The sequence below is a fragment of the Streptomyces sp. NPDC001450 genome (assembly GCF_053597295.1).
Genome location: NZ_JBSFHY010000034.1, coordinates 1 through 53,423, shown reverse-complemented (window position 1 = coordinate 53,423; position 53,423 = coordinate 1). Strand labels below are relative to the sequence as shown.

Annotated in this window: 60 protein-coding genes and 4 pseudogenes (1 of these 64 running past the window's edge); 40 read left to right on the top strand and 24 right to left on the bottom strand. The window is 71.2% G+C overall.

Annotation, left to right across the window (positions count from 1 at the left end; all coding sequences use genetic code 11):
• From ACWC5O_RS31600 to ACWC5O_RS31570, 7 genes are all read left to right on the top strand, one after another.
• A protein-coding gene (locus tag ACWC5O_RS31600; RefSeq protein WP_450590360.1) for a hypothetical protein crosses the window boundary here: on the top strand, window positions 1–293 show its 3' portion. The gene continues 955 nt to the left of window position 1, outside the view; 293 of the gene's 1,248 nt are visible here — the last part of the coding sequence; its start codon lies beyond the left edge, outside the window; it ends in the stop codon at window positions 291–293.
• A gap of 335 nt (window positions 294–628) precedes the next feature.
• Window positions 629–1,006, top strand: coding sequence for a hypothetical protein (locus tag ACWC5O_RS31595; RefSeq protein WP_450590361.1), 378 nt, complete (start codon window positions 629–631; stop codon window positions 1,004–1,006).
• 195 nt (window positions 1,007–1,201) lie between these two features.
• The gene (locus ACWC5O_RS31590) at window positions 1,202–1,897 is read left to right on the top strand and encodes an LmeA family phospholipid-binding protein (RefSeq protein WP_450590362.1); all 696 of its coding nucleotides are present in this window, start codon (window positions 1,202–1,204) and stop codon (window positions 1,895–1,897) included.
• Between the two features lie 200 nt (window positions 1,898–2,097).
• Window positions 2,098–2,178, top strand: a complete 81-nt coding sequence (locus ACWC5O_RS31585) for an Ms5788A family Cys-rich leader peptide (protein ID WP_350751515.1) — start codon at window positions 2,098–2,100, stop codon at window positions 2,176–2,178.
• Between the two features lie 131 nt (window positions 2,179–2,309).
• A complete protein-coding gene (locus ACWC5O_RS31580) occupies window positions 2,310–3,155 on the top strand; it encodes a sulfurtransferase (RefSeq protein WP_450590363.1) in 846 nt (281 codons plus the stop codon).
• A 45-nt stretch (window positions 3,156–3,200) separates the two neighbouring features.
• A complete protein-coding gene (locus ACWC5O_RS31575; RefSeq protein ID WP_010351646.1) occupies window positions 3,201–3,488 on the top strand; it encodes a DUF1416 domain-containing protein in 288 nt (95 codons plus the stop codon).
• 89 nt (window positions 3,489–3,577) lie between these two features.
• Window positions 3,578–3,841, top strand: coding sequence for a DUF3099 domain-containing protein (locus tag ACWC5O_RS31570; protein WP_450590364.1), 264 nt, complete (start codon window positions 3,578–3,580; stop codon window positions 3,839–3,841).
• Between the two features lie 10 nt (window positions 3,842–3,851).
• On the opposite strand, the gene ACWC5O_RS31565 is transcribed toward ACWC5O_RS31570, so the two are convergent.
• A complete protein-coding gene (locus tag ACWC5O_RS31565; RefSeq protein WP_094217032.1) occupies window positions 3,852–4,214 on the bottom strand; it encodes a DsrE family protein in 363 nt (120 codons plus the stop codon).
• Window positions 4,215–4,316: 102 nt separating this feature from the next.
• Between ACWC5O_RS31565 and ACWC5O_RS31560 the strand changes: the two genes are divergently transcribed.
• The 7 genes and pseudogenes from ACWC5O_RS31560 to ygfZ all read left to right on the top strand — a co-directional run bounded on the left by ACWC5O_RS31560 (window position 4,317) and on the right by ygfZ (window position 8,919).
• Entirely contained in the window at window positions 4,317–4,787 is a 471-nt protein-coding gene (locus tag ACWC5O_RS31560; protein ID WP_450590365.1) for a hypothetical protein, read from the top strand.
• Window positions 4,784–5,068 (top strand): hypothetical protein, encoded by a 285-nt coding sequence (locus tag ACWC5O_RS31555; protein WP_450590366.1) that lies wholly within the window; start codon window positions 4,784–4,786, stop codon window positions 5,066–5,068. Before ACWC5O_RS31560 ends, ACWC5O_RS31555 begins: the two co-directional genes overlap by 4 nt.
• Window positions 5,065–5,832, top strand: coding sequence for a hypothetical protein (locus tag ACWC5O_RS31550; RefSeq protein ID WP_450590367.1), 768 nt, complete (start codon window positions 5,065–5,067; stop codon window positions 5,830–5,832). Before ACWC5O_RS31555 ends, ACWC5O_RS31550 begins: the two co-directional genes overlap by 4 nt.
• Window positions 5,829–6,688, top strand: a pseudogene (locus ACWC5O_RS31545) (hypothetical protein). The gene ACWC5O_RS31550 and the pseudogene ACWC5O_RS31545 overlap by 4 nt, the downstream one beginning before the upstream one ends.
• Before the next feature lie 209 nt (window positions 6,689–6,897).
• Window positions 6,898–7,473 (top strand): FABP family protein, encoded by a 576-nt coding sequence (locus ACWC5O_RS31540; protein WP_450590368.1) that lies wholly within the window; start codon window positions 6,898–6,900, stop codon window positions 7,471–7,473.
• A 32-nt stretch (window positions 7,474–7,505) separates the two neighbouring features.
• A complete protein-coding gene (locus tag ACWC5O_RS31535; protein ID WP_386573755.1) occupies window positions 7,506–7,943 on the top strand; it encodes a Fur family transcriptional regulator in 438 nt (145 codons plus the stop codon).
• A 10-nt stretch (window positions 7,944–7,953) separates the two neighbouring features.
• Window positions 7,954–8,919, top strand: coding sequence for a CAF17-like 4Fe-4S cluster assembly/insertion protein YgfZ (ygfZ, locus tag ACWC5O_RS31530; protein WP_450590369.1), 966 nt, complete (start codon window positions 7,954–7,956; stop codon window positions 8,917–8,919).
• Window positions 8,920–8,983: 64 nt separating this feature from the next.
• Here the strand turns inward: ygfZ and dtd are convergent, their stop codons facing one another.
• Window positions 8,984–9,409 carry a D-aminoacyl-tRNA deacylase gene (gene dtd / locus ACWC5O_RS31525; protein ID WP_225833917.1) on the bottom strand — a complete coding sequence of 142 codons (426 nt, stop codon included), beginning with the start codon at window positions 9,407–9,409 and terminating at the stop codon, window positions 8,984–8,986.
• Window positions 9,410–9,568: 159 nt separating this feature from the next.
• Here dtd and ACWC5O_RS31520 point away from each other — a divergent pair, with 159 nt between their 5' ends.
• The 3 genes from ACWC5O_RS31520 (at window position 9,569) to ACWC5O_RS31510 (ending at window position 12,704) form a co-directional block, all read left to right on the top strand.
• Window positions 9,569–10,159: an RsiG family protein gene (locus tag ACWC5O_RS31520; protein ID WP_450590370.1), complete on the top strand. Its 591-nt coding sequence runs from the start codon at window positions 9,569–9,571 to the stop codon at window positions 10,157–10,159.
• A 91-nt stretch (window positions 10,160–10,250) separates the two neighbouring features.
• Entirely contained in the window at window positions 10,251–11,492 is a 1,242-nt protein-coding gene (locus ACWC5O_RS31515; RefSeq protein WP_450590371.1) for a GNAT family N-acetyltransferase, read from the top strand.
• 303 nt (window positions 11,493–11,795) lie between these two features.
• The gene (locus ACWC5O_RS31510; protein ID WP_450590372.1) at window positions 11,796–12,704 is read left to right on the top strand and encodes a FadR/GntR family transcriptional regulator; all 909 of its coding nucleotides are present in this window, start codon (window positions 11,796–11,798) and stop codon (window positions 12,702–12,704) included.
• 12 nt (window positions 12,705–12,716) lie between these two features.
• On the opposite strand, the gene ACWC5O_RS31505 is transcribed toward ACWC5O_RS31510, so the two are convergent.
• A complete protein-coding gene (locus ACWC5O_RS31505; protein WP_450590373.1) occupies window positions 12,717–12,905 on the bottom strand; it encodes a hypothetical protein in 189 nt (62 codons plus the stop codon).
• A 130-nt stretch (window positions 12,906–13,035) separates the two neighbouring features.
• Here ACWC5O_RS31505 and ACWC5O_RS31500 point away from each other — a divergent pair, with 130 nt between their 5' ends.
• The 6 genes from ACWC5O_RS31500 (at window position 13,036) to ACWC5O_RS31475 (ending at window position 20,244) form a co-directional block, all read left to right on the top strand.
• A complete protein-coding gene (locus ACWC5O_RS31500) occupies window positions 13,036–13,914 on the top strand; it encodes a GntR family transcriptional regulator (protein WP_450590374.1) in 879 nt (292 codons plus the stop codon).
• The gene (locus ACWC5O_RS31495) at window positions 13,914–14,651 is read left to right on the top strand and encodes an HAD family hydrolase (RefSeq protein ID WP_450590375.1); all 738 of its coding nucleotides are present in this window, start codon (window positions 13,914–13,916) and stop codon (window positions 14,649–14,651) included. Before ACWC5O_RS31500 ends, ACWC5O_RS31495 begins: the two co-directional genes overlap by 1 nt.
• A 257-nt stretch (window positions 14,652–14,908) precedes the next feature.
• Window positions 14,909–15,064 carry a hypothetical protein gene (locus ACWC5O_RS31490; protein WP_450590376.1) on the top strand — a complete coding sequence of 52 codons (156 nt, stop codon included), beginning with the start codon at window positions 14,909–14,911 and terminating at the stop codon, window positions 15,062–15,064.
• A 247-nt stretch (window positions 15,065–15,311) separates the two neighbouring features.
• A complete protein-coding gene (locus tag ACWC5O_RS31485) occupies window positions 15,312–17,528 on the top strand; it encodes a phosphotransferase family protein (RefSeq protein WP_450590377.1) in 2,217 nt (738 codons plus the stop codon).
• 9 nt (window positions 17,529–17,537) lie between these two features.
• Window positions 17,538–18,173: a TetR/AcrR family transcriptional regulator gene (locus tag ACWC5O_RS31480; RefSeq protein ID WP_450590378.1), complete on the top strand. Its 636-nt coding sequence runs from the start codon at window positions 17,538–17,540 to the stop codon at window positions 18,171–18,173.
• Between the two features lie 31 nt (window positions 18,174–18,204).
• A complete protein-coding gene (locus ACWC5O_RS31475) occupies window positions 18,205–20,244 on the top strand; it encodes a HelD family protein (RefSeq protein ID WP_450590379.1) in 2,040 nt (679 codons plus the stop codon).
• On the opposite strand, the gene ACWC5O_RS31470 is transcribed toward ACWC5O_RS31475, so the two are convergent.
• Window positions 20,241–21,083, bottom strand: a complete 843-nt coding sequence (locus ACWC5O_RS31470) for a nitroreductase family deazaflavin-dependent oxidoreductase (RefSeq protein ID WP_450590380.1) — start codon at window positions 21,081–21,083, stop codon at window positions 20,241–20,243. The two genes, ACWC5O_RS31475 and ACWC5O_RS31470, sit on opposite strands and share 4 nt — an antisense overlap.
• Window positions 21,084–21,242: 159 nt before the next feature.
• Between ACWC5O_RS31470 and ACWC5O_RS31465 the strand changes: the two genes are divergently transcribed.
• Together ACWC5O_RS31465 and ACWC5O_RS31460 are read left to right on the top strand one after the other, a co-directional pair.
• Window positions 21,243–21,866 carry an RraA family protein gene (locus tag ACWC5O_RS31465; protein ID WP_450590381.1) on the top strand — a complete coding sequence of 208 codons (624 nt, stop codon included), beginning with the start codon at window positions 21,243–21,245 and terminating at the stop codon, window positions 21,864–21,866.
• Between the two features lie 12 nt (window positions 21,867–21,878).
• Complete coding sequence (locus ACWC5O_RS31460) at window positions 21,879–22,364, top strand: HAD domain-containing protein (protein WP_450590382.1); 486 nt, start codon at window positions 21,879–21,881, stop codon at window positions 22,362–22,364.
• Between the two features lie 7 nt (window positions 22,365–22,371).
• Here ACWC5O_RS31460 and ACWC5O_RS31455 read toward each other — a convergent pair whose 3' ends face one another.
• Window positions 22,372–23,124 (bottom strand): helix-turn-helix domain-containing protein, encoded by a 753-nt coding sequence (locus ACWC5O_RS31455; protein WP_450590383.1) that lies wholly within the window; start codon window positions 23,122–23,124, stop codon window positions 22,372–22,374.
• Window positions 23,125–23,356: 232 nt separating this feature from the next.
• Between ACWC5O_RS31455 and ACWC5O_RS31450 the strand changes: the two genes are divergently transcribed.
• Both ACWC5O_RS31450 and ACWC5O_RS31445 read left to right on the top strand, forming a co-directional pair.
• The gene (locus tag ACWC5O_RS31450) at window positions 23,357–24,028 is read left to right on the top strand and encodes a hypothetical protein (protein WP_450590384.1); all 672 of its coding nucleotides are present in this window, start codon (window positions 23,357–23,359) and stop codon (window positions 24,026–24,028) included.
• 196 nt (window positions 24,029–24,224) lie between these two features.
• Window positions 24,225–25,637 carry an MFS transporter gene (locus tag ACWC5O_RS31445; RefSeq protein WP_450590385.1) on the top strand — a complete coding sequence of 471 codons (1,413 nt, stop codon included), beginning with the start codon at window positions 24,225–24,227 and terminating at the stop codon, window positions 25,635–25,637.
• On the opposite strand, the gene ACWC5O_RS31440 is transcribed toward ACWC5O_RS31445, so the two are convergent.
• From ACWC5O_RS31440 to ACWC5O_RS31430, 3 genes and pseudogenes are all read right to left on the bottom strand, one after another.
• Window positions 25,561–26,457: an RNA polymerase sigma-70 factor gene (locus ACWC5O_RS31440; protein ID WP_450590386.1), complete on the bottom strand. Its 897-nt coding sequence runs from the start codon at window positions 26,455–26,457 to the stop codon at window positions 25,561–25,563. The genes ACWC5O_RS31445 and ACWC5O_RS31440 overlap by 77 nt on opposite strands.
• 113 nt (window positions 26,458–26,570) lie before the next feature.
• Window positions 26,571–27,770, bottom strand: a complete 1,200-nt coding sequence (locus ACWC5O_RS31435) for an NAD(P)/FAD-dependent oxidoreductase (RefSeq protein WP_450590387.1) — start codon at window positions 27,768–27,770, stop codon at window positions 26,571–26,573.
• Window positions 27,771–28,140: 370 nt separating this feature from the next.
• A pseudogene (locus ACWC5O_RS31430) lies at window positions 28,141–28,455 on the bottom strand (TetR/AcrR family transcriptional regulator C-terminal domain-containing protein); the annotation flags it as partial.
• On the opposite strand from ACWC5O_RS31430, the pseudogene ACWC5O_RS31425 reads away from it, so the two are divergent.
• From ACWC5O_RS31425 to ACWC5O_RS31410, 4 genes and pseudogenes are all read left to right on the top strand, one after another.
• Window positions 28,439–28,930 (top strand): annotated as a pseudogene (locus ACWC5O_RS31425) (FAD-dependent oxidoreductase); the annotation flags it as partial. The pseudogenes ACWC5O_RS31430 and ACWC5O_RS31425 overlap by 17 nt on opposite strands.
• A 282-nt stretch (window positions 28,931–29,212) precedes the next feature.
• Window positions 29,213–29,704 (top strand): helix-turn-helix domain-containing protein, encoded by a 492-nt coding sequence (locus ACWC5O_RS31420; RefSeq protein ID WP_450590388.1) that lies wholly within the window; start codon window positions 29,213–29,215, stop codon window positions 29,702–29,704.
• Between the two features lie 80 nt (window positions 29,705–29,784).
• Window positions 29,785–30,381: a hypothetical protein gene (locus ACWC5O_RS31415; RefSeq protein WP_450590389.1), complete on the top strand. Its 597-nt coding sequence runs from the start codon at window positions 29,785–29,787 to the stop codon at window positions 30,379–30,381.
• 106 nt (window positions 30,382–30,487) lie between these two features.
• Window positions 30,488–30,835 carry a DUF2516 family protein gene (locus tag ACWC5O_RS31410; RefSeq protein ID WP_450590390.1) on the top strand — a complete coding sequence of 116 codons (348 nt, stop codon included), beginning with the start codon at window positions 30,488–30,490 and terminating at the stop codon, window positions 30,833–30,835.
• A 16-nt stretch (window positions 30,836–30,851) separates the two neighbouring features.
• Here the strand turns inward: ACWC5O_RS31410 and ACWC5O_RS31405 are convergent, their stop codons facing one another.
• The 3 genes from ACWC5O_RS31405 to ACWC5O_RS31395 all read right to left on the bottom strand — a co-directional run bounded on the left by ACWC5O_RS31405 (window position 30,852) and on the right by ACWC5O_RS31395 (window position 34,539).
• On the bottom strand, window positions 30,852–32,156 hold the full coding sequence (locus tag ACWC5O_RS31405) for a PP2C family protein-serine/threonine phosphatase (RefSeq protein ID WP_450590391.1): 1,305 nt from the start codon (window positions 32,154–32,156) through the stop codon (window positions 30,852–30,854).
• A 308-nt stretch (window positions 32,157–32,464) separates the two neighbouring features.
• Entirely contained in the window at window positions 32,465–33,550 is a 1,086-nt protein-coding gene (locus tag ACWC5O_RS31400; protein WP_450590392.1) for an NlpC/P60 family protein, read from the bottom strand.
• 200 nt (window positions 33,551–33,750) lie between these two features.
• Window positions 33,751–34,539 carry a class I SAM-dependent methyltransferase gene (locus ACWC5O_RS31395; RefSeq protein ID WP_450590393.1) on the bottom strand — a complete coding sequence of 263 codons (789 nt, stop codon included), beginning with the start codon at window positions 34,537–34,539 and terminating at the stop codon, window positions 33,751–33,753.
• A gap of 305 nt (window positions 34,540–34,844) precedes the next feature.
• Between ACWC5O_RS31395 and mshA the strand changes: the two genes are divergently transcribed.
• The 3 genes from mshA (at window position 34,845) to ACWC5O_RS31380 (ending at window position 38,454) form a co-directional block, all read left to right on the top strand.
• A complete protein-coding gene (gene mshA, locus ACWC5O_RS31390) occupies window positions 34,845–36,182 on the top strand; it encodes a D-inositol-3-phosphate glycosyltransferase (protein WP_450590394.1) in 1,338 nt (445 codons plus the stop codon).
• A complete protein-coding gene (locus tag ACWC5O_RS31385; RefSeq protein WP_450590395.1) occupies window positions 36,175–36,675 on the top strand; it encodes a YbjN domain-containing protein in 501 nt (166 codons plus the stop codon). The genes mshA and ACWC5O_RS31385 overlap by 8 nt, the downstream gene beginning before the upstream one ends.
• 123 nt (window positions 36,676–36,798) lie before the next feature.
• Window positions 36,799–38,454 (top strand): glycosyl hydrolase family 28-related protein, encoded by a 1,656-nt coding sequence (locus ACWC5O_RS31380; protein WP_450590396.1) that lies wholly within the window; start codon window positions 36,799–36,801, stop codon window positions 38,452–38,454.
• Here ACWC5O_RS31380 and ACWC5O_RS31375 read toward each other — a convergent pair.
• Window positions 38,433–39,233 (bottom strand): AraC family transcriptional regulator, encoded by an 801-nt coding sequence (locus ACWC5O_RS31375; RefSeq protein ID WP_450590397.1) that lies wholly within the window; start codon window positions 39,231–39,233, stop codon window positions 38,433–38,435. The genes ACWC5O_RS31380 and ACWC5O_RS31375 overlap by 22 nt on opposite strands.
• Before the next feature lie 49 nt (window positions 39,234–39,282).
• Here ACWC5O_RS31375 and ACWC5O_RS31370 point away from each other — a divergent pair, with 49 nt between their 5' ends.
• Entirely contained in the window at window positions 39,283–39,732 is a 450-nt protein-coding gene (locus ACWC5O_RS31370; RefSeq protein WP_450590398.1) for a DUF2000 family protein, read from the top strand.
• 21 nt (window positions 39,733–39,753) lie between these two features.
• Here the strand turns inward: ACWC5O_RS31370 and ACWC5O_RS31365 are convergent, their stop codons facing one another.
• From ACWC5O_RS31365 to ACWC5O_RS31350, 4 genes are all read right to left on the bottom strand, one after another.
• A complete protein-coding gene (locus ACWC5O_RS31365) occupies window positions 39,754–40,407 on the bottom strand; it encodes a DUF2637 domain-containing protein (RefSeq protein ID WP_450590399.1) in 654 nt (217 codons plus the stop codon).
• Window positions 40,408–40,429: 22 nt separating this feature from the next.
• Entirely contained in the window at window positions 40,430–40,609 is a 180-nt protein-coding gene (locus tag ACWC5O_RS31360; RefSeq protein WP_450590400.1) for a hypothetical protein, read from the bottom strand.
• A gap of 253 nt (window positions 40,610–40,862) precedes the next feature.
• On the bottom strand, window positions 40,863–41,336 hold the full coding sequence (locus ACWC5O_RS31355; protein ID WP_450590401.1) for a carboxymuconolactone decarboxylase family protein: 474 nt from the start codon (window positions 41,334–41,336) through the stop codon (window positions 40,863–40,865).
• 103 nt (window positions 41,337–41,439) lie between these two features.
• Window positions 41,440–42,696 carry an MDR family MFS transporter gene (locus ACWC5O_RS31350; RefSeq protein ID WP_450590402.1) on the bottom strand — a complete coding sequence of 419 codons (1,257 nt, stop codon included), beginning with the start codon at window positions 42,694–42,696 and terminating at the stop codon, window positions 41,440–41,442.
• Between the two features lie 161 nt (window positions 42,697–42,857).
• Between ACWC5O_RS31350 and ACWC5O_RS31345 the strand changes: the two genes are divergently transcribed.
• A complete protein-coding gene (locus ACWC5O_RS31345) occupies window positions 42,858–43,619 on the top strand; it encodes a phosphoglyceromutase (protein WP_450590403.1) in 762 nt (253 codons plus the stop codon).
• A gap of 78 nt (window positions 43,620–43,697) precedes the next feature.
• Here ACWC5O_RS31345 and ACWC5O_RS31340 read toward each other — a convergent pair.
• Both ACWC5O_RS31340 and ACWC5O_RS31335 read right to left on the bottom strand, forming a co-directional pair.
• Window positions 43,698–44,022: pseudogene (locus tag ACWC5O_RS31340) on the bottom strand (site-specific integrase); the annotation flags it as partial.
• 235 nt (window positions 44,023–44,257) lie between these two features.
• A complete protein-coding gene (locus tag ACWC5O_RS31335; protein WP_450590404.1) occupies window positions 44,258–46,264 on the bottom strand; it encodes a YncE family protein in 2,007 nt (668 codons plus the stop codon).
• 35 nt (window positions 46,265–46,299) lie between these two features.
• Here ACWC5O_RS31335 and ACWC5O_RS31330 point away from each other — a divergent pair, with 35 nt between their 5' ends.
• Window positions 46,300–46,659 carry an Imm32 family immunity protein gene (locus tag ACWC5O_RS31330; protein ID WP_450590405.1) on the top strand — a complete coding sequence of 120 codons (360 nt, stop codon included), beginning with the start codon at window positions 46,300–46,302 and terminating at the stop codon, window positions 46,657–46,659.
• A gap of 71 nt (window positions 46,660–46,730) precedes the next feature.
• Here ACWC5O_RS31330 and ACWC5O_RS31325 read toward each other — a convergent pair whose 3' ends face one another.
• From ACWC5O_RS31325 to ACWC5O_RS31310, 4 genes are all read right to left on the bottom strand, one after another.
• Complete coding sequence (locus ACWC5O_RS31325; RefSeq protein WP_067302968.1) at window positions 46,731–46,955, bottom strand: hypothetical protein; 225 nt, start codon at window positions 46,953–46,955, stop codon at window positions 46,731–46,733.
• Window positions 46,956–46,999: 44 nt separating this feature from the next.
• The gene (locus ACWC5O_RS31320; protein ID WP_079146666.1) at window positions 47,000–47,233 is read right to left on the bottom strand and encodes a hypothetical protein; all 234 of its coding nucleotides are present in this window, start codon (window positions 47,231–47,233) and stop codon (window positions 47,000–47,002) included.
• Window positions 47,234–47,516: 283 nt separating this feature from the next.
• Complete coding sequence (locus tag ACWC5O_RS31315; protein WP_450590406.1) at window positions 47,517–48,086, bottom strand: DUF4232 domain-containing protein; 570 nt, start codon at window positions 48,084–48,086, stop codon at window positions 47,517–47,519.
• A 662-nt stretch (window positions 48,087–48,748) separates the two neighbouring features.
• Window positions 48,749–49,066 (bottom strand): hypothetical protein, encoded by a 318-nt coding sequence (locus tag ACWC5O_RS31310; protein ID WP_450590407.1) that lies wholly within the window; start codon window positions 49,064–49,066, stop codon window positions 48,749–48,751.
• 189 nt (window positions 49,067–49,255) lie between these two features.
• Between ACWC5O_RS31310 and ACWC5O_RS31305 the strand changes: the two genes are divergently transcribed.
• Window positions 49,256–50,035 (top strand): GAF and ANTAR domain-containing protein, encoded by a 780-nt coding sequence (locus ACWC5O_RS31305; protein WP_450590408.1) that lies wholly within the window; start codon window positions 49,256–49,258, stop codon window positions 50,033–50,035.
• Between the two features lie 65 nt (window positions 50,036–50,100).
• Here the strand turns inward: ACWC5O_RS31305 and ACWC5O_RS31300 are convergent, their stop codons facing one another.
• Window positions 50,101–50,256: a hypothetical protein gene (locus ACWC5O_RS31300; RefSeq protein WP_179851626.1), complete on the bottom strand. Its 156-nt coding sequence runs from the start codon at window positions 50,254–50,256 to the stop codon at window positions 50,101–50,103.
• A gap of 131 nt (window positions 50,257–50,387) precedes the next feature.
• A complete protein-coding gene (gene phoU / locus ACWC5O_RS31295) occupies window positions 50,388–51,077 on the bottom strand; it encodes a phosphate signaling complex protein PhoU (RefSeq protein ID WP_389176658.1) in 690 nt (229 codons plus the stop codon).
• Window positions 51,078–51,311: 234 nt separating this feature from the next.
• Between phoU and ACWC5O_RS31290 the strand changes: the two genes are divergently transcribed.
• Window positions 51,312–52,565 (top strand): sensor histidine kinase, encoded by a 1,254-nt coding sequence (locus tag ACWC5O_RS31290; RefSeq protein WP_450590409.1) that lies wholly within the window; start codon window positions 51,312–51,314, stop codon window positions 52,563–52,565.
• Window positions 52,562–53,242, top strand: a complete 681-nt coding sequence (locus ACWC5O_RS31285) for a response regulator transcription factor (protein WP_010358452.1) — start codon at window positions 52,562–52,564, stop codon at window positions 53,240–53,242. Before ACWC5O_RS31290 ends, ACWC5O_RS31285 begins: the two co-directional genes overlap by 4 nt.
• Window positions 53,243–53,423: the final 181 nt, after the last annotated feature.

The window sequence follows — 53,423 nt, the reverse complement described above, 5'->3', positions numbered from 1 at the left end:
CGGCGGCGGTGGCCGTGGCGATCCTGGCCCGCGCGCTGCCGTTGCCGACCCCGGCGTCGGTCGCGGTCTCGGTGCTGGCCGCCGCCGGCGCGGGTATCGCGGTCGGCGGCATGACGGGCCTCGGCGCGAAGGGCTCCGCCCTGGGAGCGGCGGCCGCGATCTGCGCTCTGATCGGCCACCGGGTCGCCAGCTACGACTACCCGTCCCGTTTCGTCCACTTCACGGCGGGCGTGGCGCTTCCCTTGTCGGCGGCGGCGCCGGTGGTGTGGGTACTGGGGCGCGCCCTGGGCTGAGCGCCGTTGACCTGCGGGCCGTCTTCGCCTGCGGGCGCGTGGGGGATGGTTCGCGGGGCTGTGTCTGATATGCGGCTCCGCCGCGTGGGCGCGACCAGCCACCGCCTGAGTCACTCAGCGGGACACCGCACCACGCCCCCGTGATCGCCCTCCGCTGCGGCACCGCACCCCTCCTGGCTGTGGAATTTGTGGAATTTGGGCCGCCCGCTGTGGATCTGGCGGCCGTTCTGCGCGTATCCGCCTCCGTCCTGGGCCATGCTCGTAACACCCAGGAATGCGCAGAGTAGTTCAACTGTCGCATTCCGTATGGATATTGGGTAAAAGGAGGCAAACCCATGGAGCCCGGAACTCTGCTCTACGACCCCGCCACCGACAGAATCGGTGAGTACCAGGACCGGTCGGGGCCGTACGCGATGCTGCGCCCCGTCGGCGGCGGCCGGGAGTGGCAGGCCGACCCCGACGCCCTGCGCCCGGCCACGGACCGGGAACGGCTCCACGCCGGTGTCCGCGCCGCGAACGACCGCACCTCGGCACTGCCGTCGCCTCCGCCGCTCGACGCCGTCAGCCGTCCGCCCCGGCCGGTGCCGGGGTGCCCGGCATGCTTGCAGCTGGCGGAGCGGCGGGAGGTCGCGCGGGCGGTGTACGACCGCAGCGCCGAGACCGACGCGAACGTCCTGCTTCGCCAGCACCAGCGACAGGAGCACCGCGCATGAGGGCCGGCCCGGGGTCTGCTGTACGAGGGGTGCCGGCGGCAGCAGAAGCACGCGGCGCCGCGAGAACGGACACGGTCGACGGCGCTGCGCCTTGTCACAAGTGATCCACAACCCCCCGGCGGTCCGGTGCGTCCGGTTACCGTGGCGTACTGGTACACCACCGCACACGACCGCCGACCCGGGGGAAACACCACCATGCGCGCCCTGCGAATAATCCTGATCCTCGTCGTGATCCTGGGCGGGCTCTTCGTGATCGCCGACCGCGTCGCCGTGCACTTCGCCGAGGGCGAGGCCGCGGACAAGCTGAGGACGACGCAGAACCTGGCGTCGACCCCGGACGTGGACATCAAGGGCTTCCCCTTCCTCACCCAGGTCGCGGGCGGCTCCCTGGACGACGTCGAGGTCGGCATCAAGAACTACGAGGCGGCCACCGGCACCAACGGCAGGACCATCCGCATCGACGACCTGAAGGCCGACATGAAGAGCGTCGACTTCTCCGGCGACTACAGCTCCGCCACGGCGGCCGCCGCGTCCGGCACCGCGACGATCGCCTACGACCAGCTGCTGAGCGCGGTCAAGGACGACCCGGTCGCCCTGCCCCTGGGTGCCACCGGCAAGGTGACCGGCCTCTCCTACGGCGGCAACGGCAAGGTCAGGGCCACGGTCGTGGTCGCCGGTGTGCCGGTCCCGGTGCTCGGCACGGTCACCGTCCAGGGCGACACCGTGAAGGTGCATGCCGACGGGCTGCCCAAGTTCGGCAACCAGGCGCTCGACGTCTCCGAGGTGAAGATCGACCAGCTCCCCGGCGGCATCAAGCTGGACAAGGTGCAGGCCGCCAAGGACGGTGTGGAGATCAGCGTGAAGGGTTCGAACGTCAAGCTGGCGGGGTAGTACGACAGCCGGCTGAAACGGTGGGTGTCCGAAAGGCGAGACGCAGCCGTCCGCACCGCAGATGCACCGACCGGCGCAAGCGCCCGGAGGCCGTCCCGCGACGCCCCGGGCGCGTTCCGTATCCCATTATTCGGACGATCTCGTCTCACAGTCCGACACGCCGGTGACACGCCTGCCCGGACGTCCCTACGATCGGGGCCATGAAGCGACAGGCGGATCTCACGAAGCGGCGGGCAGTCGACCTGTGCCGCGTTGCCGCCATGCTCTGTCGCCCCTTCTGAGCGAAAGTCCCTGACTTCCGCATCTCACCCCCGCCCTGATGGAAGGGCACCCGTGCGCCTCCGGACGAACCGGAGCCGTACCCGTACGCACTCGCACGCCTCGCCGCAACTGCCCCGGAGGAGAGAAGAGCATGAGCCGCAGCGACGTCCTCGTCGACGCCGACTGGGTCCAGGACAACCTGGACAACCCGAACATCGCGATCGTGGAGGTGGACGAGGACACGTCCGCCTACGAGAAGAACCACATCAAGAACGCGATCCGCATCGACTGGACCAAGGACCTGCAGGACCCGGTCCGCCGCGACTTCATCGACCAGGAGGGCTTCGAGAAGCTCCTGTCGAAGAAGGGCATCGCCAACGACACGCTGGTGATCCTCTACGGCGGCAACAACAACTGGTTCGCGTCGTACGCCTACTGGTACTTCAAGCTGTACGGCCACGAGAACGTCAAGCTCCTCGACGGCGGCCGCAAGAAGTGGGAGCTGGACGCCCGCGAGCTGGTCGACGGCGCCGACGTGCCCGAGCGCGCCGCGACCGACTACAGGGCCAAGGCCCAGGACACCTCGATCCGCGCCTTCCGCGACGACGTCGTGGCGGCCATCGGCTCGCAGAACCTCGTCGACGTCCGCTCGCCCGACGAGTTCTCCGGCAAGCTGCTCGCCCCGGCCCACCTCCCGCAGGAGCAGTCGCAGCGTCCGGGCCACGTCCCGACCGCCCGCAACATCCCGTGGTCGAAGAACGCCAACGACGACGGCACCTTCAAGTCGGACGACGCGCTCAAGGAGCTCTACGCCGACGAGAAGGTGGACCTCGCCAAGGACACGATCGCCTACTGCCGCATCGGTGAGCGCTCGGCCCTGACCTGGTTCGTGCTGCACGAGCTGCTGGGCGTCCAGAACGTCAAGAACTACGACGGCTCCTGGACCGAGTACGGCTCCCTCGTCGGCGTGCCGATCGAGCTCGGCGCCAACAAGTAACCCATCCCGACCCGACCTTCTGGTCAGACCCCTCTGGAGAAAGACATGTGTGGAGCGAAGGCCGGCGGCCCCGACGCCTCGACGATCAAGCCCGGTGAGACCACGATCCAGGGTCAGGTGACCCGCGACGGCGAGCCGGTGACCGGCTACGTCCGCCTGCTGGACTCGACCGGCGAGTTCACCGCGGAGGTGCCCACCTCCGCCACGGGACAGTTCCGCTTCTACGCGGCCGAGGGCACCTGGACCGTCCGCGCCCTCGTCCCCGGCGCCACCGCCGACCGCACGGTCGTGGCCCAGCAGGGCGGCCTCGCGGAGGTCGCGATCGCGGTCTGAGCAACCTCAGAACCGGCCGAAGGGCCGCACCCCCCGGGTTGGACGCCTGGGGTGCGGCCCTTCGGCCTGTCCGGACCTACCCTGGAGTTGTGCTCGCGAGGCGACGTCATGTGTACCTCGCCATGATGGGGACCTGCATCGGTCTCTTCGTCCTGGCGTGGGCGGTCGTACGCCTCTGGTCGATCCCCGTCGCGGTCGGCATGTGCGTGGTCGCCATGCTCATCCCGCCCGTGGCCGCGATGGTGGCCAACCGGCGCGGTCCCGACGACCGCTGGTGGGACGACCCCTCGGGCGACCCGCAGTCCGACGAGTGGTGGGACGAGCTGGACGGCAAGAAGCGGCCCAGGTCGTGAGACGGGCTGCTCAGTAGACGAGAGCCTGCGTCTCGTCCCCGAGTGCCTCCTGCACGAAGACCTGCGCGCCCGCGATCCGGACGCCCTCCAGGACGTCCTTCTCGGTGATCTCGCGCCGGGCGGCGCACTGCGTGCACAGCGTGATGCGGCCGGCCGCGAGGATCGAGTCGATCAGGTCCGGCAGCGGCGCGGCATGCGGCAGCTCGAACTCGGCGGCCCGCCCCGGCAGCGCGAACCAGGACGACTCCCCGGTCAGCCACAGCGAGACCTCGACCCCGCTGGCCACGGCCACCGCCGCCACCGTGAACGCCTGTGAGCAGCGCTCGGGTGCGTCGGCCCCGGCGGTCACCTTGATCACGAGCTTCTTCGCCATGGCCGAATCGTAATCCTTTCCCCTACAACTCCATGCACATGCCATGAGTCTTCTGTGCGCGCGGATGACGGAATCCGCGCTTCCCCTGATCCGGGAGACGTCTTGGAAGCAACAGAAGAGAGATCCGACGCTCCGGACGCACCGGTCGTGCCGGATGCGCCCGACCTGTCCCGGCCCCGCCGGCACGGCCGTACGCCCCGGCTGATCGGCGCCGCCGTCCTGCTCGGCCTGGTCGCCGGCACCTGTGCCGGGTACCTGGTCCAGGCCGACCGCGAGCCCACGAGGCTGCCGTCGCTCTCCCAGCCGGTGATCAAGCAGGCCAAGGGCGAGGTCGAGCCGCTCTCGGCTGCGCAGGACCGCAGGATCAAGACCGAAGGCGACCTGCGCAAGCTGCTGCTGAAGAAGCCGAACGGTGCGAGGGAGGCGGACTGGGTGCCCGCCGACGGCTGGATGGGCCTGGCCGCGTACGCCGACGAGTACACCGACTCGGGCGAGAAGTTCAGCGATCTCGTGGGACACGAGTTCCGCCGGGCGGCGTCACCGGCTGGAAGGTCGGCAGCGCGTACGCCGTGAACATCCGGCTGGTCCAGTACCGGCAGGAGGACTCCCTGGGGGCCGTCGACACCAGCCACAACCTCCAGGACGACGCGGAGTCCGCGTCCCCGACCGACAGCTGGAGCATCCCCGGAACCGGGGACGGCAGGGCGTATGTCGACAACCGCGGGCCGTTCTACAGCGCCGAGGCGCACGCCTGGCGCGGGGACGTCGCGATGGAGATCTGGATCTACGGCACCAAGCCGATCAGCAAGAAGACGATCATGGACCTGGCCGAGCGGCAGATGGAGCGGCTGTGACCGAGAAGCAGAACGAGCCCCGCCGCCGGGGCCGTGTCGCCGCCGTCGCCGGTTCCGCGCTACTGGCCGGAGCCCTCGTCGCCGGGGTGGGCTACACCGTCGTGACCGTGCAGGGCGCCGACCGCGACGCGGGTGCTCCCGTCTGGAAGTTGCCCAGGGTGACGGCCGACAAGGACAGGGTGGCGGCGCGGCCCGGGCTCGCCGGCATGCTCGTGCCGTACGGGACCGGTCTCTGGGTCCGCGGCCCCGACATCGGACAGTTCGGCTCCGACGCGCAACTCAACGGTGCCCAGGCCACGGCGCTGCGGAAGGAGTCGGTGAGCGGTCTGCCCCGGTCCCTGCGCAAGCGGCTGGAGCAGCAGATCGACCGGCAGCACATCAAGGGCATGGCGATGCGCAGCTATTTCAGCGGGGCGTCACAGGCCAACATGTGGAACGACGGCGACTACTCGGTGAGCATCGTGCTGGCCCAGATGGAGGACAGGGCGGCGGTCCGCTCCGCCTCGACCTCCCAGAACGCGTTCCTCGCCGCCCTGGGAAGCCTGCGCGCGGGCCCCAGGATCAAGGGCTACGAGAACGCCAGGTGCTTCCGCTCGCCCAAGGGCACCGACGAGGGCCTCGACACGATGCTCTGCTCCGCGTACGTCGGCGACATCCTGGTCACCGCCACCGCGACGGGCGGGCAGCCACTCGACACCGAGGGGGTCGCGAAGCTCCTGCGCACCCAACTCGACCGTATCGACGAGCCGGGGGAGGCCGTATGAGCGAGCAGGAGACGACGCGGGAGACACCGCAGGAAACGACGACCGCGACCGATCCGCAGCCCGCGGCGCCGACGCTCCCCGGGGCCGGGGCCCCGCCGCCCGCCGCCCCCGGCAAGGACCGCCGAGCCCTGCGGGCCGTCCTTCGCTGGACCGCAGCCGTCACCGTCTTCGCGGCGGTCGGGGCGGGAACGGCGTACGGGATCACCCGGATGGACCGGACGGACCTCCCCGGGCTGGCCACCGCCTCGGACGGCCGCTGGGACTACCCGGAGCTGACCAGGCCGCCGTTGCCCTCCGGCAGCCCCGGGCCGTTCGCCGACGCGAACCCGGCCGGCGCCCACTACGCCGACCTGCGCGCCCTGCTCCTGCCCGCGCCCGAGGGCGCCAAGGAGGACAAGGCGCTGCGCGGCTCGGACGGCTGGCTGGCTACGCCCTCAAGGAGGAGCGGGACGAGCTGCGGCAGAAACTCGTGGACACCGGTCTGCGGCACATCGCGGCCCGCGGCTGGAGCACCCCGGACGGCACCCGGACCCGCATCTACCTGCTGCAGTTCGGCACGGCGAACGTCGTGGAGACGAAGTTCGCGAGCGACAACGTGGCATACAGCACCCCGGCCCGCCAGGTGCGCGGCTCCGGAGAGTCCGCCTACGACGAGGGCTTCCCCAAGGCGGCGGCGGTCTCGCGGACCGAATGTGTCGCCTACGTCGAGTCGAAGCCGTACGGCGCCGAGCAGGTCCGACAGGCCTACGTCTCGGCGGGGGACGTCTTCGCGGTGATCCTGCAGTCCCGCAAGGGCGGTGCCCTCGCCGTACCCTTCCAGCAGACGGTCACCCTGCAGAGCCAGCTGCTCGGCTGAGGCACACCTGGCCAGGAGTGCCGGGCCCCGGCCGCGTAAGCTGGGGCCCGGCTCTGTCGTACGCCCACCCTCGCTCAAGGAGCACCCGTGGAGATCTTCTTCGAAACCTTGCTGGTCCTGGTCTGCGTCGGCGTCCTCGCCTTCGCCGGGCTGACCGTGAAGAAGCTGTACCAGGGCCAGCGCTGACCCAGACCTAGGAACTGCCGCTCATGATCGAGATCCCGTCCGACCTCCACAAGGACCTGGTCCCCCTCGCCTTCCTGCTCGGGAACTGGGCGGGCGCGGGCGTCCACGACTTCCCCGGCTCGCAGAAGTGCAACTTCGGGCAGGAGGTCACCTTCACCCACGACGGCCGGGACTTCCTGGAGTACCACTCCCGCACCTGGGTGCTGGACAACGACGGGAACAAGGTCCGTCCGCTGGAGTCGGAGTCCGGCTTCTGGCGGATCGACGCCGGCCGCAAGGTCGAGGTCACGATGACCCGCGACGACGGCGTCATCGAGATCTGGTACGGCGAGCTGGCCGACAAGAAGCCGCAGATCGACCTGGTCACGGACGCGGTGGCGCGCACGGCCGCCGCCCAGCCCTACAGCGGCGGCAAGCGCCTGTACGGCTACGTCAAGAGCGACCTCATGTGGGTCGGCGAGAAGCAGACCCCCGAGGTCGAGCTGCGCCCCTACATGTCGGCACACCTGAAGAAGGTCGTCACCCCGGAGGAGGTCGAGCGCTGGGCCAAGGCCCTTCCGGACGACCTGCCCGACGACGGCATCGCGTTCTTCAAGTAGGCCTTCCGCCGGGTGGCTCTAGACTTTCCAGTGTGGTGAGCACCGACTGGAAGAGCGACCTCAGGCAGCGCGGCTACCGGCTGACGCCGCAGCGGCAACTCGTGCTCGAAGCCGTGGACACCCTTGAGCACGCGACCCCCGACGCCATCCTCGGTGAAGTGAGGAAGACCGCGTCGGGGGTCAACATTTCCACCGTGTACCGCACGCTGGAGCTGCTGGAGGAGCTGGGCCTGGTCAGCCACGCCCACCTCGGCCACGGTGCGCCCACCTACCACCTCGCCGACCGCCACCACCATCTGCACCTGGTGTGCCGCGACTGCGAGAACGTCATCGAGGCCGATGTGGACGTGGCCGCCGAGTTCACGGCCAAGCTGCGGGGGCAGTTCGGCTTCGACACCGACATGAAGCACTTCGCGATCTTCGGCCGCTGCCAAGACTGTTCGCTCAAGGGTTCAAGTACCAAGTCGTAGGCTTACCCGTATGAAAAGCCCTCTGCTGTCCCTGCCCGGCGCCGTTCCCGCCGAGGGTGTGGACGAAGGCGTCGCCGCCCACTACGGCGACCTGTTCCGCGAGCAGCGCGCCCTCGCCGACGGCACCGGATTCGTCGACCTCTCCCACCGCGGGGTGGTCACCGTGTCCGGCGAGGACCGCCTCACCTGGCTGCATCTGCTGCTCACCCAGCACGTCAGCGAACTGCCCGCGGGCGAGGCCACCGAGGCACTGATCCTCTCCGCGCACGGCCACATCGAGCACGCGCTGTACCTGGTGGACGACGGGACGACGGTCTGGGCCCATGTGGAGCCCGGCACCCAGGAGACGCTGCTCGCCTACCTGGAGTCGATGAAGTTCTTCTACCGGGTCGAGGTCGCCGACCGCACCGCCGACTTCGCGGTCGTCAACCTGCCGGCCGGGTCGATCGCCGAGGCACCGGAGGGCGTCGTCGTACGCGAGACGGCGTACGGCCGTGATCTCTTCCTGCCCCGTGCCGACCTGGAGTCCTTCGCCGCCGAGTTCGGCCCCGCGGCCGGTCTGCTCGCCTACGAGGCGCTGCGCGTCGAGCACCACCGGCCCCGCGTCGGCTTCGAGACCGACCACCGCACGATCCCGCACGAGCTGGGCTGGATCGGCACCGCGGTCCATCTCCAGAAGGGCTGCTACCGCGGCCAGGAGACGGTGGCCCGCGTACAGAACCTGGGCAAGCCGCCGCGTCGCCTGGTCTTCCTGCACCTGGACGGCAGCGAGGTCCACCTGCCGGTCCACGGCACCGAGATCCGCCTCGCGGACGAGGGCCCCGACGGCCGCAAGATCGGCTTCGTGACGACGTCGGTACGCCACCACGAGCTGGGCCCGATCGCCCTGGCCCTGGTGAAGCGCAACGTCCCGACCGACGCGAGGCTCGTGGCGGGGGAGACTGCGGCGGCCCAGGAAGTGGTCGTCGAGCCGTAAGGCTCCAGGAGCGCTGGTCCTTCAGGAGCTCCGGACCTCCAGGAGTCCTGGAGGTCCCCGAGCCCTAGATCTCCAGCAGCACCGTGAAGGGTCCGTCGTTCGTCAGGGACACCCGCATCCGGGCCCCGAACCGGCCCGTCGCCACCGTCGCGCCCAAGGCGCGCAACTGGGCGACGACCTCGTCGACCAGGGGCTCGGCGACATCGCCGGGGGCCGCCGCGTTCCAGGTGGGGCGGCGGCCCTTGCGGGCGTCGCCGTAGAGGGTGAACTGGCTGATGACGAGCAGCGGGGCGTCGATGTCCGAGCAGGACTTCTCGTCGTGCAGCATGCGGATCGACCAGAGCTTGCGGGCCAGTTGGGCCGCCTTCTCCTTGGTGTCCTCGTGGGTCACGCCCACCAGGACACACAGGCCCTCGCCCTCGATCGCGCCCACCGTCTCGCCGTCCACGACGACACTCGCGCCGTCCACTCTCTGCACCACCGCACGCATGCCGACCATCATGCCGGGTGCCCCGGCCGCGGTCACAGGCGGTCCATTATTGCTCCTTAAGCCCCCATCTGGGGCCGTTCGGGGGCACTCGGTCACATAGCTGCCACTTGGGGTGGCACGATGCTTCCATACGCGGGTCGAGGGGACGGTCACACGCACATGAGCACACCGAGTACCGGGCGGCTGGAGACGTACCGGCCGCCCGCGCAGCGCGCCGACGGTCCGTCCGGCCCGTCGCTGCCCGCGGAGCCGCCCGAGCACGACCTGGCCCGGCTGAGCCTGCCGGAACTGCGCGTCCTGCGCCGTGACGCGCAGCGCGACGAGGCGGACCTCAGTTATGTGCGGCGGCTGCTGCAGGGCCGGATCGACATCCTGCGCGCGGAACTGGCCCGGCGCGGCCGGGCGTCCGTGCCGGCGCCCGCGGACGCCTCCGTGGTGGAGCGGCTCCCGGAGATCCTCACCGACGCACCGGCCCGGCAGCGCTCCTCGGCCCGCCATGTCACGCTCGGCACCCCGCACAACGAGGAGTACCGGCTGCTGGCCGCGGAGATGCTCGGCGAGGTCGAGCTGTCGGACCTGGAGGCCCGCACCGACCTGGAACTGACCACCGCCATGGGCCGCCTGGTCCGCTACGAGCAGGAGGTCTCCCGGCGCCGCCAGCGCCTGCAGCGCATCACCGACGACTGCAGCGGGGAGATCGCCCGCCGTTACCGGGTGGGCGAGGCACAGGTGGACGATCTCCTGACCTGACGGGACCCGCGTGTGAGGGGGGCGGAAGCCGGGTGGGCGGGTGGGAGAAAACAGTGCGACACGGCCCGGGCCGCGCGCCTACCGTGACCCCATGACCAACGACGTCCGCACCGTGACCGAGGCCGACTTCGCCGACTGGCACCGCGCTCTGAACACCGGGTTCCTGCGGGCGCCGGTGCTGACGGCCGAGCAGTTGGACGCGCGTCGCCGGCAGTTCGTCGAGGGCCGGCTGCTCGGTGCCTTCGACAACGGCCGCTGTGTGGCGACGTACCGCTCCTTCGCCCAGGAGGTCACCGCGGTGGGCGGTACCCCCGTCCCCGCGAACGCCGTCTCCAACGTGACCGTGACCCCCACGCACCGCCGCCGCGGCCTGCTGACCCGCATGATGAGCCGGGACCTGGCGGCGGCCAAGGAGCGTGGTGACGTCGTCGCGACCCTGATCGCCGCCGAGTACCCGATCTACGGCCGCTACGGCTTCGGCCCGGCGACCTGGACGACCCAGTGGACCGTGGAGGTCCCCCGCGCGGGCCTCGATCCGCGCTGGTCCGGTCCGGAGGACGGCGGCCGGATCGACCTCGTGGACGCCGAGGACGTCCGCAAGCTCGGTCCCGAGCTGCATGAGCGGGTCCGCCGCGCCCAGCCCGGCGCGGTCAGCCGGGGCGAGCTGTGGTGGCAGGTGAACACCGGCGCCGTCCGCTTCGGCGGCGACTGGACCGAGCCGTTCTACGCCGTGCACCGCTCCGCCTCCGGCGAGGTGGAGGGCCTGGTGTCGTACGAGTGCGACGACAACTGGCACGACAAGCAGCCGCACAACACCGCCGACGTCAACTGGCTGATCGCCGCGACCCCCGCGGCGGAGGGTGCCCTGTGGCGGTACCTGTGCTCGATCGACTGGATCACGAAGGTCAAGAGTGGCTGGCGCGGCCCGGACGACCTGCTGCCGTTCTTCCTGCCCGACCCGCGCGCGGCCAGGGTCACCGACCACGCGGACTGGCTGTGGGTGCGGATCCTGGACGTCGTACGGGCCCTGGAGGCGCGGACGTACGAGGGCACGGGCTCGCTGGTGCTGGAGGTCCTGGACGAGGGTGGACCGGCCGGGGGCCGGTTCCGCCTGGAGGCCTCGCCGGAGGGTGCGTCCTGCACTCCGGCGGGCGGTGCCGCCGTCGATCTCACGCTGCCGGTGGGCGAGTTGGCCACGGTCTGGCTCGGGGACGAGTCCCTGGTGCGGCTCGCCGCGCTCGGCCGGGTCCGGGAAGAACGAGAGGGCGCCGCCCGGAAGGCCGACGCCCTGTTTCGCACGCCCGGGCGACCGTGGTGCCCGGACATCTTCTGAGGCTCCCCTCGTCCGGCCGACGCTGACTGTGCATCCGTAGCTGACTGTTCAGTTGTGGCTGTGCCATGACCGTGTTCAGTTGTGGCTGTGCCGGCTGTTCAGTTGTGACTGTGCGCTCCGGTGGCCGCCCCCTGCCCGGGCTCCCGGCTCCCCTCCGGAAGGGAGCCCGATCGGCCAACCCCTGGGGAAGCTCGACCATGTTGTTCAAGTTGGCTACCAACTTCACTGTACTTATCTCCGCTTGGAAGCGGCTCATAACCACCTTTCCGTGAACTGCCGGAAGATGGCGGGAAGTTGTAGTGTTTGTTCGTGGACCCGGAACACGCCTCCGCCAGTGAACGGAAGAGGCCACAGCGGTCACGCACGTCACATCGCGAGGTGGCCGACGAACTGCGCGCCCGGATCCGTTCCGGTGTGCTGCGACCGGGCCAGCGCATGCCCACCCAGGCCAAGCTGGCCGACGAGTTCGGCGTGGAGCGCGGGGCCGTACGGGAGGCCCTGCGCATCCTGCAGTCGGAGCGCCTGCTCACCAACGTGTCCAAGGGCAGCCCCGCCACCGTGGCCGCGCCCGAGGAGCAGGCCCGCCCCGTGGCCGTCCCGGCGGTGCCGCAGCCCACCATGGTGGGGCTCGCCCCGCGCATCGCGGCCGCCTTCGCCGCCCCGCACGTCGAGATAGACGCCCTCTGTCTGACCTCGGTCTCGCTCACGCTGGCCCTGGGCGTCGCGCTGCGCCAGATCCACGCCGGACAGTTGAAACCGGCCAAGATCGACGTCCGGGTGCTGCTGCCCAGCCGGGACATCGACCTCGCCTTCCCGGCGCCGGTGGAGGCCTCCGACAGCGGCCTGCTGCACCGGCGCTGGCTGGCCCAGCGCAACGCCCAGGGCCAGGTGCTGCGGCACAACCTGGAGGCGCTGCGCACCACGCACCGCATCGACGTGCGCGTCTCCTTCCGCGCGCTGCCGTTCACGCCGCCGGTCAAGCTGTATCTGCTCAACGGGTCCGAGGCGCTGTTCGCGTACTACACGCTCAGCCGCCGCGAGCGGGAGATCGACCACGAGCACCTGCAGCTGTACGACGCCGAGGGCACGCGGTCGCTGCTGTTCGCCTTCGAACAGGGCGGCGACCCGCGTGACACCACGTTCGTGGAGCAGTCCCACCTGTGGTTCAACGCGCTGTGGGAGACGATCAGTTCGGAGCTGGTGCTGACGTAGCAAAGGCCGGGATCAGAGGGCGGGGCCCGCGAGGAGCACCGCGAGCAGCACGGCCCCGGCGGAGCTGACCGCCGGGCTCTTGGCCTTGATGCCGACGGAGAGCAGGAGCAGTCCGACGATGCCGGCGGCGCCGTACTTCCACTGGACGAGCTGCTCGAAGCCGACGGCGAGGACGGCGCAGAGGAGTGCGAGGACGGGCATGGTGGTTCCCCCTTCCGGTCTGCCAACTCGACCAAGTTGGCAACCAACTCTGATTAGGTTGTCCCCACTTGGTCGTCACTCGCAAACAACTTCGCAACAACTCCCCATAGATGGATCAGGGTTGTAGCGTTTGGTTGTGACCCAGGAGAACGTGGCAGTGAACGGCAGCAGAAGGCTCACGCCCCGCGAGATCGCCGACATCCTGCGGGAACGCATCCGTACCGGCGGCCTGAAGGCGGGCGATCGGCTGCCCACCCAGGCCGAGCTGGCCGAGGAGTTCGGGGTGGAGCGCGGTGCCGTACGCCAGGCCCTTCGGGTACTCGCGGACGACGGCCTGCTCAGCAACGTCAGCAAGGGCAGCCCCCCGCGCATCGCCGGGCCGGCCCCCACCCACGACGAACCCCAGCCGACGATGGTGGGCCTCGCCCCCCGGCTGACCGAGGCGTTCTGCGCGCCGCACGTGCGCATCGACGCGGCCTGCCTGACCGCGCAGTCCCTGATCCCCGCCCTGGGCGAGCCGCTCCGCCTGATCCACGAGGGCCGCCTGCGCCCCGACCGGATCGACGTCCGCATCCTGCTGCCGTCCCGGGACATCAACCTCGCCTTCCCGGTCTCGGTCGACGCCCGCCCCGACGACGACACCGTGCACCAGCGCTGGCTGGCGATGCGCAACGCCCAGGGACAGGTCCTGCAGTACAACCTCCAGGCCCTGCGCTCCACCCACGACATCGACGTACACGTCACCTTCCGGGCCCTGCCGTTCACCCCGCCGGCCAAGCTGTACCTGCTCAACGGGTCCGAGGCGTTGTACGCGTACTACATGATCACGCGCCGCGAGGAGCCGACGGACAGCGGAACGCTGGAGATGTACGACACCGTCGGCTCCGAGTCCCTCCTCTTCTCCTTCGAGAAGCGGGCCGGTCAGCGGGACGCGGCGTTCGTCGAGCAATCCCAGAAGTGGTTCGACGCCCTCTGGGAAACCATCACGACGGACCTGACACTCTCCTAGTGACTTCTGATGCGACTTCTGATGCGAACGAGATCGAGAAGCTACGGGAACTGATCACAGCTGCGCGGGTCGTCCTGTGGGACTTCGACGGGCCGATCTGCCGCCTGTTCGCCAGGCACAAGGCGGCGCGCGTGGCCGCCGAGCTGGTGGAGTGGCTCGAGCTGCAGGGCCTGCGCGGGCTGCTCACCGACACCGAGCGGGACACGCTGGACCCGCAGGTCGTGCTGCGCGCCGTGGACCGCCGGCATCCGGGCAGCGACCTCGTCGCCGAAGTGGAGGAACGGCTCACCCAGGAGGAGCTGCGGGCCGCCGCCTCCGCCCTGCCGACCGCCTACGCCGACCCCCTGATCCGCACCTGGACGGCCGTCGGCTCGCGCCTGGCCATCACCACCAACAACTCCCCCCGGGTGGTCCGGGCCTACCTCGACAAGCGCGGTCTGCACGCCTGCTTCGCCCCCCATGTCTACGGCCGCACCCAGGACCTGCACCTCCTCAAGCCGGACCCGCACTGCCTCAACCGCGCCCTGAACGGGACGGGCGCCCCGCCCGCCAAGGCCCTGATGATCGGAGACGCCCCCTCCGACCTGCTCGCGGCCCGTGAGGCAGGCGTTCCGTTCCTCGGCTACGCGCGTAACGAGGCGAAGGAGAAGGTTCTGCGCGCGGCGGGCGCGGGGCAGGTCGTACGGTCGCTGGAGCCGCTGCTGGGTCTACTTCGGAGCGGGCGCCGGGTCGGATAGCATGCCGCCCCATCCGAGCCGCCGTATCGACCATGCCCAGGGAGGGGGGCTTTGCGGGGTGCCGGCACCATCGGGCGGGCGGCGCCCGACTCCGGCTGCGCGCACAGCGGGTAGCCGCCCGGTGAGCCCCAACAGGTGTTGATGGACCATCAGCACCGCGGTCCGCATTCCGCCCGGGCGTCTGCAGCCCGGGACCGGACTGTGGCCGAAACCCTCACCGGCACTGCTCCGCGCTCCGGCCAAGGAAAGTCGGGGCAGTGCCTCCGGTTCCGTTCCCGCCGGTGTGGGCGGTCGAGCCCCCCAGGGACCGCCGGGACCAGGCCCGATATCAGCAGCAGCTGGGCGAGGCCATCGGCAACCTCCGGGCCACAGCGGAAACCGCGTTCACCGAGGTGCGCCGGCGTAACCGCTGACCTGCGAGGAGCGCCGCCGGCCGGGGCCTCTCGGCGGATGACAAGGGTGGGGGCGCGCACCGCTCGGCACGGTCCGGGCCCTTGCCTTGCGTTACGATGCCGCATCGTCTGAGCCACCGCTCGGATCCGTGCGTACTCGTGCGCGAGGAACGGCAACGAGCCGGTCCTCGGCCCTGGCACAGACGAGTGGCGGACCACCCGCCCGGCTGAACCCTTCCTTTTCGCGCGATCGACCCCGGAGCGGCCAGTGGGCGCACCGCCTGTTCCCCGTGCCGCGGCCGGAGGACACGCCGACAGAGTTCGGACGGACGCCGCCGTCCGGGCCTTCGTGGCCCGTGCGGTGGCGGCGGGAGAGGCGGGCGCCGGCTTCCACCACCGCAACCATGTTCTGCCCCTGACAGAGCCGCTCGCCGGGCTGCTGGGCCGGGCGCCGGGCACCCTGGTGACCGTACGGCTGCCGCGTGCGGACGTGGTGCCGGTGGTGATCCGAACCTGGGAGAGCGAGCCGGAGGTCCTGCGGGCACTTCGGCACGTGCTGCGCCAGGTGCCGGAGTGCCTGGCCGCCGGAGACGGTTACGCCGTCCACAGCCATGTGGACGGAACTGTGCTGGCCGACGTCTGCGGCCCCGGCAAACCGGTCGACGGGCCACTCCTGAAGGACCTGGCGGAGCTGCTCGCCGCCATCGTCCAGGTGCGCGGCGGCGCGCTGCCGCCGCTGCCGGCCCACTGGCCGCGCAACCACACCGACTCGCAGGGCTTCCTGCGCACCCTGGCCCACCTCGCCGACCGCCAGATCTGCCGCCCCAACTGGCGCCGCTACGGCGGCCTGTTCACGGCCCTCGGGGTGCCCGAGGACGCGCTGTTGCGGTTCGCCGACCGGGTGCCGGCGCTGACCCGGCGGCCGTACGGGCTGCTCCACGGCGACCTGCACCGCGGCAACCTCGTCGTGCCCACCGCCGGTGAGCCGCCGTTGCACTGCGTGAACTGGGAACTGGCAAGCTACGGCGACCCGTTGCACGACCTCGCCGTCCACCTGGTGCGGATGCGCTACCCGGACCACCAGTGGAACGAGGTCGTCGACGGATGGGCCGACGCCGTGCGCCGGGTGCGGCCCGCCGCCGTGGCCGGCCTCGGCCGGGACCTGCGCCACTACCTCGCCTTCGAACACGCCCAGTCCCTCTACGCCGACGTCATCCGGGCCGCCCGGTCCCTGGAACACCCCTTCGACCGGGCGAGCCTGGAGAGGGCGACGGAGATCGTGCGCGACGCCCTGCAGGCGGCCACCGAGCCGCTGCGACTGGGCCGGGTGCCGGGTGAGCGCGAGATCGAGCGCATCCTGTTCCGGCGGGGGGCGTCCCGGCCCGGCCGACGCCCGCGCAGTATCGGCTGGGCGCCGGATCGGCGGGTGCCCGAGCGCTGGGATTTCCCGCACTCGGCCGTCGCCGACGCGCTGTTCCTGGAGGGTGCCGCCCCGGCCGAGCGGGTGTTCAAGGGGGCCGCGCACCTCAGCACGGTGATCCGGGTTCCGGGCACCGACTTCCCGGTCGTCGTCCGCCGCGAGGTGACCGTCCTGCTCCGGCGCGAGCGCAGCTTCCTCAGCGAGCACGCCGTGCTCGGGGCCATCGAGCGGTCCGGGGTGCCGGTGGCCGCCCCCCGCGTCCTGGCGCTCGGCGAGAGCCACGCGACCGACCCTGGCCACCGCTATCGCGGGGACCGCTTCGCTGTCCACACCTACGAGGGCGCCCGCGACCTCGGCCGCAGACCCGAGCACCCGGTACACGGACTGCGACCGCACGAGGCGGACTGCCTGGTCGACCAGCTGGCCGCACTGACCGAGGTCGACTACGCCCAGATCGACCCGGTGGCCGGCCGGCCCGGCTTCTACGGCTGGCTGAGCGACCAACTCGTCGGGCTGGTCGAGGGCCTGCCGAAGGAGTCCCAGCAGCTGGCCCGCTTCCTCGGCCTGCCCGACGCACCCCGGCTGCGCGAGATCCTCGCCCGGCACCACGTCACGGACCGTGACCCGGCCCTGCTGCACGGCGACCTCAACCCCTGGAACCTGGTGCGCCGGGACGACGGCCCGGCCCTCACCCTCATCGACTGGGAGATGGCCGTGGTCGGGGACCCGCTGTACGAGCTGGTCCGGCACATGCACCTCACTCCTACCCGGCCGGAGATCCGCGACCGCTTGTTCCGCCGCTGGGAGGCCCGGCTGGCCGAGCGGTTCACCCGGAACTGGCAGGACGACTGGCGGGTCTACCGCTGGATCGAGATCGTCCGCTCGGCCTACGTCGACCTGGACCGTCTGGTCACCGGCGTGAGCCTGGACGCCCCCAACGTCCGCCGCGCGGTGGAGTCGTACGCCATGACCCTGGCCGCGGCCACCGCTTCCCTGGGCCTGTCCTCCCGCCGGCACGGTGCCCCGCACCTCGCCTGGCCGACTCTCCCGGACGGTGCTGCGTAGGCTCGTCCCATGGAAGAGATGGGCCTGCGTGAGCGCAAGAAGCGGCGGATGTACCAGGACGTGTCGGACACCGCCGTGGCGCTGTTCCTGGAGCGCGGCTTCGACGCCGTGTCGGTCGCGGAGGTGGCGGCCGCGGCCGGGATCTCCAAACCGACCCTCTTCCGGTACTTCCCGGCCAAGGAGGACCTGGTCCTGCACCGGATCGCGGACCACGAGACGGAGGCCGCGCGGGTGGTCGCCGGGGCGGCCGACCCGCTGGACGCGCTGCGCCGCAACTTCCTGGACGGGCTGGAGCGCTCCGATCCGGTGACGGGGCTGAACGACCATCCCGCGGTGCTCGCCTTCCACCGGCTGCTGTACGGGACTCCCGCCCTGGTGGCGCGGGTGTACGGCTATCAGGAGCGGTCGGAGGCGGCGCTCGCCGAGGCGCTCGGGGGCGGTCTCGACGCCCGGCTCGCCGCCGGGCAGATCATCGCCGTCCAGCGGATCCTCGCGCTGGAGAACTGGCGGCGGATCGCGGCCGGGGAGGGTGTGGAGCAGGTACGGCCGGACGCGGTACGGGCCGCCGGGCGGGCCTTCGAGCGGCTGGCGGCGGGGCTGCCCGGACTGACCGCCCAGCCGGACGAGACTCGGTCACATATTTAACCCGGTTACATTTTCTGGGTACGGTGGAGTCATGACGTCACTCCACCCGGCGCCCGAGGACATCGAGGCCACCCTCCACCGCGAACGCGCCTACCACGACACGTGTCGCGCCGCCCTCGCCGCCATGGTCGACGGCGCCGCCGAACAGGTCGTCATCGGCGAGGACGTCTCCGCCTCCGGCGCCGACGCCGAGGTCCTCGGTTACCAGCTGCGCAGCCAGGCCGAGGCGCTGCGCGAACTGCCCCGGGGCCCGCTCTTCTTCGGCCGGCTGTGCTTCGCCGCGACCGACCCCGAGCACGGCGGGCAGAGCTACCACGTGGGCCGGCTGCGGATCACCGAGCACCCGGCCGCCCCGCCCCTCGTCGTCGACTGGCGGGCCCCCGTCTCCCGCGCCTTCTACCAGGCCGGCGCGCGCGAGCCGCAGGGTGTCGAGGTCCGGCGCCGGTTCGGCTGGGCGCCGGGCAGCCAGGGCGACTCCGGCGACCTCACCGGGCTCGAGGACGAGTACCTCGGACGGGGCGAGACCCGGGTCAGCGACATCGTGGCGGGGGAGATCGAGCGGCCCCGCGTCGGCCCGATGCGGGACATCGTCGCCACGATCCAGCCCGAGCAGGACGACCTGGTGCGCGGCGACCTCACCGCCTCCGTGTGCGTCCAGGGCGCCCCGGGCACCGGCAAGACCGCCGTCGGCCTGCACCGCGCCGCCTACCTGCTCTACACCCACGCCAAGCGCGTCCAGCGCTCCGGCCTGCTGATCCTCGGCCCCAACCGCACCTTCCTCTCCTACATCGCCGAGGTGCTGCCCTCCCTCGGCGAGACCGGGGTCCGGCAGGCCACCCTCCAGGACGAGATCGCCCGCCACCCGGCCACCGGCACCGACCCCACCCCCACGGCCGCGCTCAAGCACGACCCCCGCATGGCCGAGGTGCTGCGCCGGGCGCTGTACGCGCGGGTGTCGGCCGAGGGGGTGACCGACCTCGCCGTACGGGACGGCTCCTACTGGCTGCGGGTCACCGCCGGGCAGCTGGCCGGCGTCGTCCACGAGGTGCGCGCGCAGGAGCCGCCGTACGCGATCGGGCGCGAGCGGGTCCGCGCCCGGATGGTACGTCTGCTGCTGGAGCAGGTGGAGCGGCGCTCGGGGCCCCCGCCGAACGCCTGGCTGCGCCAGGCCGAGCGGATGCGGCCGCTCACCGCCCGGCTCGACGTGGTGTGGCCGAAGGTCCGGCCCGAGGAGGTCCTCGCCGGACTGCTGAGCGACGGCGAGGCGCTGGCGGCGGCCGCCGACGGGCTGCTGGACCCCGACGAGCAGGCGGCACTGCTGTGGCCGCGCCCGCCGCGCTCGTACAAGTCCGCCCGCTGGTCGGCCGCCGACCTCGTCCTCCTGGACGAGCTGGCCGGGCTGATCGAGCACCCCGAGGTGTACGGCCACATCGTCGTGGACGAGGCGCAGGACCTCTCGCCGATGGAGTGCCGGGCGATCGCCCGCCGGGCCGTGTTCGGCTCGCTGACCGTCCTCGGCGACCTGGCCCAGGGCACCACCCCGTGGGCGGCCCGCGACTGGGACGTCCAGCTGTGCCACCTCGGCAAGCCGGACACCGCCGTGATGCCGCTGACCACCGGGTTCCGGGTGCCCGCCGCCGTCGTCGAGCTGGCCAACCGGCTGCTGGACCGGCTGGACGTGGCCGTGCCGGCCGCCCGATCGCTGCGCGCGGACGGCGAGCTGACCCTCCGGCCGACCGACGACGTGCCCGGCACGACCGTGACGGCCGTACGCGAGGCCCTTGCCCACGCGGGATCGGTCGGGGTCGTCGCGGCGGACGCGGACGTGGCCGGCCTGTGCGCCGCGCTCACCGAGGCCGGCATCGACCCGGCCGGACCCGACGAACTCGGCGCCCGGGTGACCGTGGTGCCCGCGAGCCTGGTCAAGGGCCTGGAGTACGACCACGTCGTCGCCGTCGAACCGGCCGCCGTCGCCGAGGCGGAGGAGCGCGGCGCACACCGGCTGTACGTCGTGCTCACGCGGGCGGTGTCCCGGCTCGACGTCGTACACGCGCGGCCGCTGCCGTTCTAGCCGCCCAGTACGGGCACCAACTGCTCCTCCTCGTACGCCAGATGCGCCTCCAGCGCGGCCGTCAGCCGGTCCACCTCGGCACGGGCCGCGGCCGGTTCGGAACGCTCGCCGGAGACCGCCCCGCGCAACTGCTCCACGAGGTCCGCGATACGCCCGTGCTCCCGCTCCAGCCGCTCCAGCGCAGGGGCGAGGTGCGGATGGCGGCCGGCGAGGAACGGGAACAGGGCGGTGTCCTCGCCGGTGTGGTGGTTGTGCAGGCCCGCGCACAGGGTGAGGCAGTTGACGCGGAGCTGGGCGCCGAGGGTGGCGCTGTCGCCCGCGGCCATCTCCTTCCGGATCAGGTCGAGTTCGCGTCGGAACATGTCGTGGACGAGCCGGATCGCCTCGCCGGGGGAGTCCGCGGCGATGTTCGGCGGCCCGCCCTGCGCGATGTTGTGCAGCGCGACGACGGGGATCACCCGGCCGCCCGCCTTCTCCTGGTACGCCTGCCAGCCCGGGTCGGCCTCCACCGCCCGCGCGAAGGCCCGGTCGCGCTCCTCGCCGGTGAGCACCTCGGCACGTGCCTGGTAGGTGAACACCCCGCTCTCGACGGTCGCTTCGGGGTGGGCGAGCAGGTTGCGGTACCAGTCGGGGTGCCGGGGCGAGCCCCCGGCCGAGGCGATGACGAGAATCCGCTCGCCGCCGTCGGGGAGGTAGCCGACCGGGGTGGTGTGCGGGGTGCCGGTGAGGGCGCCGGTGGTGGTGAGCAGGACGAGCCGGGCGCCTTCGAAGTAGCCGCTCATGCGGCCGTGGTGGGCGCGGAACTCATCGATGATGTTCTGGTTGAAAGGGTTGGGCACTCGAGTTTTCCTTCTCTGCGGCTGATGAACTGGTCTCAATGCGCAGAGAAAGCGGCGGGCTCCTGGCCCGCGCGGACCTCACTCAGAGGCCGGGCACCCAACTCGCTCACGGCACAAGGCCGACCCGGCAGTCATGGCAGGGACGCTACCGTCCCTCTCATGACTGATGCCACCGAGTTCCAGGACGTCCCCACCACGACCCTCGCCGACCTGCTCGGCCGCGACCAGGTCATGGACATCGGCATACGGTCGCTGTGGGCCCCGGTGCCGCGGATCGCCGGACCGGCGTTCACCGTGAGCTGCCCGCCCGGTGACAACCTGATGCTGCACGCCGCGATCCACCGTGCGGAGCCGGGCGCGGTGATCGTGGTGGAGTCCGGGGACCTGGACTGGGCGCTGGCCGGCGGCAACGTCTGCGCGGTGGCACAGCGGCGCGGGGTCGCGGCCTTCGTCGCCGACGGTCTGATCCGCGACCTCGCCGAGGTGCGCGAGCTGGGCTTCCCGGTCTTCGCCCGGGGCGTGATCCCGGTTCCGGGCGCCAAGAAGGCCGTACGGCCGCTGAACGAGCCCGTGCGCTGCGGGGGCGTACGGATCGAGGCCGGGGACGTGGTCGTGGCCGACGAGGAGGGCGTGGTCGCCGTACCGGCCGCCCGCCGGGCGGAGATCCTTCAGGGCGCGCGGGCCAAGCTGGCCAAGGAGGCGGCGCAGAGCCTGGACGACTGGGAGAAGGCGCACCGCGCCCGGATCGACGCCCTCCTCGCCGAGCGGGGCTTCGAGGGTTGATCCTGGTCGGTGATGCTGCTCTTCCTCGACGTCGACGGCCCGCTCATCCCGTTCGGGGCGGCCGACCGCGCCTACCCGGTGTACGACAGCGGCCGGGCTGCGTCTTTGGGCGCAGCCGGGCATCCGCTGCTGAACCGCGTCGACCCCGCGCTCGGCAGCCGGCTCGCGGCGCTGGGCTGCGAGCTGGTGTGGGCCACGACCTGGACGGACGACGCCAACACCTGCCTGGCCCCCTGGCTGGGCCTGCCCCCGCTGCCGGTCGTGGAGTGGCCCGACGAGGACGAGCCACCGGGCCTGCTGCACTGGAAGACCCGCCCCCTGGTCGCCTGGGCGGCCGGCCGCCCCTTCGTCTGGATCGACGACGAACTCACCGAGGCCGACCGCTCCTGGGTCGCCGTCCACCACTCCGGTCCGGCCCTCCTCCACCGCGTCGACCACCGCTACGGCCTGACGGAGGCCGACTTCGAGGCGGTACGGGAGTGGCTCGGCAGCAGCTGAATGCCGATCAGCGATCCGAACCCGGCTCGGCAGTGCCGCCCGAGGCCGTTTCGGGTTTCGTGAGGAGCACCTCGCGGGCCTGCTCGGCGGCACGGACCATGGTTTCGCCGATGAAGTCGACGAAGCGGGCGATGTTCTCGAGGCGGGTGGCGGCCGGGGTGTCGGGGCCGAGGACGGCGACGCCCTGCCGTGCGGTCTCGGCGAGTTGGGCGTTGGAGCGGGCGGCGGCGAGCGTCCCCTGGTACCAGAGTTCGTTGTCGACGACGTAGCGGTCGCGGCGGCGTTCGTCGCGTACCCGGCGGAGGAGGTCCTGGCCTTCGAGGAACGTGACCGCTTTGGAGACGGAGGCCGGGCTGACCTGGAGGTGCTGGGCGAGTTCGGTCGCGGTGAGGCTGCCTGTGTCGCTGATGTAGAGGCAGGTCAGGACCCGGGACATCATCTTGGGCAGGCCTTGTTGCATGAGGAGGGTGGTGAACGCCTCCTCGTACTCGCGTACCGCCTCGGGGTCGCGTCCGTGGGTCTGCGGGGGCGTCGCCCGGTCCCGGGGCGTGGGCTGCCTGCGTCGGTGGGCGCGGCGTTCGGTGGCGCGGTGGGCGAGGTCGGCGCGGTAGGCGGTGGGGCCGCCGTTGCGCATGACCTCGCGCGTGATGGTCGAGGTGGGGCGGTCGAGGCGTCGGGCGATCTCCGCGTAGGCGAGGCCGTCGGCCAGTCCCAGCGCGATCTGCTGGCGTTCCGACTGGGTGAGTCTGCCTCCCGGCATCGCGGTCTCCTTCGGGCTCTCTCCTGGTTCCTGGTGTCTCGAGCATAGCGTTCACTCCCAATTCATTGCAACGAACCAGGTGAAGGCTGTTGCGTTAGATTCAAAGCCGTTGCAACGATTTCTCTGCATCTACCTGCAGCAATGGCAATCACGCGCAACGAATGTGTTGCCGAATCTATGAATGCAACGTAGCTTTTCCGTCATCGGAAACAACAAGTTGAAGGAGAGCACGATGCAGAAGTTCGACACCGCCGCCCCGGTCCTGGCCGTTCTCGACATCCCCGCGGGACGCATCCAGCTCATCGCCGCCGACCGGGCCGACACCACGGTCGAGGTCCTGCCCGCGAACGCCTCGAAGAGCCGCGACGTGAAGGCGGCGGAGGAGATCGAGGTCGCCTACGGCGACGGCGTCCTGCGGATCGGGGCCCCGGAGGCGAAGAGCCGGCTCCTCGGACAGTCCGGGTCCGTCGAGGTGACCGTCCAGCTGCCCGCCGGCTCCCGCGTCGAGGCGAAGGCGGCCGCCGCCGAGTTCCGCGGTGTCGGACGGCTCGGCGACGTCGCCTTCACGGGTGGCTACCGCTCGGTCAAGCTCGACGAGGCCGCGAGCGCCCGCCTCACCGCGCACGAAGGCGACATCTCGGTCGGCCGCCTGGGCGGTCCCGCGGAGATCAGCGTCCAGCGGGGCGGCATCCAGATCGCCGAGGCCGTGGGCGGCACGGTGACGCTGCGCGTCGAGCAGGGCGACATCTCGGTCGGCGCCGCCCGCGGAGTCTCCGCCTCCCTGGACGCCGGCACCGGCTACGGCCGGATCCACAACGCGCTCCGGAACACCGACGGCGCCGCCGCCGGCCTGAACATCCACGCGACCACCGCCTACGGCGACATCACCGCCCGCAGCCTGTAGATCCGCAGCCACTGAGAGGGAGAAGACGGGTGTCTCGCTCTCCAAGTCCGCTGCTAGCGTGGGCCCGTGCCGGAGACAGACAGGGTGCGCCGTCGCTGAGAGCGGCGGCGCACAACCCCAGTTCTCGCCGTCGCTCCTGACCCTTGGCCAGGAGCGCCTTCGTGGCGCTCGGATCTCCCTGCTCCGGAGCGCACCCATGTTCCCCTTGTCTGTTCGTCAGCGTCGGCGTGTCCTCGTCGCCGACCTCGTCTCCACGGCCGTGTTCCCCCTCGCCATCACCGGAGCGACAGCCGCTGTCCCCGATGTGACGGCCCAACTGCCGGGCGGGGCCGCCCTGGGGCCGTGGCTCGTCCTCGCCTACAACGGGCTCTTCGCCGCGGCCCTGCTGCTGGCGGGAGCGACAGCGGATCGCAGCGCCCGCACCCGCTTCTTCGCCGTCGGCAACCTCCTCGTCGCGGCCACCGGGCTCCTCTCCGCCCTCGCTCCCGACCTGCCGTCCCTGGTGGCACTGCGCGCGGTCGGCGGCGTCGGGGCGGCGATGTGTGCCGCCGGCGGATCGTCGATGGTCCTGGCCGTGTACCCGCCCGAGGAGCGGCGTCGGGTGTACGGCTACGCGGGCGCCGCGCTGGGCAGCAGTCTGGCGCTGGGGCCGGTCGTCGCCCAGGCCCTCATGGCCGTCGGAGGCTGGCGGCTCGTCTTCGTCGTGCCGGGGGCTGTCGCCGCCGTCGCGGCCCTGGCCACGCTCGGGCTTCCGGGCCTGCGCGACCCCGAGCCGGCCGGGAGCTTCGACCGTGCCGGAGCCGTCCTGTTCGGGGCGACCGTCGCCGCCGCGGTGACCGCGCTCGGGCTGGGCTTCGGGGCCGGCGTCCCGTGGTGGGGCACGGCGGTGCTCGTCCTCGTCGCGGCGGCCTGTGCCACCGGACTCGTCCGTGTGGAACGGCGCGCTTGCGAGCCCGCGATACCCGTGGACCTGCTGCGGATCCCCGCCTATCGCGCGTACGCCGTGGCGACGGGCGCCTTCATGGGGATGCTCGTGGTGGGGCTGACCGTGCTCCCTCAGCTCGGCTCCGCCCAGCGCATGGGCCGGGGCGAGGCAGCGGTCATGCTCAGCCTGCTGACCGTGCCGTCGACGGTCCTTCCGCTGCTCGCCGCGCGGCTCGCGCGCCGACTGGCCCGGCCGCTGGTGACCACCGCCCTGTTCGCCTGCACGGTCACCGCGGTCGTCCTCCAGGTGACCGACCGTCCCGCGGCCCTTCTCGTCGCGGCCGCGGTGGTCGGTCTGTGCCTCGGGCTGACCGAGGGCGTCCCGGACGGGCAGGCACTCAGGTACGTGCCCGCCCGGCGCGGAGGGGCGGGAGCCGCGCTGTTCAGCACGACGCGGATGAGCCTGGAGACACTCACCCTGGCGGCCGCGGGCGGGGTGATGGCGGCGCTCGGCCCGGCGTCCGGAATTGCGGTCGCCGGAGCCGTGTGCCTCACCGCCGCCCTCGTCGTCCGGCGGGCCGTCCCCTCGCGGGCCGACGGTGCCTCGGTCAGCGCAGGGTCAGCGGGGTCTCGGACTCGACGCGGGTCAGCTTCTCCGGGTTGCGCACGTAGTAGAGGCCGGTGATACGGGCGTCCTCGACGCGGATCGCCATGACACCGTCGATCTCGCCGTCCAGGCGGAGGACGAGTGCCGGGCTGCCGTTGACCACGGTGAGCTCACTGGTGATCGTGGCCGCGGCCCTGCCGGCGCCGCCGACGATGAAGCGGGCCACCTTGTCCGCGCCGACGATCGGCCGGACCGCGGCCTGCCTGATGCCGCCGCCGTCGCTCATCAGGACGACCTCGGGGGCGAGCACGTCGAGGAAGCCCTGCAGGTCCCCGGTGTCGAGGGCGTGCCGGAACGACTCCAGAGCCGCCCGGGTCCGGCTCGCGGAGACCACCTCGCGCGGGCGGCGGGCGTCGACGTGCCGACGGGCGCGGTGCGCGATCTGGCGGACGGCCGCAGGGCTCTTGTCGACGGCGGCGGCGATCTCGTCGTAGCCGACGTCGAAGACCTCGCGCAGCACGAACACGGCGCGTTCCGTCGGCGACAGTGTCTCGAGGACGAGCATCAGCGCCATCGACACGCTCTCGGCGAGTTCGACGTCCTGGGCCACGTCCGGCGCGGTGAGCAGCGGTTCCGGCAGCCAGGGGCCGACGTACGCCTCCTTGCGGCGGGTCATGGTGCGCAGCCGGTTGAGCGACTGCCGGGTCGTGATCCGGACCAGGTAGGCGCGCTGGTCGCGCACCTGCTCCAGGTCGACCTCGGCCCAGCGCAGCCAGGTCTCCTGGAGGACGTCCTCCGCGTCGGCCGCCGATCCGAGCATCTCGTAGGCGACGGTGAAGAGCAGGTTGCGGTGGGCGGTGAAAGCCTCGGTCGCCGGGTCCGTGGCGCGGTCGCTCATGTCTCGATCCCCCTGCTTCGCGGCCGGCTCCGGTTCGCCGGCGGCTTCCCAGCGTGCACGACGGCACGGTCGTTGCGTCGGCAGCCGACCCGGACCGGCCGCGACATGCCTGGCTAGGCCGTCTGTTCGGCGATGGCCGGCGCCTCGCCGCGCCCCGCCCGCAGCAGCTGCCGGCGCTCGGCGTCCTTGGTCCACCACTTGCGCGCACCGGGCTTGCGCGCCTCGTACGCCAGCTGCCAGACGGTGCTCCAGCACACGAGCTGCTTGAGCCTCGCGCCCGCGCGGCCGCTGACATGGAGCCGTGTCGCGGTGTCGTTCCGGTGGGAGAACTGGAAGATGCCGGCGCGACGGCCCAGGCTGACGCACTGGCCGGCGAAGCCCACCTCGACGGGCTTCGGCTGCGCACCGGCGATCCGGCTGAGCACGGTCTCGGCGGCCTGCGGGCCCAGCTGGACCGCGGACTGGCAGCCCATCCGGAACGGCAGGTCCGACGGCGCCGCCGAGTCCCCGGCCGCGATGACGCGGACGTCGTCCACGCTCGTCAGGGTCTCGTCGGTGCGCAGCCGGCCCATCGCGTCGGTGCTCAGCCCGCTGCGCGCGGCCAGGTCCGGCACGCCGAATCCGGCGGTCCAGATGGTCACCTCGCTCGGCACCTCGCGGCCGTCGGCGAGCCGTACGGCGTCGCGTGTCACGGCCGTCACCTTGGTGTCGGGGCCTTCGAGCACGGTCACTCCGAGTGCGGCCAGCTCCTTGGCGACCACGCGCCGGCCCCGGGGGTGCAGGTAGGGGCCGAGCACCCCGCCGCAGACCAGGGTCACCCGGCGGCCCCGCTCCGCCAGTTCGGCGGCGGTCTCGATGCCGCTCGGGCCGGCTCCGACCACGGTCACCGGGGCCGTCTCGGACGCGGCGTCGAGGACCGGCCGCAGCCGCTGCACCTCCTCCAGGCTCGCGATCGGGTAGGCGAACCCGGCCGCTCCGGGCACGCGCGGATCGGCGCTGCCACTGCCCACGGCGTAGACCAGGTAGTCGTAGCCGACCGTGCCGCCGGTCGCCAGCGTCACGTGGCGCTCGACCGCCTCGATCCGTGTCACGGTGTCGACCACCAGCCGGACGCCCTCGGCCAGGACCCTGCTGTAGTCGACGACCGCGTCGTGGGACCCGCCCACCCGCTGGTGCAGGCGGATCCGCTCGACGAAGGACGGGCGCGGGTTGACCAGGGTCACGGTCACGTCGTCGCGCTGCGTCAGGCGGTTGGCCGCCATGACTCCGGCGTAACCGCCGCCGATGACGAGCACTGCGGTGTTCTCGGTCATGAGGTCCTCCTTCGTTCCGGGAGTGCGACCTCAAGACACCGCGCGCCGGATCGCTGTGACAGGCTGTGGGTCAGATCACTTCGAAGGGGGAAGGCGGGACGGCTTGGGGAGCCGCCGGCCCAGTGGATCTGAAGGTGGTGAGCCTGCTTGTGCCCGAGCTTGGTGCGTCCCACTTCGTTCTGCCTGACGGCATGGCCGCGGCCTGGTGTTTTTCAGTTCTGGTGGGACTCATCCCGTAGGGCGTCGTAGTCGTCCGGCGCTGTCACCAACATCAGTCGCTGGGCCGTGTTACGAAGTGGTGGCGGCGCAAGCCCCGCACGGCCCGTGGACACCGCCCCCGACCTCGCTCACATTCGGCAGGAACTGAGCGTCACGCCGACGGCCGGGCGAGTCTGGCGGCCACGGCGTCGAGGACCCAGTCCAGGCCGGTCGCGAAGGATGCCTCGGCGTCCACGTCCGTGCCGTCGTACACGGCCTTGGCCAGCGCCGGGAAGCGGCCCGTGGCCAACATCCTCGTCACATGCGGGCCGGAGGCACGCTGCCAGTCGCGCTTGGACAGGCCCGTGGCGCGCTCGGCTCGCAGGTTCGCGATCTCACGCCTGATCGCGCCAATGAAGTAGGCGCTGACAGTCTCCACGGCGCGCATGACGGTGTCGATGTCGGCGAGCCCGTCGAGGCGGGCCAATCCCGAGATCGACCGAGGGCAACTCCGTGACCTGCTGCTCGGCCCTCTCGACGTCCAGTGGGGCCGGGGCGTGACGCAGGTGGTGCCGGGGACCCGGGATGGCGTACTGGTCCATTTCGCGGACGGGCGACAGGAGACGTTCGACCTCGTGGTCGGCGCGGACGGCGCCTGGTCCCGGGTCCGCCCGGCGGTCTCGTCGGTGGCGCCGCACTACACCGGCGTCACCTCGATCGAGACCTCCCTCGACGACGTCGACACCCGCCACCCTGACCTCGCCCGGCTGATCGGCGACGGTTCCCTGGCTGTGTATGGCGTGAACCGAAGCCTCGTCGCCCAGCGCAACAGCGGCGGCCACGTGAAGGTGTACACACGGGCCGGCAGGTGGGCGAAGATCACGACGGTCGGTCTGGAACGCCTTGTGAGCCCGGACCCCGCCGAAGCCCTCGCCCTCTTCGACCAAGTCCAGCCATCCTGACTGCCAAGCGCGAGAGCACCAGCACCAAACGGACGCCTGCACCGAACGCAGCCCTCAGCCCGCTACCGCCACCGGTCCGATCCTCCTCGCGGGACGGTGAGGCAACTCGCTGCGCAGGTCGTCCGGGACCCGTTCACTTCACGCTGCAGACCGGCGGGAGCCGCAGATGGACAGGGAACGGACATCGTCCTTGCGGCGACCGGGTGAAGTCCGGGCGTGGCGCGGCACACTATTGCAAGCAGGTGCTTGCAATAGTTAGCGAGACTGGTGCAAGGTGGGGGCATGGCATCGCTCAACGTCGGCAATCTCGGTGAGTATCTGCGCGAGCAGCGGCGTAACGCCCAGCTCTCGCTGCGGCAGCTCGCCGACGCCGCCGGGGTGTCCAATCCGTACCTGAGCCAGATCGAGCGCGGGTTGCGCAAGCCCAGCGCGGAGGTGCTCCAGCAGGTCGCCAAGGCGCTGCGCATCTCCGCCGAGACGCTGTACGTCCGCGCCGGCATCCTCGACGCCGAACGGGATCGGGACGACGTGGAGACCCGCGCGGTCATCCTCGCCGATCCCTCGCTCAACGAGCGGCAGAAGCAGGTGCTGCTCCAGATCTACGAGTCCTTCCGCAAGGAGAACGGATTCGGGGTCGGCGAAACGGCGGAGGACCTCGGTGAGGGGGCAGCGGAGGAACCGCCCAGCGACACCGATGACCCGAGCGACACCGCCGTACGCGGCACCCGCACGGCCGGCGGCAGTGATGCCGGTCCGCGGCGGACGGCCGGATAGAGCCGGACCAGGGCGTCCGGCCGCCACACCGCGGACCACACCAACCCTCAGCCGAACGCGAATCCGGGAGGACCATCACCATGGCCATCACCGACGACCTGCGCAAGACCCTCAGCGACCCGACCCCGCTCTACTTCGCCGCCGGCACCGCCGACCTCGCCCTCCAGCAGGCCAAGAAGGTGCCCGGCCTGGTCGAGCAGCTGCGCGCCGAGGCCCCGACCCGGATCGAGGCCGTGCGCAACACCGATCCGAAGGCCGTGCAGGAGAAGGCCGCCGCTCGGGCCAAGGAGGCGCAGGCGACCCTGCAGACCAAGGTCAACGAGTTCATCGGCACCCTCGACGTCGACCTCAAGAAGTTCGGCGAGAGCGCCCAGGACTTCGCCCTGCGCGGTGTCGGCGTCGCCGCCGAGTACGCCGTCAGGGCCCGCGAGACCTACGAGCGGGTCGCCGAGCACGGCGAGCAGGCCGTGAAGAACTGGCGTGGCGAGGCGGCCGACGAGATCGAGGAGCTGGCCATCGTCGTCGAGGGCAGGCCCGAGCCGGCCGCGGCCGAGGAGGAGCCGAAGCCGGCCGAGGCGAAGACCGAGCCCGCCCCGGCGAAGAAGCCCGCGGCCCGCAAGGCCCCGGCTCCCCGCAAGGCCGCCCCCGTGAAGAAGACGACCCCGCCGGCGAAGTGAGCGTGACCGACGAGGCGTGGACGGGCCGGGCACCATGGGGGTGTCCGGCCCGTTCTATGGGTACGGTGGCGAGGTACGGATCGGGAGACGGCGGGCGGTGGACGGCATGCTGATGTTGGGCTTCGCGGGGTTCATGGGGATCTTGAAGATCATCCTGATGGCCCTCGCCGCGTTCGGGCTCTTCGACGCCGCGTTCCGGCGCGAGGACGCCTTCCGCGCGGCCGACAAGCAGAACAAGGTCTTCTGGCTGATCATCCTGGGTATCGCCCTCGTCGTGAGCGCGATGTTCTCGATCCTCGGCATCCTGCCGATCGCCGGCCTGGTGGCCAGCATCGTCTACATCGTCGACGTACGCCCCGCGCTCAAGCAGGCCTCCGGCGGCAGCGGCTGGAACCGCCGCCGCGGCGGAAGCAGCAGCGACGGTCCGTACGGGCCGTACAACGGCGGCCGCTGACCCTCCCGCAGGGGGCTTACGGGGTGCGGTCGAGCAGGACCACCGCGACGTCGTCCGTCAGCTCGCCCCCGTTGAGATCGCGCACCTCACTCACCGCCGCGCGCAGCAGACCCTCGCCCCGCAAGCCCTCGGAGAGCTGGCGGCGGATCATGTCCACCATCCCGTCCTGGCCCAGGCGTTCCCCGCCCGTGCCCACCCGGCCCTCGATCAGACCGTCGGTGTAGAGCATCAGGCTCCACTCGGCACCCAGCTCCACCTGCATCCGCGGCCATCGGGCGCCGGGGAGCAGGCCGAGGGCGGGGCCGTTCTTGTCGTACGGCAGCAGCTTCGCGGTGCGGCCGGGGCGGGCGAGCAGCGGGGCCGGGTGGCCGGCCAGGCACAGGCCCGCCGATCGGCCGTCCGGCGCGATGTCCACCGTGCACAGCGTCGCGAAGATCTCCTCGTGCGCGCGCTCGTGCTCCAGCACCTGCTGCAGCGTGCCCAGCAGCTCGTCCCCGCACAGCCCGGCCAGCGTCAGCGCCCGCCAGGCGATGCGCAGTTCCACGCCGAGCGCGGCCTCGTCCGGGCCGTGGCCGCAGACGTCGCCGATCATGGCGTGCACGGTGCCGTCGGGGGTGCGGACGGCGTCGTAGAAGTCGCCGCCGAGCAGGGCCCGGGAGCGGCCGGGGCGGTAGCGGGCGGCGAACCGCAGCGAGGAGCCCTCCAGCAGCGGCGTGGGCAGCAGTCCGCGCTCGAGCCGGCGGTTCTCCTGGGCGCGCAGCCGGCCCTCCGCCAGGCGGCGCTCGGCGGTGTCGGAACGTTTCCGCTCCACCGCGTAACGGATGGCGCGGCTGAGCAGGCGGCCGTCCAGTTCGTCCCGGAACAGGTAGTCCTGGGCGCCGACGCGCACGGCCTCGGCGCCGCGCTCGGCGTCGCCGGAGGCGGTCAGCGCGAGCACGGCGTGCCGGGGCGCCAGCTCCAGCACGTGCTTGAGCACGGCCAGCTCGTCGGCGTCCTCGTCGTCGGCCCGGCCGGGCGCCGGAAGCGCGAGGTCCAGCAGGATGCAGTGGACGTCGTCGGTGAGCAGCCGCTCGGCCTCGGTGAGGTTGCGGGCGGTGCGGACGCGGACCGGCTTGCCGGAGGCGTCCAGCAGTTCGGGCACGATCGGCGAGCCGGCCGGATCGTCCTCGATCAGCAGCAGCATGAGAGGGGCGCCGGTGGCGCCGCCGGCCGTGGCGCTGCGCTGCGCCTCTTCCCTGAGGGGGCCGCCATGGGCGGCGGCCTGCGCCTGACCACTCTCCACGGCCGGGATCGCTCTCTGCCGCGGTACGGGTACGGGCATCGTCTTGGTTTCCTTCCCTCCCCCCGAGGGCAGCGGGGCGAGGGACCTCGACCCACCGTCGGGTGACCATAGCGGTACTGCACGCCCCGATGGAATGGTGTGAGCCGCGTCGCTCGGGCGCAGTCCGTTGTCATATGCCGCGATCCGTATCGCAGTTGGACAGGCCGGCCGACGGGCGGGGATGACGAAGCTCACGTATCGCCCGGGTTTGGGCGGGTGTTGGGCGTGCGGTGGGTCACACGGGAGGGTCCGCGGCGGCGCGTGGGGGCCGTCACATGACCTGGCTCACGCGTCCGGTCGTACGGTGCTCACGCGTCCGGTCGTACGACTCCCAGGATCGGCATCGAACCCGCGCCCGCGACCGTCACCGTGCGTCCCGGCCGCGGGGCGTGGATGATCGCGCCGTCGCCGACGTACATCGCGACATGGCTGGCGTCGTCGAAGTAGATGATGAGGTCGCCGGGGCGCATGTCCTCGATGTCGACGTGCTTGAGCTGCTTCCACTGCTCCTGCGAGGTGCGCGGGATGGGGTGGCCGGCGTTCAGCCAGGCCTGGGAGGTCAGGCCCGAGCAGTCGTAGGACTTGGGGCCCTCGGCGCCCCACACGTACGGCTTGCCCAGCTGGGCGGTGGCGAACTCGACGGCCTTCCTGCCCTGTGCGGAGGCCTTGCTCTTGATCTCGTCGAGGACGCCGGTGTCCAGCCACTTGGTCTGGGCCTGGTAGGCGGCCTGTTGCTCCAGCTCGGCGAGCCGCTCCCGCTCCTTCTTCTCCAGCCGGGACTCGAGCTGTTCCGCCTCGGAGATCTGCTGCTTGATCTTCTTCTTGGCGGCCGCCTTGGCCTTGCGGTTGGCCTCCAGCTTCTGCCACTGGGCGGAGGCGTCGTCGGCGTAGCCCTGCAAGTCCTTCTGGGTGCGGGTCATTTCGGCGATCAGTTTGTTGGTCGCCCGCTGGCCGTTCAGCACCGTGCCGGCCCCGTCGATGAACTCCTGCGGGTCGTCGCTGAGCAGGAACTGGGCGGTGGGCGGCAGTCCGCCGGAGCGGTACTGGGCCCGGGCCGCCGCGCCGGCCTGGTTCTTGAGCCGCTCCAGTTTCTGCTGTCCCTCGACGATCTTCCTCGCCAGCTCGACGATGCGGGCGGACTGCTCCTTCGTCCGCTCCTCGGCCGCGTTGTAGGCGTCGGTGGCGACGGCGGCGTCGTGGTAGAGCTTGTCGAGCTTCTCGCGGACCCTCTGAAGGTCCTTGTTCGGCGGGGGAGTCGGGGACGCGGTCGGGGACGCGCTCGCACTCGGTGTGGGGGTCGGGGCGGCGAACGCCGTGCCGGGCACCGCCAGCACGGTCACCGCGCAGACCACCGTCACGGCGGCCGTGAGCAGACTGCGCTTGCCCGTACCCATATGCTCCCCCAAACTGATTTACCGTCAGTAACTTACGGTCGCCTGAGGGATCGTGCCACGGCGACGCGCAAAACGACAGAGGTCACGGGAAGTCGGATTTTCGCCCCGCCCACCCGGCGCACTTCCCCCTGTCCGCGCCGGATACGACGATCGGCGCGCCGATGTGACGAACGACGCGGGGAGATCGTTCCCGAGGGCGCTCAGTACCCCCGCGGCGCCAACGCGCTCCAGGTCAGCGTCACTTCCCCCTGGCGCCAGCGCGCCGGTGAGTCCGTTATGGGCCAATCGGTGTGCAGGTCCCGGACTGTACGGATCCAGCGCTGGCGGGCGCCGTAGGAGGCATAGGGGGCGGCGGCTGCCCAGGCGCGGTCGAAGTCGCGCAGGAAGGCGTGTACGGCCTCGCCGGGCACATTGCGGTGGATCAGGGCCTTCGGCAGCCGCTCGGCGAGGTCCGAGGGGCGCTCCAGGGAGCCGAGCCGGGTCGCGAAGGTCACCGTCCGCGGGCCCTCGGGGCCGAGCGCCACCCACACGTGCCGGCGCCCGATCTCGTCGCAGGTCCCCTCGACCAGCAGGCCGCCCCGCGAGCCCCCGCCCGCCGGTGCGAGCCGCGCGCACAGCCGCTCCCACACGGCGGCGACCTGGTCCTCGTCGTACTGGCGCAGCACGTTGGCGGCCCGCACGAGCACCGGCCGCCCGGGCACCGGGACCTCGAAGCCGCCGTGCCGGAAGACCAGCCCCTCCCGCTCGTACGGCTTCGCCGCCGCGACCCGCTCCGGCTCGATCTCGACGCCGACCACGCGGGCTCGTGGTGCGGCGGTCCGCAGCCGGCCGAGCAGCTCGACGGCGGTCCACGGCGCCGCCCCGTAGCCGAGGTCGACCGCCACCGGATCCGCGGCACGCCGCAGCTCGACGCCGTGCGTGGCCGCTATCCAGCGGTCCATGCGCCGCAGCCGGTTGGGGTTGGTCGTCCCGCGCGTCACCGTTCCCACGATGGGGGTCCCCCCGCTCGAGCGAAGCCGAGAGTGGGGGAGGGGCGTCGCGCGGGCTGTCATACGTACGAGGGTAGGCGGATCCCAGGGGGGCCAGGTGCCGCCGCCGGCAGGCGGGCCGCCGGTGGTGCGGCTCGAGCCGGACGGCGTCACCCTCCTGCCTGTCGAATGGTTGAGCGAATCTCGGTAATGATTCGGTAAAGGCTGCCGCAGGGGAATTCGAGCCGCCCCCGCCGCTGTTGCACCCCCTTGGAGGGCGAGGTCGGTCCTCCGGCAGGCATGCCCGCAGCAAGGAGGAACGCCACGTGAGCCAGTACGTCAGCAGGCTCGGGCGTCGCTCCCCGGCGGCCCCCTCGCGGCTCAGGCTCCACCGCAGGCCCCGCCGCGTCGCCATGCTCTCCGTGCACACCTCACCGCTCCACCAGCCCGGCACCGGCGACGCCGGCGGCATGAACGTCTACATCGTGGAGCTGGCCCAGCGCCTCGCCGCGATCAACATCGAGGTCGAGATCTTCACCCGGGCCACGGCCGGCGGCCTCGAGCCCACGGTCCAGCTCGCACCCGGCGTCCTCGTCCGGCACATCGACGCCGGCCCCTACGAGGGCCTCGCCAAGGAGGACCTGCCCGCCCAGCTGTGCGCCTTCACACACGGCGTGATGCAGGCCTGGGCCGGCCACCGCCCCGGCTACTACGACCTGGTCCACTCCCACTACTGGCTCTCCGGCCACGTCGGCTGGCTCGCCGCCCAGCGCTGGGGCGTCCCCCTGGTGCACGCCATGCACACCATGGCCAAGGTCAAGAACGCCAACCTGGCCGACGGTGACACCCCCGAGCCCGCCGCCCGGGTCATCGGCGAGACCCAGATCGTCGCCGCCGCCGACCGGCTCATCGCCAACACCGCCGAGGAGGCCGACGAGCTGGTGCGGCACTACGCCGCCGACCCGGCGAAGGTCGCCGTCGTGCACCCCGGGGTCAACCTCGACCGTTTCCGCCCCGCCGACGGCCGGGCCGCCGCCCGCGCCCGCCTCGGCCTGCCCCAGGACGCGCTGATCCCGCTCTTCGCGGGCCGCATACAGCCCCTGAAGGCCCCCGACGTGCTGCTCCGGGCGGTCGCCGTCCTGCTGGAGGAGTGCCCGGAGCTGCGCTCCCGGCTCGTCGTGCCCGTCGTCGGCGGACCCAGCGGCAGTGGTCTGGCCAAGCCCGAGGGGCTGCAGAAGCTCGCCGCCCGGCTCGGCATCGCCGACGTCGTACGGTTCCGCCCGCCGGTCGGCCAGGAGCAGCTCGCGGACTGGTTCCGGGCCGCCTCCGTCCTCGTCATGCCGTCCTACAGCGAGTCCTTCGGTCTGGTCGCGATAGAGGCGCAGGCCGCCGGCACCCCGGTGCTCGCGGCCGCGGTCGGCGGCCTCCCGGTGGCCGTGCGCGACGGCGTCACCGGCTTCCTGGTCGACGGCCACCACCCGGCCGAGTACGCGCGCGTGCTGCGCCGTTTCGCCGACGAGCCGTCCCTGCCCGCCGAGATGGGCGCGGCCGCCGCCCGGCACGCGCGGTCCTTCGGCTGGGACACCGCCGCGGCCGCCACCGCCGACGTGTACATGGCCGCGACCCAGTCCCACCGCCGTCGCGTACGCTCCCAGCATGGGTGATGTGGAGAAGGCGACGCAGGTCGTCGAGGGGGTCCTGAAGGACGCCGAACTGGAGTGGGAGAGCCCGAAGCCCGGCACCTACGTCGTCAAGCTCCCCGGCACCCGCAAGCTCTCCACCACGGTCTCCCTCCTGGTGGGCCGCCACACCCTCTCCCTCAACGCCTTCGTCGTCCGCCACCCCGACGAGAACGAGGCGGGCGTCCACCGCTGGTTGCTGGAGCGCAACCTCAAGCTGTACGGCGTGAGTTACGCCGTCGACCGGCTCGGCGACGTCTACGTCACCGCCCGCCTGCCGCTGACCGCCGTCACCGCCGAGGAGATCGACCGCCTCCTCGGCCAGGTCCTGGAGGCGGCGGACGGCGCCTTCAACACCCTGCTGGAGCTGGGCTTCGCCTCCGCGATCCGCCGGGAGTACGCGTGGCGGGTGTCCCGCGGCGAGCCGACGCGCAACCTGGACGCGTTCAAGCATCTGATCGAGCGCCCGGCCGACTGACCACCCTTCGGCAGAAGCTCCGCCCGTACGACCCCTTCCCCACGCCGGGGCTCCGTGGCATGCTCACCGCCGACGCATTCCTGAACGTCGTTCATATCCATGAATATGAAGGGGTAGCCGGACATGAACCACGGGCACGTCAGCAGACGGACATTCCTCGCCGGTGCCACCGCCGTGGCCCTGGGCGCGGCAACCGGCACGGCGACCGCCGCACCGACGCAGGTCCCCGCCCTCTGGCGGGAGTTCACCCGAACCCCCTTCACCCACCCGCAGATCCCGTACGTCGGCCGGGCGGGCCACCGCGCCGGATCGCGCCGCTTCCCCCGCCCCAGCACCTTCGCCGACGTCACCGACTACGGCGCCGTACCCGACGGCACCACGGACTGCGCCCCCGCGATCAACCGTGCCCTCGCCGCAGCCGGGAGGGCCGGCGGGGGCACGGTCACCATCCCGCCCGGCACCTTCCGCATCGACGACGTGATCCGCATCGCCGACCCGGACGTGGTCCTGCGCGGGGCCGGCAGCGGCCGTACGACCCTGTACGCCACGAAGAACCTCACCGAACTGATCGGCGTCTACGGCTCGCGCTACGGCGGCGACAAGTCCTCCTGGTCCTGGGCGGGAGGCCTGATCTGGCTGGCCCCGCGGGCCCGTTGGGACTCCCTGGTGGCGGCGATCCGGGCGCGGGCCTGGCCCTTCGAGGGCTGGACCGGCAACCGGCGGGACGAGTGGACGACCCTCACGACGGTCGAACCGGCCCTCCGGGGCTCATGGACGGTGACGGTCGCCGACATGGACCGCCTGGTGCCGGGCCAGTTGGTCCTCCTCCGCCTGGCCGACGACCCGGCCCACACCCTCCTGCAGCACATGGCGGGCGGCGGCCCGGGCCCCGCCGCCTACTCCTGGGACGACAAGACCAAGCTGACCTCCTACGTCCCCTACGAGTGGCCCGTCCGCATCACCCGCGTCCACGGGCGCCGCGTCACCCTCGAACGCCCGCTCCCGCTCGACCTGCGCCCGGAGTGGGACCCCCGACTGACCACGCACGTCCAGGAGTTGACCGGCTCGGGCGTGGTGGGCGTGACCCTGGAGGCGGTGCAGACCCCGCAGTCCCCGCACCTCCTCGACAAGGGCTACAACGGGGTCGTCCTGCAGTGCGCCTACGACTGCTTCGTGGACGACGTCACGGTCCGGCACGTGGACAACGGCTTCGGCCTGGTCGCCGCCTCGGCCTGCACCCTGCGCCGTACCCGCGTCGCGGGCCGCGGCTCCCACCACCCGTACTTCTGCCGGGAGGGCTCCCACGACAACCTGATCGAGGACTTCACGATCGAACAGCGGACCGTGCCCGCGCCCGCCAACACCCAGCTCCACGGCATCAACGTCGAGGGCCTGTCCTCCCACAACGTCTGGTCGCGCGGCGACATGCAGATGGGCACTTTCGACTCGCACCGCGGCCTGCCCTTCGCCGACGTGCGCACCGACATCACGGTGAACAACAACGGCCGCCACGGCGGGGACGCCAGCGCCGGCCCGCTCTTCGGCGCCCGCTTCACCCATTGGAACATCCGGGTCACCAACGGCCGCGCGGGCCTGATGAAGATCGACGGCCTGGCACCGTACTCGGCGACGGCCGGCCTCGACACCGTCACGGAGTTCGACCAGATCGACGTCCCCGACTTCACCGGCGACCTGCACTCCCGCCTGGAGCTGTACGGCACCACGGACGCGGTGCGACCGCGCAACCTGTACGAGGCTCAGCGCGAACTGAGCCGGTAACGCCCCGGGGTGACCCCCACCAGCTTCTTGAAGTGCCGCGTGAGATGGGCCTGGTCGCAGAACCCGGTCGCCACCGCCACCTCACCCGGTGCCAGCCCGTCCAGCAGCAGCCGGCGGGCGCGGCCGACGCGGCGTGACATCAGGTACTGGTGCGGGGGGATGCCGTAAGCGGTGCTGAACGCCCGTACGAGGTGGGCGGGATGGGCGTGCAGGACCCGCGCGGCCCCGGCGAGGGCGAGCCCCTCGACCACGTGCTCGTCGAGCAGTTCCCGCAGCGAACGGGCGAGAGCGGGGTCGGGACGGCCGGCGCCGCTCCCCCGCCGCCGCAGATGGTCCCGCAACCGCTCGCCGACGAGCGCCAGCCTGCTCTCCGCCTCCAGTTCGTCACCGGCCCGCCCGAGCGCGCCGTGCAACTGCCCGACCCGCAGTCGCAGCACGGGATCCCTGAGATCGGGACCGTCGACGGCCGCACCGATCAGCTCGTCCCCGAGGTGGCTGCCGTCCAGGTAGAGAACCCGCTTCCGGAAGCCGTGCGGGGTGGCCGGGGAGCCGTTGTGCGGAACGTGCGGCGGCAGCAGCGAGACGGTGTCGTGCGGGGTGCCGTGCTCATGCCGGTCGAGGTCGTACCGGACGGCCCCGTCGTCCACGATGAGCAGCGTCCAGGCGTCGTGGACGTGCATCGGGTAGGCGTACTCGGTGAAGTGGGCGTGGAAGACCTCCACGACACCCGGGATGCGGGGGCGCCAGGCGGAGACCTCGGGCTGGGCTGCGGCGGCCACGCAAAAAACGTACAAGACGATGCCGTACGAGGATCGGCAGTCTCACCCCATGAACACCGAACAGCGTCCCGACGCCCCCGCCGAGCCGATCCGCTTCGACACCAAGATCGCCGTGCTGCTCCGTGCGGACCTGGAGCCCTGGCAGCGTCTGAACGTCACCGCGTTCCTGGTCAGCGGCCTGGGCAGCCGGGTCCCCGAGGTGATCGGGGACCCGTACGAGGACGCGGACGGGGTCTCGTACCTGCCGATGTTCCGCCAGCCGGTGCTGGTCTTCGAGGGCGGCAAGGAGACCCTGCGGGCGGCGCACGCCCGGGCTCTCGCGCGGGCCCTGCCGTGCGCGGTGTTCACGGCCGACCTCTTCACGACGGGCAACGACCGTGACAACCGCGCGGCGGTCCGGGCCGTCCGGACAGCGGATCTGGACCTGGTCGGCCTGGCGGTGTACGGCCCGCGGAACGGCGTGGACAAGGTGCTGAAGGGGGCGCGGATGCACCCGTGAGGGCGACGGCCGCGCACCCCTTCACGGCTTGGACGCCGGCCGGCCGGCGTGTGTGGAGTGCCGGGGCCGGCTCCTGGACGAGATCTGGCCGACGAGTTCCCAGAAGCACACCAGAGCGGTGACCGGCGGAATTCCGAAGATCACTAATGAGAGCAGCGCATGTGACGAGTGACTGACACACAGCGCCACGGCCATCGCGGAGGCAGCCACCACGACACACCAGGACCGCCGCGCAGTGCGCCGTTGAGCGGTGGCCCGAAGAACCGAAAGGGCTGCCACGAACCACGGCCCGTACACCGTCAGCGGCCAGCATTGCGCCACTCCCGTCGGCAGAACCGACGAGGCGATCCCGCGCAGTTGGCCGTACGAATAGGCGACGGACCAGCCCAGCATGGCCACCGCGCACAGCGAGACCGTCGCGATCAGGAACGTGATGTGGGTGACGCGCCGGCCGCCGTCCAGGAAATGGGATTCGTGGCGGGGGCGTCGCCGGCTGCTCCTGCGGGGGGACGGGATGTTCAGCGGCGCGGTGGGAGCAGTGGGCATGCCGGCCGTCGTGGACAGCATCTGAGCCAGCTCCTCGACCGGGTCCCAGTCGTTCGGTGCGATGTCGATGTCCGGTTCCGGGACGCTCCAGGCGTCGTAGAGACCGGCTTCGTCGTGAATCCTGTCCATCGATAGTCCTCCGGACCCCGCCTCAGGCTGCTCCGTACAGAGCCGCCATCGCCCGCAGATATTCGGTTTCCATTCTGTTGATATTGTTCAGGAAATCATCGAGCAGGTCCGAGCAGGACTTGAGGCCCGCATCCCCGTCCCAGCGGAACATGCTCGTCGGATGATCGTCACTTGGGTACCAGTTCAATCGCGTCACGGTCACCTAACGACGGTCACTGGAGGTGGGGTTGTGAGGCATTCGGGGGACGCGGGTCGCCCGAAAGGGGAGTTTTTGAGCGCCTGCCAATATATGGTTGAAGGAAATGTTAATACCCAGGCAATTACATTCCGTGAGTACTGGAATTAAATGCTCGGTGCCGGCCGGGGGGGGCTTGAAGGAGGCCTACGCGCGCGCCCCCTCCGGCGGGGCTGCCGAAGGGGGCGCGGGGTCGCGAGGCGCGCGAGGCGCTGGTCGCTCAGCCGAACATGCCGGGCTCGTAGTCGCCCGCGGGCTGCTGGACGACGACGTTCAGGCGGTTGTAGGCGTTGATCAGGGCGATGAGGGAGACCAGGGCGGCCAGCTGGTCCTCGTCGTAGTGCTTGGCGGCGTCGGCCCAGGCCTCGTCCGTGACGCCACCGGCCGCGTCGGCGATCCGGGTGCCCTGCTCGACCAGCTCCAGGGCCGCACGCTCGGCCTCGGTGAAGACCTTGGCCTCCCGCCAGGCCGCCACCAGGTGGAGGCGCTGTGCGGTCTCCCCGGCGTGCGCGGCGTCCTTGGTGTGCATGTCGGTGCAGAAGCCGCAGCCGTTGATCTGACTGGCGCGGATCTTCACCAGCTCCTGGGTGGCGGCCGGCAGGGTCGAGTCCGAGATCGCCTTGCCCGCGGAGTTGATGTACCGCATGAACTTGCCGGCGACCGGGTTGGCGAAGAGGTTCAGGCGAGCTTCCATCGTGGGCTCCTGTGTCGTTGCTGTTGGCTACACCTGCTTGACGGAACGACCCGGCGAGATGTGACAGGACCGAATGTGACCTGCGTCACTCGATCGGCGGGGGTCAGACGGCCTGCTCGGACGCCTGCGGCCGCTGCTGTCGCCCGGGCGTCGCCGTGTCCCCCTCCGTGGGAAGCCGCCGCATGAGCACGCCGTACCCCACCCCCGCCACCGTCCCGACGACCGCGCACATGGCCCACAGCCACTCCGCGCCGAACCGGTCGATGACGGCGCCGGACATGAGCGGCGCGATCAGGGCGGCGACGGACCACGAGAGCGTGTACATGCCCTGGTAGCGCCCACGGCCGTGCACGGGCGACAGCCGGACGACGAGCCCGGTCTGGGTCGGCGCGTTGACGATCTCGGCGAGCGTCCACACGCACACGGTGAGGGCGAAGACCCCGACCGACCCGGCGAAGGCGGTGAGTCCGAAGCCGTACCCGGCGAGGACCGAGGAGACGACCAGCAGCGTGCGCGGATCGCGGTGCTCGATGAAGCGTGTGACCGGGATCTGCAGGGCGACGATCAGGATGCCGTTGACGGCGATGGCCAGGCCGTAGTCGGCGGGCGAGAACCCGGCCCGCCCCATGGCCACCGGCAGCCCGACCGAGCCCTGCTGGAAGACGAGGGCGACGAGGAAGGACAGCCCGACGACGGCCATGTACCGCCCGTCGCGCAGCACGGTCATGAGGCTGACGTCGGCGTCGGCCTGCTTGGCCGTGGCGGTGGGCCGGGACTCGGGCACCTTCAGGAACACGACGACCGCGCACGCCAGGGTCATCCCGGCCTCGATCAGGAACCCGGCGAGATAACTGAACTCGGCGATGAACCCCGCGCCCATGGAGGAGACGGCGAAGCCGAGGTTGATGGCCCAGTAGTTGAGCGAGAAGGCCCGCACCCGGTCCCCGGGCCGCACGATGTCGGCCATCATCGCCTGCACCGCGGGCCGGGAGGCGTTGGAGGTCATGCCGACGAGGAAGGCGACGGCGGCGATGGCGACGGGGTCCCGCATGAACCCGAGCAGCGCGACGGACCCGGCGGTGGCGGTCTGCGCGATCAGCAGGGTGGGCCGCCTGCCGAGCCGGTCGGCCATCACCCCGCCCCCCAGTGAGGAGACGACCCCGCCGAGCCCGTGCAGCGAGGCGACGAGACCGGCGTACGAGGCCGAGTACCCGCGGTCGAGGGTCAGATAGAGCGCCATGAAGGTGGCGACGAAGGCGCCCAGCCGGTTGACGAGGGTGCTGGTCCACAGCCACCAGAACTCGCGGGGGAGTCCGGAGACGGTCTCCCGGGCGGCTCGTCTCAGATGGGCGACGGACATGACGGAACCCCCACGATGCACGGTGATGTAAGCGGCTGGAGCGGAAGTCGCAACTTACAAGTGGGGGCCGGATCCCGGCCACTCAATTAACAGATGCCGTCAACTGTCCGGCTGCTGGGCGTCCGCACTGGGGGTCGAATGCGTGGATTACGCTCTGAGGCATGGCCGACGCACCGTACAAGCTGATCCTCCTCCGCCACGGCGAGAGCGAGTGGAACGCGAAGAACCTGTTCACCGGCTGGGTGGACGTCAACCTCAACGAGAAGGGCGAGAAGGAGGCGGTCCGCGGCGGTGAGCTGCTCAAGGACGCCGGCCTGCTCCCCGACGTGGTCCACACGTCCCTCCAGAAGCGCGCGATCCGCACGGCCCAGCTGGCGCTGGAGTCCGCGGACCGCCACTGGATCCCGGTCCACCGCTCCTGGCGCCTGAACGAGCGCCACTACGGCGCGCTGCAGGGCAAGGACAAGGCACAGACGCTCGCCGAGTTCGGCGAGGAGCAGTTCATGCTCTGGCGCCGCTCGTACGACACCCCGCCGCCCCCGCTCGCGGACGACTCCGAGTTCTCCCAGGCCAGCGACGCGCGCTACGCCTCCATCCCGCCGGAGCTGCGCCCGAAGACGGAGTGCCTGAAGGACGTCGTCGTCCGCATGCTCCCGTACTGGTACGACGGCATCGTCCCCGACCTGCTCGACGGCCACACCGTCCTGGTCGCGGCCCACGGCAACAGCCTCCGCGCCCTGGTCAAGCACCTGGACGGCATCTCCGACGCGGACATCGCGGGCCTGAACATCCCGACCGGCATCCCCCTCTATTACGAGCTGGACGCCGACTTCAAGCCGGCGACCCAGGGCGGCAGGTACCTCGACCCCGAGGCGGCCGCGGCGGCGATCGAGGCGGTCAAGAACCAGGGCAAGAAGAAGTAAGCACGAACGATCAAGCCCCCCACCTGCAGTTTCGCTGCGGGTGGGGGGCTTTTCGATGTGGGCCGTCAGGTGCTTGATCAGCGCTTCGGAGTCGAAGTCGATCGCGTCCACGGCGACGCCGAGGATTTCGCCCTGCCGCAGGCCGCAGCCGCCGCCCAGGTCGACCATGGCCTGGTACCTCTCGGGCATGCCGGTCCGGACGGCGAAGACCCGTTCCGGAGTCCAGGGGGCGATGCGCTTGTCGTCCACGGTCGGCGGCCGGACCGAGCGAGCAGCGCATGGGTTCCGACGAAGGTGCCCGTCATCCACGGCCGCGCTCAAGGCGGCGCGAACGTTGGAGTAGATCGTCCGGGCGTACGACCCACCCACGTACACCGCTCTCCTGAAGCTGCCGCACCGGCAGCGCAACGTGACGGCTGACCAGCCGGCCCCGGACATCCGATCCAGCCCGACCGCCACTTTCCTCTGCCACTCAAGATCCGAGTGCTGATACATCAGCGCGGCCCGCTCCGAGGAGTGGTCGGGGCGCGCCATCGTGTCCTTGAGCGTGGCACTCGGCTCTATCGCATCCCCTGAGGAAGATGTATCCCAAGGCCCGGCGCGTCATCGGATGCGCCGGGCCTTGGGGGCGGGCGGCCTCAGCTGGTGAAGGTGAAGTACTTCCAGGAGCCGTGCGTGGTCGAGTTCACGGTGTCGCCCGAGGAGTTGTTGATGTAGGACGACCGCACGCGCATCGAGTAGCCGGTCTGGTGCGTGCCGCCCAGTTCCACCACCGACTTGCCCGTGGAGTCGAGCTTGAAGTACTCGTACCCCGCCGACCGCCAGGCGCCGGCGGAGTAGATCTGGAACTCCAACCTCTGCGAGCGGCCGGGGTAGGCCGTCATCGTGGTCGTGAGGAGCGGATTGGTCGTCTTCCGGAAGTAGTACTTGGTGTGCCCGCTGACCGTGGCCGTCTTGTAGTAGCGGCTAAGACTCAGCGACACCTTGACCTTCGCGCCCACCCAGCTCGTGGCCGTCTTCGGGGCGGTCCGCGCGTCGCCGGAGAAGGACGCGCTCACCGTGGTGTCGCGCTTCAGGGGCAAGGTCACCGACAGGTTGCCCTCGCTGTTGACCGTGCCGGTCTTGACCAGGTACTTGCCCTTGCCGTCGCCCGCGGTGTCCGCGTAGAGCGAGAGCGTCCGGTTCTTGTACGTCGTGCCGAGGTGGGCGGTGAACGTCACGTTACTGGCGTAGTCGTAGACCGTGCCGTTCTTGTTCACGGTCAGGGTCGGGGAGTTCCGGGAGACCTCGACCGTGTCCGAGGCGGAGGCAGCCGTGCGATCGGCGCCGCCGGCATACGAGACCTTGTACGTGACCTTGCCGCCCGCGGGCGGGATGTCGGTGAAGGAGAAGGTCCCGTCCGCCTTCACCGACGCGGCCGGGAGCGCCTTGCCGTTCGGGGACTCCAGGTCCGTCCGGGTCACCGCGACGGTGGTCCCCGCGGGCAGCCCGAGCGTGTTCGTGACCTTGCCGGAGACGGTCAGCGACTTGGCACGGTCGGCGGTCGCCGGGGCGTTCGCCGTGACGGTGGTGACGGCCTTGCCGGGGTCGGTGACGACGCGCAGGCTGTACCTGCTGGAGAGACCGTGTGTGACCGCGAAGAGCCGGCTGCTGTCGGGTGCGAAAGCGAGGTCGCCGTGGTCGAGCAGGGCCTCTTGGGCGACTCCACCCGTTTCGTCGGTGAAATTGGCGGTCCGCCTCGGGGCCGTGCCGCCCGGCTTGTAGATGGACACGTGGGGGAGTTGGAAGGAGGCGTAAGTGTCGGTGCCCACCGCGACGAGGCCGTCCGGCGCGACATCCACCGACCGTTGTTGCCAGTAGCTGCTCGGATACCTGATGGTCTCCGACAGGTCCGAGGTCCGGAAGACCTGCTGGAAGTCGCCTGCTGTGGTGGCCACCACGAGCTCTGTGCCGTCCGGGGTGAGCGCCAGGTCCTCCGCGGTGTTGCCGATGGCGGCGTCCTGCCCGCCGAGGAACGCGGTCCGGCTGGCCGTGCCGGACGACACGTCATAGATGCCGAGGGTGAAGTAGTACTGGCGCGAGCCGGCCGCCAGGGTGTCGGGAGCGCCGGGTGCCGAGTCCAGCAGGGGAGCGTCGTTCCACGTTCCCTCGGCCTCCTGGGCGAGGGAAACCTGCGGCTGCCCGCCGGACAGGTCGAGAGAGCCGATGTTGCCGTGGCCGACGCTGCCATAGCCGAACCAGAGTTTGCCGCCCGCGAGCGCCAGGTGCTGCGGATCTGTGCCGTCACCCGTCGCGTACCGCCCGGCCTCGGTGAGCGTCGCCGTGTCGATGGCCACGATCTCATCGGCTCCCGGCACGGCGACGTAGACCGTTGCCGAGTCGGCGGAAAGCTCCAGGCCGTCAGCCTGCGGCAGCGAGGTGATCGTCCCGATGACGGTGCCGTTGTAGTCGGTGGCAACGACCTTGCCTCCCGACGGGTCACTGATGAAGACCCGCCGGTGAACGCCGTCCACGATGATGTCGCCGCTGGACGTGATGGGCAGCGCGGCGCTGCTGTCGGCGACGGCAGCGCCCGCTGCCGACCCGATCAGGGCGACAGAACTGAGAGCGACCGCGAGCGCCGTCACGGCCGAAATGCTGCGCACACGCACAGTGATGCAACCCCCACTAGGAAGACAAGATGCCCACAAGACCTCTGGAGCCCCTTCAGGGTTGCACGGCACATCCGCGCAAGTTTCCGCAGGTCCCACGGGATGCTGCCCAGGAGACTCTGGCCGGCCACCTCCTCACTCTCGCTCAGGACGGCACGCCGGACGGCGCTCACCTCCACCTGGAGGAGAACAACGGGCTCGAACAAGGCTCCGTAGGGCTGGTCTTGGAAGGTGCGACGACGAATGACGCGTGCCAGACGCGTGCCAGATCGTGCGGGGAACCACGGGGAACAGCGGGGAACCAATCGACCGTCTACCGCGTGCTCGCGTCCCTCCGCCGCAGGTCAGGCCGGGAGCAAGCCCTAGATACCCTTAGCTTCCCAAGCTGAGCGCGTGGCGGGTCGCTACGCACCGAGCGGCCACATAACCCCTGTTTCTAGGGTGCGTTGCCTTCGGTATGTCAGCTGCTCGTCTCCGGGCCCCAGCGCTCAGGCCCCACTCCGCGCCAATCGATCCACGGTGACTCCGCTACCTCCGCCGGGTCGATCTCCAGCCCGGCTCGGCGGAGGAACTCTGCGACGTCGGCCACGTTGTGGGCCAGGCCGAGGATCTCGCCGTCCACGCGCACTCGTCGGCCGCCTGTGGGTGACGGTGGATGGACGATCACGCGGATCGGACCGGACATGCCTTCAGGATTATCTGGAACATGCGGCCTCGCATTCCAGCGCGTCATGGATGAAGCCGCTCACTCATGTGTCCGTCTGGCCGTCCCAGGTCACGCAGTTCCCACCATGCTGCGGGACTTGGGCGCCGTTGCTGCCAGTAGGGATGGAAGTACAGCTGAGCCGACAGCCGGTACAGACGCCGGCGCAGCTCGGTACGACCGGGCCGCTCGGCGAGCTGCCGGTACGCGGCACTCCACTCCTGCTGCGCCTGGGCGAGGTCGTCGGGGAACGATCGCATGGCCAAATTCAAGCACGTGTTCGATTTGTAGGTCCATTGAAGGTGCTGCCGGGCGACGTTGTCGCGGCACGCTGTCCCGTGCCACTGGATCTTGACCGTTTGTCATCGGACTTTGACGGACGCGAGTTTGTGTCATCGGAGTTTGATCACCGCAGGTCAGCGACTCAGCGCACCGAAGGTGCGCTGAGTCGCTGACCTGCACTTATGTGCAGCGCCTCGTAAACGTGCAGGTCAGAGCGTTGCGATCGTCGTGCAGGCTGCTCGATTTGTGGGGACGGTGGGGTCAGGAAGGCTTGATCGCCGAGACCGGGGTGACGGTCACCTTGTTGTCGCACTCGGCCCACACCCCGTCGTTCAGGGCGACCTGGTGCTTCCCGGAGTGCGGCAGCCCGATGACCATCGTCGGATACGTCACCGGGTCCTTGCCCGACACGCAGTAGCCGTCGGCCTCCCCCTGGACCTGGACGAAGGTCAGCTTCACCCACGCCTTGCCGTGCGGCCGGACCGTCACGGTGGCCGCCCTGCCGGTGGGGGTGACCTTGAGCGGGGTGTTGTGGGCGGGGGAGCCGTTGCCGGCGCCCGCGACCGTCGGATGGCCCTTCAGGACGCACGTCCTCCGGGAGACGTTGGTGAACTGCACGACCGCCGCCCCGGTCCCGGTCCCGACGGGCCGGTGGACGGCCTGCCAGGCGCTGACCTGGAGGGCGGAGGCCGGGCAGGCGGGCGGCGGGGTGGAGGTGGTGGTGCTCGCCGCCATGGCGGTGCCGGGCAGGATGCCGGTCACCGCCGCCGCGACGGCCGTGACCGCCGTCGTCGCCAGAGCCGCCCTGCGAATGCCGTTGCTGTGCCGCATGCTGTCGTCCCCCTGAGTCGTCTCGTCCGCGGGTTTCGGTCGTCGGTTGTTGCCCCGCGGTACGCGTGGTCGTGGTACGTGAGTGCAGACGGGGCGGGAGAGCGGCAGGGTTCCGTGCGGCGACTACTTGTGACGGAACGGTGACGACAGGCTGCACCCGTGCAGATGGCCGTCAGGGCAGACAGAAGCACCTCCAGCGCGCCACGGGTTCTACCACGCCCCCGGCGCGCACGGAAGGTGCGCTGAGTCGCTGACCTGAGGTGATCAAACTCCGATGACACAAACTCGCGTCCGTCAAAGTCCGATGGCAAACGGTCAAGATCCAGTGGCACGGGACACGCGCCTCGGTGGGGAGCGCAACCCGTGGACGATCATGTCTGGGGCAGCGAATCCTGAGTGAAGCTCGGGCCGTCTGTGGGCCGTCCGAGGCCGCTCGGCAGTGGCCAATGACGACCAATGACGACCACTCGGGTGTACCGGAGCGCGGCCCTGACCAGCAAGAACCCAGCTCACCAAGATCCCCGACAAGACCCAGGGCAAGAAGAAGTAGGCCGAACTGCTCAAGCCCCTTTGTCGGGGAGAAGGCCCGGGTCGTGACCCGGGCCTTCTTGCTGGCCGAACGAGTTGTCCGTCTTTCGGGGTCGTCCCGGGCCGGCCCGCCGCTACCCGACGAGGACGATCACGACGGATCCGTTGTCGAAGCGGTGATCGAAGCGGTGATCGAAGCGGTGATCGAAGCGGTTGTGGCCGAAGCAGAACCCCGGGTGGTTGAAGCAGAAGCCGCGGTGGTCGAAGCGGAATCCACCGTGGTCGAAGCAGCGCCAGTCGTCGTGGCCGAAGCACGAGTCGGTGGTCACTTGGGTGTGCACAGCAGGGGCTGCCGCCGCGGCCGTGCCCGCCGTGCCGATCGCGGCGCCGCCGGCCAGCAGAACGCAGGCCGCGGACGCCACGAGGAGACGCCCCGTGTCGTGTGCTCGCATGATGGATGCACTCTTCCTTCCGGAACGAGCCGACCAAGGGGTATCCCCAGGTTGCGGCCCTGTTTTCAATACGTCCGAGGCGCCTTTTCGGATTGCGGCCCGGCCGACACGACGCGTCGTGCACTAGCTCCCCGTAACCGGGGAACCCGGCAGGCACTGGACCCGCGCACGCACGCCATGCCGGGGGTGATGACCATGCAGTCCGGGCAGTCCCAGCAGTCGGCCGGGGACGGTGTGCCGCCGGAGGTGGAGGGGTGGTCGCGGGTCGGCGCGGTGCTCACCGCTGCCGCGCGGGGGGCCGGGGATCCGCGCCGGGTTCCCGGCGCGCTCTGCGCGGCGTGTGTACGGCTGCTGCCCGTCACCGGTGCCTCCGTGTCCATCTCCGGCGGGCGTGGGATCCGGGTGACCTGGTGCGCCAGTGACCGCCTCGCCGCACGGCTCGCCGAGTTGCAGTACACCGTGGGGGACGGGCCCTGCCAGACCGCCCTGGACCAGGGCGCCCCGGTCTTCGCGGCCGACCTCGCCGGGCGGCGCGACACCTGCCGCTGGCCGATCTTCGCGCACGAGGCCGTCGGGCTCGGCGTGGCCGCCGTGTTCTCCCTGCCGCTCGGCGTCACGGGTACCGCCATCGGCACCCTCGACCTGTACTGCGACCGGCCCGGCGGACTGTCCGAGCCGGATCTGCGGACCGCGCTGTGGGCGCGGGACGCGATGACGGACGCCCTGACGGGGCTGCGGCCCAGGGGCGAGAGGGACGAGGAGGGCGAGGAGGGAGGGGCGGCGTCCTGGGTGTGCGCCTCGCAGGCCGATCACACCGAGGTGCAGCAGGCGGTCGGCATGGTGATGGTGCAGCTCGACCTGGACCCCGAGCAGGCCCTGGACCGGATACGCGCCCGCGCCTTCGCCGAGGGCCGTACGGTCAGCCAGGTCGCCCGGAAGGTCCTGGCCCGCAGACTCCGCTTCCCGTAGCCGGTGGCCGGTGGACGAAGTGAGGGGCCCCGGAGTCTCCAGGGCCCCTCACAGGTCGTACGCCGTCAGCCGCACTGGCAGGGAGCGCCCGACTGGCAGCCGCAGCCGCAGCCGGAACCGCAGCCGCACGCGGCCACGAGCGGCAGGCTCCTCATCTCGGCGGGCTGGTCGGTCTCGCGCTCCTGGGTGGGGTCGGGCGTGGTGCTGGGGGATTCGGCCATGGGTCCCTCCTCGACACTGGGGCAGATGCCCTCGCCCATTCCATGCCCGTTTCTCTGGGCGCATCAACGGCGCACAGAGGCGCCCGCGCGCCCCGCCCGATGGCCTTCGAGCCCCCCGGGCAGCGCCGGTGTCAGGCTTCGTCGACCCCGGTGACGGGCTGGATGTCGGGCTGCAGCTCGTCCGCGTGCTCACCCGTGACCAGGAAGACGACGCGCTTGGCGACGGCCACCGCGTGGTCGGCGTACCGCTCGTAGTAGCGGCCCAGCAGGGTCACGTCGACGGCCGTCTCGATGCCGTGCTTCCAGCGCTCGTCGATCAGGTGCTGGAAGAGGGTGCGGTGCAGCTGGTCCATCTCGTCGTCGTCCTGCTCCAGCTGGAGGGCGAGGTCGACGTCCTTCGTCACGAGCACCTCGGCCGCCTTCGCCATCAGGCGCTGCGCGAGCTGGCCCATCTCCAGGATGGTGGCGTGCAGGTCGTGCGGGACCGCGCGCTCCGGGAAGCGCAGCCGGGCCAGCTTCGCCACGTGCTGGGCGAGGTCGCCGGAGCGCTCCAGGTCGGCGGACATGCGCAGCGACGTGACGACGATCCGGAGGTCGGTCGCCACCGGCTGCTGGCGGGCGAGCAGGGCTATCGCCCGTGCCTCCAGGTCGTGCTGGAGCTCGTCCACCTTCTGGTCGGCCTCGATCACACTCTCGGCCAGCTTCAGGTCGGCGTCGAGGATGGCCGTCGTGGCGCGCCCGATCGCCGACCCGACCAGCCGGGCCATCTCCACCAGACCGTCGCCGATCGAGTCAAGTTCCTCGTGGTACGCGTCCCGCATCAGGGTTCCCTCTCGTATGTTCTCTTTCGGGGCTTCCGGGGGCCGTGACACCACGCGCCCCGTGGCGAAACCGGCGGTGTGAACCCCACGCTCCCACGTTCCGCCCCGCACGCGTCCGTTTCTGCCACCCCAAATGAACCACTACTGGCTCCAAGGTGAACTCTGGGCGACGAGTGTCCGAGGTCGCACTCCGACGGCTGTGGTCATGTCGTACCCCATGCCTAACCTGGATGCATGGACGTGAACGCGGCGGTCGCCGCAGCGGCAGCGATCGCCGGGGTGCTCACCGGCGTCATCGCCATGCTGGCGTTCCGCTGGAGTGAACGCGACCAGAAGCGACCGACCAGGACTTCTTTGCACACCGATCCCGTACTCCCGCCCGGCGTGGACACCGTTCTGTCCGTGCTCCGCTCCTCGGCCGTCGTCCTCGACGAGGCCGACGCCGTCGTCAAGGCCAGCTCCGCCGCGTACGCCCTCGGGCTGGTCCGCGGCGGCAAGCTCTCCGTCGAGCCGATGCTCCAGATGGCCCGGGACACGCGCCGGGACGGGGAGATACGACAGGTCGAGCTGGACCTGCCCCGGCGCGGCACCGGACGCGGTGAGGCCCTCGCCGTCTCCGCGCGCGTGGCCCCGCTCGGCTCCCGCCTGGTCCTGCTGCTGGTCGAGGACCTCACCGAGGCCCGCCGGATCGAGGCCGTGCGACGCGACTTCGTGGCCAACGTGAGCCACGAGCTGAAGACACCCGTCGGCGCGCTCTCCCTGCTCTCCGAGGCCGTCATGGACGCCTCGGACGACCCCGAGGCGGTACAGCGCTTCGCGGGCCGCATGCAGATCGAGGCGACCCGGCTGACCAACCTGGTGCAGGAGCTGATCGACCTGTCGCGGGTCCAGAACGACGACCCTCTCGAGGACGCCGAGCCCGTCCGCGTGGACGACCTCGTCGCCGAGGCCATCGACCGCTGCCGCCACCAGGCGGGCACCAAGCAGATCACGATGGCCGCCGGCGGCACCGCCGACCTGCACGTCTGGGGCAACCGCGGCCAGCTCGCCGCCGCCCTCGGCAACCTCGTCGAGAACGCCGTGAACTACTCCCCGGCCCGCACCCGTGTCGGCATAGCCGCCCGCCGGGTCAACGCCCCGGGCGGCGACATGATCGAACTCGCCGTCACGGACCAGGGCATCGGCATCTCCGACAAGGACAAGGAGCGCATCTTCGAGCGCTTCTACCGCGTCGACCCGGCCCGCTCCCGGCAGACCGGAGGCACCGGTCTGGGTCTCGCGATCGTGAAGCACGTGGTCGCCTCGCACGGCGGGGAGGTCACGGTCTGGAGCGCCGAGAACCAGGGCTCCACCTTCACCCTCAGGCTGCCGGAGGCGGGTGCGGCCCGCGACCGTGCACAGCAGCACCCCGACCTCGACGACGAGGCCGGCGGCACCGCCGACTCAACCCCGTACGAACCGCTTCCCGCCCCGGAGGTCCTTCCGTGACCCGAGTGCTCGTCGTCGAGGACGAGGAGTCCTTCTCCGACGCCCTGTCGTACATGCTCCGCAAGGAGGGCTTCGAGGTCGCCGTGGCGGCGACCGGCCCCGACGGACTCGACGAGTTCGAGCGCAACGGCGCCGACCTCGTCCTCCTCGACCTGATGCTGCCTGGTCTGCCCGGCACGGAGGTGTGCCGCCAGCTGCGTGGCCGCTCCAACGTCCCCGTGATCATGGTGACCGCCAAGGACAGCGAGATCGACAAGGTCGTGGGCCTCGAAATAGGAGCCGACGACTACGTCACCAAGCCGTTCTCCTCGCGCGAGCTGGTGGCCCGGATCCGCGCCGTGCTGCGCCGCCGCGGCGAGCCGGAGGAGGTCACCCCGGCCGCTCTGGAGGCGGGCCCGGTCCGCATGGACGTCGACCGCCACGTGGTGACGGTGTCGGGCTCGAAGGTCGACCTCCCGCTGAAGGAGTTCGACCTCCTGGAGATGCTCCTGCGCAACGCCGGCCGCGTCCTGACCCGCATGCAGCTCATCGACCGGGTCTGGGGCGCCGACTACGTGGGCGACACCAAGACCCTCGACGTCCACGTCAAGCGCCTGCGCGCCAAGATCGAGCCGGACCCGGGGGCGCCGCGGTACCTGGTGACGGTGCGGGGCTTGGGCTACAAGTTCGAGCCGTAAGCCGTACGACAGCCGTATGTACGCGGCGTGCGCCGTACGGCAGCCGTACGGCGCACGCCGCGTTCATACCAAGGGGGGGGCCCCCCCCCCCGGGGCCGCCCCCCCCCCCCCGAGGGCGCGGGGCACCTGGGAGGGGGCCCGGCCCCGGGGGGGCCCCGGCCCCCGGGGCGGGTGTGTCCGG

What these genes read in the sequence shown, in the direction of transcription:
- ACWC5O_RS31595 (WP_450590361.1), top strand. Translation starts at nt 629, where the DNA reads ATGGAGCCCGGAACTCTGCTCTACGACCCCGCCACCGACAGAATCGGT.
- ACWC5O_RS31590 (WP_450590362.1), top strand. Translation starts at nt 1,202, where the DNA reads ATGCGCGCCCTGCGAATAATCCTGATCCTCGTCGTGATCCTGGGCGGG.
- ACWC5O_RS31585 (WP_350751515.1), top strand. Translation starts at nt 2,098, where the DNA reads ATGAAGCGACAGGCGGATCTCACGAAGCGGCGGGCAGTCGACCTGTGC.
- ACWC5O_RS31580 (WP_450590363.1), top strand. Translation starts at nt 2,310, where the DNA reads ATGAGCCGCAGCGACGTCCTCGTCGACGCCGACTGGGTCCAGGACAAC.
- ACWC5O_RS31575 (WP_010351646.1), top strand. Translation starts at nt 3,201, where the DNA reads ATGTGTGGAGCGAAGGCCGGCGGCCCCGACGCCTCGACGATCAAGCCC.
- ACWC5O_RS31565 (WP_094217032.1), bottom strand. Translation starts at nt 4,214, where the DNA reads ATGGCGAAGAAGCTCGTGATCAAGGTGACCGCCGGGGCCGACGCACCC.
- ACWC5O_RS31540 (WP_450590368.1), top strand. Translation starts at nt 6,898, where the DNA reads ATGATCGAGATCCCGTCCGACCTCCACAAGGACCTGGTCCCCCTCGCC.
- ygfZ (WP_450590369.1), top strand. Translation starts at nt 7,954, where the DNA reads ATGAAAAGCCCTCTGCTGTCCCTGCCCGGCGCCGTTCCCGCCGAGGGT.
- dtd (WP_225833917.1), bottom strand. Translation starts at nt 9,409, where the DNA reads ATGCGTGCGGTGGTGCAGAGAGTGGACGGCGCGAGTGTCGTCGTGGAC.
- ACWC5O_RS31520 (WP_450590370.1), top strand. Translation starts at nt 9,569, where the DNA reads ATGAGCACACCGAGTACCGGGCGGCTGGAGACGTACCGGCCGCCCGCG.
- ACWC5O_RS31515 (WP_450590371.1), top strand. Translation starts at nt 10,251, where the DNA reads ATGACCAACGACGTCCGCACCGTGACCGAGGCCGACTTCGCCGACTGG.
- ACWC5O_RS31505 (WP_450590373.1), bottom strand. Translation starts at nt 12,905, where the DNA reads ATGCCCGTCCTCGCACTCCTCTGCGCCGTCCTCGCCGTCGGCTTCGAG.
- ACWC5O_RS31480 (WP_450590378.1), top strand. Translation starts at nt 17,538, where the DNA reads ATGGAAGAGATGGGCCTGCGTGAGCGCAAGAAGCGGCGGATGTACCAG.
- ACWC5O_RS31475 (WP_450590379.1), top strand. Translation starts at nt 18,205, where the DNA reads ATGACGTCACTCCACCCGGCGCCCGAGGACATCGAGGCCACCCTCCAC.
- ACWC5O_RS31465 (WP_450590381.1), top strand. Translation starts at nt 21,243, where the DNA reads ATGACTGATGCCACCGAGTTCCAGGACGTCCCCACCACGACCCTCGCC.
- ACWC5O_RS31460 (WP_450590382.1), top strand. Translation starts at nt 21,879, where the DNA reads ATGCTGCTCTTCCTCGACGTCGACGGCCCGCTCATCCCGTTCGGGGCG.
- ACWC5O_RS31455 (WP_450590383.1), bottom strand. Translation starts at nt 23,124, where the DNA reads ATGCCGGGAGGCAGACTCACCCAGTCGGAACGCCAGCAGATCGCGCTG.
- ACWC5O_RS31450 (WP_450590384.1), top strand. Translation starts at nt 23,357, where the DNA reads ATGCAGAAGTTCGACACCGCCGCCCCGGTCCTGGCCGTTCTCGACATC.
- ACWC5O_RS31445 (WP_450590385.1), top strand. Translation starts at nt 24,225, where the DNA reads ATGTTCCCCTTGTCTGTTCGTCAGCGTCGGCGTGTCCTCGTCGCCGAC.
- ACWC5O_RS31440 (WP_450590386.1), bottom strand. Translation starts at nt 26,457, where the DNA reads ATGAGCGACCGCGCCACGGACCCGGCGACCGAGGCTTTCACCGCCCAC.
- ACWC5O_RS31435 (WP_450590387.1), bottom strand. Translation starts at nt 27,770, where the DNA reads ATGACCGAGAACACCGCAGTGCTCGTCATCGGCGGCGGTTACGCCGGA.
- ACWC5O_RS31420 (WP_450590388.1), top strand. Translation starts at nt 29,213, where the DNA reads ATGGCATCGCTCAACGTCGGCAATCTCGGTGAGTATCTGCGCGAGCAG.
- ACWC5O_RS31415 (WP_450590389.1), top strand. Translation starts at nt 29,785, where the DNA reads ATGGCCATCACCGACGACCTGCGCAAGACCCTCAGCGACCCGACCCCG.
- ACWC5O_RS31410 (WP_450590390.1), top strand. Translation starts at nt 30,488, where the DNA reads ATGCTGATGTTGGGCTTCGCGGGGTTCATGGGGATCTTGAAGATCATC.
- ACWC5O_RS31405 (WP_450590391.1), bottom strand. Translation starts at nt 32,156, where the DNA reads ATGCCCGTACCCGTACCGCGGCAGAGAGCGATCCCGGCCGTGGAGAGT.
- ACWC5O_RS31400 (WP_450590392.1), bottom strand. Translation starts at nt 33,550, where the DNA reads ATGGGTACGGGCAAGCGCAGTCTGCTCACGGCCGCCGTGACGGTGGTC.
- ACWC5O_RS31385 (WP_450590395.1), top strand. Translation starts at nt 36,175, where the DNA reads ATGGGTGATGTGGAGAAGGCGACGCAGGTCGTCGAGGGGGTCCTGAAG.
- ACWC5O_RS31380 (WP_450590396.1), top strand. Translation starts at nt 36,799, where the DNA reads ATGAACCACGGGCACGTCAGCAGACGGACATTCCTCGCCGGTGCCACC.
- ACWC5O_RS31370 (WP_450590398.1), top strand. Translation starts at nt 39,283, where the DNA reads ATGAACACCGAACAGCGTCCCGACGCCCCCGCCGAGCCGATCCGCTTC.
- ACWC5O_RS31365 (WP_450590399.1), bottom strand. Translation starts at nt 40,407, where the DNA reads ATGGACAGGATTCACGACGAAGCCGGTCTCTACGACGCCTGGAGCGTC.
- ACWC5O_RS31355 (WP_450590401.1), bottom strand. Translation starts at nt 41,336, where the DNA reads ATGGAAGCTCGCCTGAACCTCTTCGCCAACCCGGTCGCCGGCAAGTTC.
- ACWC5O_RS31350 (WP_450590402.1), bottom strand. Translation starts at nt 42,696, where the DNA reads ATGTCCGTCGCCCATCTGAGACGAGCCGCCCGGGAGACCGTCTCCGGA.
- ACWC5O_RS31345 (WP_450590403.1), top strand. Translation starts at nt 42,858, where the DNA reads ATGGCCGACGCACCGTACAAGCTGATCCTCCTCCGCCACGGCGAGAGC.
- ACWC5O_RS31330 (WP_450590405.1), top strand. Translation starts at nt 46,300, where the DNA reads ATGCCCACAAGACCTCTGGAGCCCCTTCAGGGTTGCACGGCACATCCG.
- ACWC5O_RS31325 (WP_067302968.1), bottom strand. Translation starts at nt 46,955, where the DNA reads ATGTCCGGTCCGATCCGCGTGATCGTCCATCCACCGTCACCCACAGGC.
- ACWC5O_RS31320 (WP_079146666.1), bottom strand. Translation starts at nt 47,233, where the DNA reads ATGCGATCGTTCCCCGACGACCTCGCCCAGGCGCAGCAGGAGTGGAGT.
- ACWC5O_RS31315 (WP_450590406.1), bottom strand. Translation starts at nt 48,086, where the DNA reads ATGCGGCACAGCAACGGCATTCGCAGGGCGGCTCTGGCGACGACGGCG.
- ACWC5O_RS31310 (WP_450590407.1), bottom strand. Translation starts at nt 49,066, where the DNA reads ATGCGAGCACACGACACGGGGCGTCTCCTCGTGGCGTCCGCGGCCTGC.
- ACWC5O_RS31305 (WP_450590408.1), top strand. Translation starts at nt 49,256, where the DNA reads ATGACCATGCAGTCCGGGCAGTCCCAGCAGTCGGCCGGGGACGGTGTG.
- ACWC5O_RS31300 (WP_179851626.1), bottom strand. Translation starts at nt 50,256, where the DNA reads ATGGCCGAATCCCCCAGCACCACGCCCGACCCCACCCAGGAGCGCGAG.
- phoU (WP_389176658.1), bottom strand. Translation starts at nt 51,077, where the DNA reads ATGCGGGACGCGTACCACGAGGAACTTGACTCGATCGGCGACGGTCTG.
- ACWC5O_RS31290 (WP_450590409.1), top strand. Translation starts at nt 51,312, where the DNA reads ATGGACGTGAACGCGGCGGTCGCCGCAGCGGCAGCGATCGCCGGGGTG.